Genomic DNA, 57,671 nt, shown 5'->3' on the forward strand with positions numbered 1-57,671 from the left:
ACTTTTTTTCATCTTTTTTTATTTTCTTACACTTTTTTTCTACCGCCTTCTTCCTACCCTCTGTACTCTGATAGGTACTTGTGCAAGTCATACGAAAGATAAAATATGTATAAAATAAAAATTCTATGACCTATTATCATAGAACTTTTATATCATCTCAGCTATCCTATTTATGGCTTAATTTTCTAGTCAGAAAATCACCAGCGAACTGAATGGTGAAGATAAGTGCAATAATAATCACCGTTGCTAAAATAGTTACATCATTATTATAACGATTAAATCCATAAGCGATAGCAACATTCCCGATTCCTCCAGCACCGACAGCACCTGCCATGGCAGTTTCTCCAATCAGTGAAATGAGAGTCACAGTCGTCACACGAATCAAATCTGGCAAACCTTCACGCAGATAGACACCGACAAGATCGCCAAAAGTCGCTCCGCTTGCCTGAGCAGCTTCGATAACACCGCCGTCCAATTCAGCAAGAACAACTTGAACTTGGCGAGCAAAGAAAGCAAATACGGCAAAAGAAAGTGGTACAATAGCTGCGTTTGGCCCAATACTAGTTCCTACAATTAAGTGTGAAAAAGGTGAAAGAACAGCTAACAAAATAATAAATGGGATAGCACGGAAGATAGACGTGATTTTGTCTAAAATCCAAAAAGCTACTTTGTTTTCCAAGACACCTCCTGGAGCAGTCAAAACAAGAAAAAGCCCTGCAATTAAGCCTAACAATCCACCAATAATAAAAGAAATGACTGTCATATACAATGTCAAGTAAATAGCCGTTCCCCAGCCAGCTTGACCGCTCCAACCCATTCGATAAACATTCGGCAAGTATGTTTGAATAAAGTTTTCCATCTATGCTTCTCCCTTCAATACTGTCAATTGAACACCAGCTTCACGAATAGCTGTTTTAGCCGCTGCTAGATTTTCCTTTTCACCAGATAAAACAACGACCAGTTCTCCGACAGGTGTTCCACCTAAAATTTCAATATTTCCATAAAGTATGTTGGCAGTAACCTGATGATGTTTATAAATCTCATTCAGTAAGGGTTCATCTGTAGAGGTTCCCGCGTACTTCATTTGCACCAAGAGACTATTTTTCGCTAAATGTTTAACAATCTCTTGTTGCTCAATCTTGCCCATAGCTTCATCAATTCCTGTTGCAGTCGAGATAAAGTCTTTGGTTAAGTCTTGCTGAGGATTAGAGAAAATATCCAAAACAGAACCTTCTTCAATCAGTTGACCATCTTGCATCACGGCGACACGATTAGCAATGTCTTTGACAATTTGCATTTCATGGGTAATCAAAACAATCGTTAATCCTAACTTTTGATTCAAATCTTGCAATAACGTTAGGATTTGCTTAGTTGTTTTTGGATCTAGAGCAGAGGTTGATTCATCAGAAATCAAGATTTTAGGGTCATTTGCTAAGGCACGCGCGATTGCAACCCGCTGTTTTTGCCCTCCAGAAAGCTGAGAAGGATAATTTTCAGCACGATCTGCTAAACCGACCAACTCCAACAGTGTACGCACTTTTTCTTTCTTTTCTTCTTTTGATAAGCCAGAATGTTTCAACGCAAAAGCAACATTTTCTTCTGCCGTCAATTGACTCATCAGATTAAAATGTTGAAAAATCATGCCAATGTCTTGACGTTTGCGACGCAGCTGTTCTGCTGTCAAGGTTACTTTATTGTCAAAAAGAATATCATCATCTACAATAATTTTCCCACTCGTTGGAACTTGCAGTAGGTTAATGACACGAACCAAGGTTGATTTCCCAGCCCCAGAATAACCGACAATTCCATAAATATCTCTTTCTTGAATATGAATCGTCACATCTTTAACTGCTTGAATCTGACGTTTCTTTTGTTGAAAGGTTACATCAATATGATCTAACTGAATCATTTCTTTACTCATAACTTGCAATCAGCTCCTCTACTAATTCAATATGGGTGTAATAATCTGCAATGCGGACATTTTCGTCACCGCCATGGTCTCGACTATTCGCATTTCCAAGACCAAAGGCGACCATTGGTACCTCAAGTGCTTCAAATACCGTGTGCATCGGTCCTGTACCTGCTGTAGTTGGTAAGACAGAAACTCCTTTTTGATAGAATTTCTTAGCTAGTTCAATGACATTTAAAATCGACGACGCACTCATATCACTACGATAGCTCATTTCTCCCAAAGTATAAACTAATTCTACCTTATCAAAGCCATTTTTGTCGAGTTGTTTGCGAATCAGTTCTAACACTCTATGAGGTTCCAGTCCTGGCACTAAGCGAACTTCTGCTTTTGCTGAAGCCTCTGATGGAAGAATCGTCTTCACTCCCTGACCCTGATAACCAGAAGTAATTCCTTCAATATTCAAAGATGGTTCAAAGAAAATTCGATTTAAAAAAGCTTTTTTCTCCTCTTGTAATAAAGGTAATTCCAAACCATAAATGGCTTGTACTTCTTCTGGACTGCGTTGAGCGTATTGTTCCACTAAAGCTAACTCTCGTTGATTAGGTGCGATTACTTGATCATAAAGTCCTTCTACTTGAATACGTCCATCCTTACCTCTCAAGCTAGCAAGGGCATTCAACAAGTACCAAGAAGCCGAATCAATCACACCACCAAAGCTAGAATGAATATCCACTTCTGCACTTTGGACCTTCATATCAAAGGTAACAATCCCCTTGTTTCCGCCAGAAATTTCTAGTTGACCCAAAGAATTTTTAATCCCTTGTTCCCAAATGAGAAGGTCTGCCCCTTGCAAAAGTGTCTTGTGTTTGGCTAAGTATTTTTCTAAATCAACAGAAGCAGACTCTTCGGCACCTTCCATCATAAAAATGACATTGACAGGCAAACTCTTATGCTTTTGTAAATATTTTTGCACAGCTGTCAAACGCGCGATAATGTGCCCTTTGTCATCATCTACTCCGCGACCATACATGCCACCGTCTCGAATAGACAAGGTAAATGGGTCATCTGTCCAAATCTGATCGCTATCTGCTGGAACCGTATCATAGTGATTATAAAAAATAACTGTCTTAGCTGTAGGTTTTGGACTTTTAAATGTTGCTATCACAAATGGCGCTGTATAGCTGTTATCTAATTCCACCTCTGCACCAGCTTTTGTAAAAATTTCTTTCAGATAAGCAGCAACTTCTTGTAAACCGACTTGTTGAGCGAAGATTGATTTTTTAGCAATCAAGGTTCGTAAAATGGCGATATATTCTTGTGTCACTACATCTTGTTCAAATTTTTTAATTTGCTCTTCTTCACTTGAAAACGTCATATTTTCTCCTTATAGAATGGCGACAAAACTCAGTTGGAATTACCAACTGAGTTTTTAGACTGAACTACAGCTAATAGAATCAAGATTACCAAACTGGTTGGTCTAAGCCGTCTGATGTTTCTTCAACCACTTTTTTCACTTCATCTGTATGGTAAGCTTTGATGATTTTTTTAATGGCATCGGCTTTTGAAGATTTTTCCCAATCTTTTTTAGCTGCAATGATATTAAACCATTGTTTTGAATTTTTATCTTTCGGTTCAATGAACAAAGCGTTTTTATAGTCCAATTTCGCTTCTGTTACAAATGTATTGTTGACAACGGCTGCATCTACAGATGTCAATGAACGAGCTGTTTGGCTGGCATCTAATTCTGTAATTTTCAATTTTTTCGGATTTTCTTTGATATTTGCCACAGTTGCCAATTCATTTCCAGACTTGTCTAATTTAATCAAGCCTGCAGATTGCAATAGATTAAGTGCTCGGCTTTCATTTGTCGCATCATTTGGAACTGCAATTTCTGAACCATTTGGAATTTGGTCTACTTTCGTGTATTTATTTTTCCCATCTTTTGTGCCAGAATAGAGGCGAATCGGTGCGATATAAGTTTCAGCAGCTGCTACCAAGTCTTGCTTGTTTTCCTTGTTCCAGTTATTTAAGAAATAGTAATGTTGGAAAGCATTGATATCCACTTCACCATCAGCGACCGCTTTATTTGGTTGAGAGTAATCCGTAAATTCTGTAAATTCCAATTTAATATTGTCTTTTTTCAACAATTCTTGGATCTTGTCCCAGCGTTTTTCTTCTGAGTCGCTCTTTGTCACCACACCAATCTTAACCGTTTTGGCGTCATCACCTTTATTTCCTGAACCACAAGCTGCTAAACCAATCACTGCTACAGCTGCTAGAGCTGTTACTCCAAACCATTTTTTCAATTTCATTTTCTGTCTCCTTTAAAAATCTTATGAAAATAGTATCGCACATATTTAGCTGATTGACAAATTGTTATTTTATAACAAAGGGTATAGTTATAAACTATAACTTTTTTTGTAAGAAAACCAGCTGGCTTTACATTTCCTTATTTCACATCTGCTTCGGCTGGCAAGTAACTACCGCCAAAGAATTTTTGGGATAATTTTTCCAGAGTCCCGTCTTTATACAACTCTTGAATACGCTTATTGACAAATGTTTTTAGCTCATCTTGTCCCTTTGCTAAAAGCGGATAAACATAAGGTTGTTGGTCACTTGGTAAGTCAATCACTTTCAGGTTGTCCAGTTTTTGATTTTTAATGACTGTTTCAACACCGATTTTATCAAAAATCTTATAATCAAACTTACCATCATTTAAATGACTCATAATCTGTTGGAAGTCCGCTTTTGTATAGCTAAGTTTTGTTGGATTGCTAGAATGTTCTTGATTGTATTTTTCTAACTGTGCAGCAGTCGTCGTTCCTTGTACGACTTCTGTTGTCTTACCACCAATATCATCCAGCGATTGGATACTTTTATCGTCTTTTTTTACTACTAAAACGTTCGGATTTTTAGCAGTTGGAGCAGCGTATAGGTATTTTCCTGCCCGTTCTTTAGTATAGCTGATGTTATTGACCGCCATTTGGTAGCGATCGCTATCCAGCCCTGCGAAAATACCTGACCATTCGGTCGTTTCAAACTTGACCTTGTATTTTTGGGAATCTTTGAAAATTGCACGAACGACTTCAATTTCATAACCTGTCAATTTGCCATTTTCTTCATAGTTAAATGGCTTGGGTGAAGCATTCGTTGCAACTTTAATTTCTGTTTTAGCAGATGAAGTCGTTGATTTTGAATTGGAGCATGCTGCTAAAGCTCCTACTGTCAAAAGCCCGAAGGCTGCTAAAGAAGAATATTTCAACACTTTTTTCATATTCCTATAATAACCTCTTTCATTAAGATAAGTCTTATCATATCAAATATTTTTCCTCTTGACTATTATTTGATTTTTATCAAAGTGATAGCTTTTCTTTATCAAGTAACGCTAAACAAAAAGAGCCAGAATCTTCTAGCCCTTTGTTTAATCTTAAAATCCTTCTACATTTGTATAAATCTTTTGTACGTCTTCATCGTCTTCTAAAACAGCATACAACTTTTCAAATGTTTCTAAATCTTCACCTGATAACACCACATCAGATTGTGGAATCATTTCCAATTCGGTAACTTGGAATTCTTCTACACCAGATTCGCGGAGAGCCGTCAAAGCCTTGTGCAAATCTGTTGGCGCTGTGTAAACTGTAATACTTCCGTCTTCTGCTTCAACATCGTCTACATCAACATCTGCTTCTAACAGTTGTTCAAAGACGCTATCTGCATCGTCTCCTGCAAACACAATCACACCTTTATTATCAAACATATAAGAAACTGAACCACTTGCTCCCATGTTTCCACCATTTTTACCAAAGGCAGAGCGAACATTTGCTGCCGTACGGTTGACATTTGAAGTTAATGTATCAACGATGAGCATAGAACCATTTGGTCCAAACCCTTCATAACGCCCCTCTGTAAAGGTTTCGTCTGTGTTTCCTTTTGCCTTATCCAGTGCTTTGTCAATCACATGCTTTGGCACTTGCGCTTGTTTCGCACGTTCAATAACAAATTTCAAAGCTGAGTTCGATTCTGGATCTGGCTCTCCTTTTTTAGCTGCTACATAGATTTCAACACCAAATTTAGCATAAACCTTTGAGTTTGCACCATCTTTGGCAGTCTTTTTTGCCACAATATTGGCCCATTTACGTCCCATTGGATATTCTCCTTTAGATTTTCACTTTTTCAATCTTTCTTATTATATCACAAGTCAGGTTGAATTTCACTAGCAAATTATTGACAATAACCAGCTCTATAAAATAATTTCTGCATCAATCTACCATTATTGGAATTCTTCCAAAATTCTGCTCCCCTAGCTGGGCATTCCCTAGCTGATAAATACAGTCAGCTCGCTGAGTTAAAGAATCCCATGGTTCTTGACCGATGCGACTAATGAATTCTGTTTTCCCCTTCATCTTTTTAAGATGTTCTCGACCTGCTTGAGTAAAGCCCAAGATGTGAATCCCTCTAGGCAACTGATCATTTCTTGCACCGACCAAAATATAAGTCAGAATTCGTCTGATTCGTGCTTTCGTATATCGCTTGGTAGCGACTTGTTCAATCAGCTCCTCTGCGGTATGACTGGTTTTTACTGCTTCCTGCAGGCGCACCACAAGTTCCTGATTAACCTGATAAAAACTCGTCAAATCGGGATGACTGATAATCTGGTAACGCAGCAAAGGATAAAGGTTCGACCAAGTCACTTTAGGAGACTGAATCAGCAGTTCATGAGCCGGGGTAAATTTCTCCAGAAAATCTGGACAATTAAGACGCTCTCTAAGAGCCGTAGCTGAGGCGTATTTTAAATTTTCCTCTTGCGAATGATAACCAGCGCCCTGACGCTTGATTGGAAGAAGTTCAATAGCCTTATTCGCGCAAGCTTTGGCATAAGAAAGCCCTAAAATGTGATTCGGTGTATTGCCTGTGAATTTCACACCAGCAAACTTTTCCCACATTTTCTGCGTTTTCTGTGGATAAGACAAATCATCTGGCAAACTTTGCACATAGTCCGCCATTTTCTGTTGATTGTCCTCATAAATCTGTGAAAAGTGTTGATAATCTAAGACCTCTTCCGTGCCAAAGGCTAACTTATTCACACCAAGGCGCTCTAAAATATCTACTGCTCCTTGTGCGAAGTAGTCAGCTGACTGAACAGCCACCAAAAATGGCAATTCAACCACCAAATCCGCCCCGTTTTCCAGAGCCATTCGGGTCCGAGTCCACTTATCCACAATCGCAGGTTCACCACGTTGGACAAAATTGCCGCTCATGGCGACAATTTTTAAACCTTTAGCCTGCTCTAGCAAGTATTTGTGACCATCGTGGAAGGGGTTGAATTCTGCAATGATACCAGTTACTGTCATATCATTTCTCCGCCACAAAAAACCAACGTTTGCTTTCCTTTTTCGGTGCTTGGTCTTCAAAATCTGCATAGATTTTAACATTTTTAAATCCAGCTTGTTCTAGTAAAATATCATAGGTCATAATTTCGTAAGTGCGTTCTTCGTGGACTTCGTCGTAGCGTGTGAAGCGTCCGTCCTCGTCTTGCAAGAAGAAAGTCAATTCATGCACGACTGAATGGGGGGCTTCATCGGCGTATGTATCCCAGACCATAGCAAATTCATCAGCGTTTTCATGGTAAGAATAGCCAGGAAAGACTGTATCTGTCTGGTAAGTCGAGTGCACATCAAAAATGAAAACGCCGCCTTCGTTCAAGCAGTTGTAAACTTGCTGAAAGACATCACCGACTTCAATTTCATCAGCCATGTAGCAAATTGAATCAGAGTAACAAGTCACCAAGTCGTATTTTCCTGCTTGCGACAAATCGAGCATATTACCTTGTTTGAACTCGATAGCTTCGCTAGCTGCTTTGGCACGTTTACGAGCGATTTCAAGCATCTCATCGCTCAAATCAAGTCCTGTCACATCAAAACCTGCTTTAGCAAAGCGCACGGATTGAATCCCTGTTCCACAAGCTAATTCCAAGAGTTTTTTCTTATTTTTTGGAAAATGGCGGAGCGAAAAATCGGTCCATTTATCATAAAGGCTGTCATCCATAATAGCATCATAGACTGATGCGAAGGTTTCATAAGTCGTCATCTTATCTAGAAGTACCAAAAAGGTACCCTTCCTTTCTTCTCATTGAAAGAGGTTGGGACAATGTCCTCAACCCCTCATCGTTTTTTGTCTACAAGGCTTGTTTCTCAAGCAATGGTGTCACATCCACACCAACGGCTTCATGCCAAAGTTTTTCAAGGTTGTAGTGATTCCGCATTTCCTCAGAAAAGATATGCACGACCACTCCGCCTAGATCCAAAAGCACCCAGCCTCCAGCAGAGTCTCCTTCTACATGGCTAGCTGATTGCCCTGCTTCTGTGACTTTTTCACGAATATTATCAGCAATAGCTTCTAGTTGACGGCTGTTCATAGAGCTAGCAATGACAAAATAGTCTGTCATCGTCGTCAATCCTTGCAAATCTAGCACGGTGATGTCTTCTGCTCGTTTCTCATCCGCTGCTTTTACAACAATTTCTAATAGTTCTTGTTCTTTCATGTAGTCCTCTTCGTTTTAATTTTTCTCTAAATAGTGTACATAAGCATTGTAAGTTGCCAAAGTTTGAGGATAGATAGGCAAGCCCTTGTGTGCCAAATGTTCTACTGTATGCGCCGTTTCATAAGCTACAGCTTGGTTGAGCGAAACATGAGCAATTTCACGCGCTTGCTCCACTCCTGGAAAGGCCCGATTAGGCTCAATATAGTCCGCTACATAAACCACCTTGTCTAAGTCGGACATCTGAGCAGAACCTACGGTATGAACTTCAATAGCTCGTAAAATTTCTGAATCTATCAACCCTAAATCTTCCTGAATTTTATAAATGCCGACCATGCCATGCCAGACATTATTTCCCCAATCTTTCAATGCTGGATCCAGAGCATACTTATCAATCAGCGCTAGAAATTCTTCGTCAGAGAGCTTTTTTGCATAATCATGAAGTAGGCCCGCCAAACCAGCTTTTTCTGCATCTACACCGAAGCGCTCTGCCAAGTCAATCGCTGCTTGTTCCACTCCCAGACAATGTTTAAAACGTTTTTCTGGTAAAAGCTGCTGCATTTTGACTAAAAGTTGCTCACGAGAAATTCCTACGTAGCTTTCATATCCCATTGTAAAGCCCTTCTTTCTCAATATAGTCTAAAACTGGCTTGGGTAGGAGAAAATTCGGTGTTCGACCTTGAGCCAGAAAATCCCGAACCATGCTAGAAGAAATATCCATCAACGGCACATCTACCCAAATAACCGGGTAGGAAGTCCCTGCTTTATATCTGGGACGTTGAACCCCGACAAACTGGACCAAATCAACCAATTCGTCAATCCGATGCCACTTAGGAAGGTAATCTACCATGTCCGCTCCGATGATGAAATAATAATCTGTATCTGGATGTTTTTCCGTCAAGAGCTTCATCGTATCATAGGTGTAACTAATCCCTTTTCTCTCCAGCTCAATAGTTTCAATTCCCAGACCTTCAATACCTTCAATTGCCAACTCCAGCATTTTCAGTCGATGCTTCTCATCAATCGTTGATTTCTTATCAACATGTGGCGGCTCATACTCAGGCATCAGCAAGACCTGATCTAAACATAATTGCTGACGAACTTGATCAGCTACGACCAAATGAGCATTGTGGACTGGATTGAAGTTTCCACCTAAAATCCCAACTTGCTTTCTTTTTTTTGCTTTTACTTCTGGTTCCAACTTCACCTTGGTGAAAGGAGTCAGTAATTCAATTGCCATAGGCTGCTTCCTCTAAATTTCTTTTACCTTTACTGAAATTTTGCGGTTTTCTTTTTTGCTAGACTGCTTGTACAAAATTAAAATACGGCCAATTTTTTGAACAGTGTCCACACCGATTTCCTCTTCAAGAATTTCTGCTACCTCATGGATGTTTTCATCTGTATTTTGTAGAAGAGTTACTTTAATCAATTCTCTAGCATCTAGAGCTTGACGGACACTCGTTTTAATCTGGTCGTTGAGACCGTTTTTGCCAATCTGAATGATTGGTTTGAGACTGTGAGCTTGGCTATTTAAAAAAGCCCGTTGTTTTGATGTTAATGACATAATAAAGATATAAAGAGCGTCAAAACCGACAGAAAATTAAGAAATTCAACGAAGAATTGATGATTCTAAGAGAATTTGTCTATTTTCCGAGTTTTTAGCTCGTGTTCAATTCCTTTCTAAATGAATTGGTTTAACTGTGACGGTTTCCTACTAGAATTCCTTAGATAATGGCTTTGCGGGTCACCACCGCTACTCCCTCTGGCGCCCAAGCTGCAATCTTTGCTGGTCCTGCCACACGAATCCAGCCCAAACCTGAAAAGACTACATCTGTTTTGGCTTCAATTTTCAACTCATGTTTGACGAGCTGAGGAAAATCTGCCACTCCTTTTTTTGAGGGCGGTGTTAGCAAAGAGCCAACATGCTTTTCATAAAATTCTCCCGCTCCCGCAAGCTTGGTGCGGTGCAATTTGAGCTCATTGTCAAAATAAGCCGTAAAGCCCTGCTTATCACCCGACACAAAATCAAAGCGTCCCAAGCCCCCTAAAAAGAGGGTTTGTTCAGAATTGAGTTGATAAGTTTTGGGCTTGATTTCCTTTTTCGGACTGACATATTTAAGATTTTTAGCAGACAAATAATGAGCCATTTGGTGACGGTGAATAATTCCTGGTGTGTCGTAGATATGACTACCGTCAGCCAGCGGAATTTCAATCTTATCCAGTGTGGTCCCTGGAAATCGTGAAGTCGTAATGACTTCCTTATCCCCAGTAATTTCCTGAATAATAGCATTGATTAACGTCGATTTGCCGACATTGGTCACGCCGACCACATAAACATCTCGACCCTTGCGGTAGTGCTCAATCTTTTCAATCAGATCTTTAATCGCTTGCTGGTTTTGAGCTGAAGTCAAAACTACATCAACAGGTCGCAGTCCTTCCTCGTGAGCCCGTTCTGTCAGCCATTGAGTCACCTTGCTCGTCTTAACCGACTTGGGGAGAATGTCTTTTTTGTTTCCGACCAACAGCACATCGTTACCAGCCACAAAGCGTGGCAAACCCGGAATCACTGAACCATTAAAATCAAAAATATCTACTACATTGACTACGAGAGCATTGCTGTCGCCGACTTCGTGGAGAAGTCTGAGAAAATCATCGTCTGTCAGTTGCACATCAGTAATTTCGTTGTAGTGGCGCAGACGAAAACAGCGCTGACAATACAATTCGCCCGTCTCCAGCCCCTTTTCCAAAGCCGACTGAGGAGTATAGCCAAGCCTATCCTTATATTTTGTCTGAATCGGCGCTCCGCACCCAATACAAAGAATGTCTTCCATGTTTAAATTCCTTTTTTATACTCAATCGGTCCGTATTTTTCGGTGATTTTTTTCAACACACGACGCTCACGAGCTCGGTTAATCTGGGTCTTTAACGAATCATGCTCAACCAGTGGCTTGACCAAAATCGAACGAATTCCTGCTCTATGAGCAGCTCGAATGTCAGTCATGAGCTGATCTCCTACCATAACCACTTCGTTTTTCTCAAAATGAAATTCTTTCAGTGCCCGATCAATCCCCCAAGTGAATGGTTTCATAGACCAACAGACATAGTCAATCTCAAACTTTTCAACTGCTCGCTTTACCCGTTTTTTAGTGTTATTGGATACCACAATAATCCGAATCCCTGCATCGCGCACATCGTGAAGCCACTTCTTCATTTCTGGCGTTCCGTCGGGATTGTTCCAAGCAATAAGAGTGTTATCCAAATCCACCAAAACAGCCTTGATGCCGTGTTTTTTTAAACTTTCAACTGTCAAATCGTAAACTGCCTCAATCGCAAAATCAGGCATGTAATTTTCAATCGCCACATTTCTCTCCAAACATTATACTTCTACCTATTTTAACATAAAAAGAAAGTTTTCGCACCCTAGACTTTTTCATCGATTTTATGTACGATTTAGCAAAAATTGTTTAAAAATGTTATAGTTGAAATAGAGAATTTGACACGGAGGACATTATGGCAAATACGAGCAAGAAAATGGCTGCCGTCTCCCCTTTTTTACAAAAATTTATCAACTGGTCTTCTATTGTTGGAGCGCTTGGGACGGTGATTTTCTGTATCTGGGCCTATTATGCTGGCATTTTACAATCTAAAGAAACCCTGTCAGCCTTTATTAAGCAGGCTGGTTTTTGGGGACCGCCACTCTTTATTTTCCTTCAAATCCTACAGACAGTTGTTCCTATTATTCCCGGAGCTTTGACTTCGGTTGCTGGTGTCTTCATTTATGGTCATATCATTGGTACCATTTATAATTATGTCGGTATCGTCATCGGCTGTGCTATTATTTTTTATCTAGCGCGTACCTACGGTCCGGCTTTTGTCCAATCTGTCGTCAGCAAACGCACCTATGACAAATACATTTGCTGGCTGGACGAGGGCAATCGTTTTGAACGTTTTTTCATCTTTATGATGATTTGGCCTATCAGCCCAGCAGACTTCCTCTGCATGCTAGCAGCCCTGACGAAGATGTCTTTTAAGAAATACATGATAATTATTGTATTATGCAAACCAATCACACTAGTCATTTATACTTATGGTTTGACGTATATTATTGATTTCTTTTGGCAATTATTTTCAAAATAAAAGACAGAGTGAAATAAACAGCTCTGTCTTTTTATAAGATTCCTTTTCTTTTTTCCAATATCAAATCTTTTATAGAAATCAAGGCGACTGCCGATAAAATCATAAACATACCAGCAAAATCTACGAGATAAAATTGCTCGTGCATAATGAGAAAGGCAAAAAATACAGCCGATATAGGCTCAACAGCTGCTAGAAGGCTAGATTTCACAGGCCCGACCAAGCTGGTTCCCTTGAGAAATAGTGTATAAGCGAGGATTGTCCCCACTAAAACAATCCCAGCTAAAGCCAGATACACTTCCATTGACAATCGCCAATGAAAATGCAAGATACCGCTGAACGGTGTCAGAACAAGGCCTGCGAACATCATCCCCACTCCAATCACTGGAATACTGCCCCATGTCTTTATTAGCTGAATCGGAATTAAAATGTATAAAGCATAAGTGAATGCCGCAAACAATCCCCAGAACAGTCCTGCTGGCGTGACAGATAAGTGATTGAGCTGTCCGTGAGTGGCAATCAAAAAAGTACCACCAACAGCCAATATCATAGACAATACTTCTGTCACAGTAGGTGCAACACGGTCTTTGATACAAGTGTAAGCAAGGATTCCAACCGGACAGACATATTGTAAAACAGTAGCCGTTCCTGCATTGCTTTCGTAAATAGACTTCAAATAAGAAAATTGATTGAGCAACAATCCTAATAAAGCAAACATTGCTAAAGACATCATTGCTTTTCGGTCTTTTATCATTTCAACCAATTTTCTACGATTAGTTAGCAACATATACAATACCAACAGAAGGCCTGCGATTAAAAGTCGAACATTCGTTAAAACTAAAACTGGAAATCCATACGTCATCAAGTATTGACCACTCGTTCCAGACAAGCCCCATGCAATTCCCGCTATTAACGTTAAAATGGTTCCTTTAGTTATTTTTGACATAGCTTACTCCCAAACTTTTCCATTCTATGATTATAGCACAAAAAATCAGCCGAAACGACTGATTTTTTAGATTTTACAACTTCGCCAATTCCTCATTAAGCAGCTTTTGGGCTACTTGTGGATTGGCTAGCTTTCATGAGCTGACCAATCAGGGACTTGGCTGCATTTTTGTTGCCACCCTTGTAGTCGTTGAGAGCTTTTTCATTGTTAGTCTAATTGTAAAACTTTGTGAAAAGTTTTACAAGCTTTTAGAAAAAATTATCTGGGAGACTTTTTCATTCTTGGCTCTAGCAAAACCAGAATGAAATACAGCTCACGTCTATAATCTCCTTAATAAACTGTAGGGATTATAAAAAACGGCCTCAACCGTTTTTAGGAATTGATCTATCGATAAGTAAAGTCAAGCAAATTATATGATTAGGCTAAATAGACATTTTTTTCAAAAAATCTTTATACCAATCAAAAGATTTCTTTCTGCTACGTTTGAGACTGCCCTGACCCGTGTCATCTTTATCTACATGAATAAATCCGTAGCGTTTAGACATTTCTCCGCTGGTGGCGCTGATCAGGTCAATACAGCCCCAGGCGGTATAGCCAAGAATATCTACTCCGTCTTCCTCAATGGCTGCCAGCATCGCAGCTATATGCGACTCCAGATAGGCGATGCGGTCATCATCCTGGATGGACCCATCCTCCTCTAGCTGGTCTCGGACTCCCAGACCATTTTCCACCACAAAGAGCGGCTTTTGATAGCGGTCATAGAGAGCATTTAAGGTCGTTCTAAAGCCCAGCGGATCCAAGGGCCAGCCCCATTGGCTGTAGGTCAGATAAGGATTTTTAGCAGATGCAAAGACATTGCCCCCGCCCTCCTCATGGGCCTCAGTGCTGACACAGCGGCTATTGTAGTAGGACAGAGAGATAAAGTCGACCGTATAATCTCTCAAAATCGCCTCATCATTCACCTCCATAGCCAGCTCAACGCCTTCTTTTTCAAAGAATTTTTTGGCATAGCTCGGATAGGCTCCCCGCACCTGAATGTCCGTAAAGAAATAGCTCTCTCGGTCCTTCTGCAAAGCTTCAAAGACATCCTCAGGCTTACAGGAATAAGGATAGACACTGCCAGCAGCTAGCATGCAGCCAACTTGGTTTTCTGAGTCAATCTCATGGGCCAGCTTGGTCGCCAAGCTAGAGGCCACCAGCTCGTGGTGAGCCGCCTGGTATTTGACCTGCAGAGGATTTTCCCCCTCCTCAAATAGGAGACCAGCCCCCATAAAGGGAAGATGCAGCAGCATGTTAATCTCATTAAAGGTAATCCAGTAGCGAACCTTTCCCTTAAAGCGGCGAAAGAGTGTCTCACAGTAGCGCAGGTAGCAGTCAATCAAGTGACGGCTGCGCCAGGATCCATATCGCTCGATCAAAGAGAGCGGTAAATCAAAATGACAGATGGTTACAATGGGCTCAATTTGGTGGGCCAGAAGCTGGTCAATCAGCTTTTCATAAAAGGCCAGACCAGCTTCATTGGGCTCCTTCTCCTCACCTGTCGGGAAAATGCGGGACCAAGAGATGGAAAAACGGTAAGCCTTAAAGCCCATTTCTGCAAAGAGAGCGATATCCTCCTGATAGTGGTCATAAAAGCCGATCGCCTCACGCGCCGGGAAGTAACTGTCTTGAGGCAGGCTGCGATAGTCCATCTGACCCAGCATGATCGGCAGGCGGTTGGGACCATGGGGAATCATATCCACCAAGGACGGCCCTCGCCCATCCCGATCCCAGGCCCCTTCGCATTGATTGGCAGCCGTAGCGCCGCCCCACAGAAAATTATCTCTCATATCATGCTCCTTCAATCGTCAATAAGTAGTCTCCTGCTGCTACTTGCTCCTCCTGGCTGACCTTGATCCCTGCAAACTGGGCACTGTTGGTCACAATAATCGGAGTTGTTAGAGAATAACCTGCTTCTGCAATCACTTTTTGATCGAAACTGAGCAGCTTTTGCCCAGCCTCAACTCGGTCGCCTACTTCCACAAAGCTTTGGAAGCCCTGACCATTGAGCTGGACTGTGTCCATACCCACATGGATGAGCAGTTCAGCACCATTATCCAAGGTCAGACCGATTGCGTGGCCAGTTGGAAATACAACAGTGACACTGGCTGCTGCAGGGGCATAAACCTCTCCTTGACTTGGTTTAATGGCTAGTCCCTGCCCCATTAGACCCGTTGCAAAAGCCTGATCTTCTACTTCCTCCAAAGACAGGATTTGACCGCTCAAGGGACTAACCAATTCATTTTCAGCGACAGTGGCTACTGAAAGTTTTGGCTCTGTCTGAACCTCTGGAGTAGCTTTCCCCTTGTAAAAAATCATAGTCAGGGCAAAACCGCTGATTATAGAGATAAAAATCCCCGCTATAGCAACGATGAGGTTGCCCATGGTTCCATCTGGATTCATCATATTCGGCAATTCAAAGACACCCATACCGCCCATGATAAACTTACGGAAATTCATCTGTCCGTAGAAAGCTCCTCCGATACCGCCGGCGATACAGCTGATGATAAAAGGCACTTTAGCAGGTAAGAGAAGGCCGTAAATAGCAGGCTCTGTCACACCGAAAATTGCTGAAATAAAGTTAGGAATGGACATTTCACGGATTTTTTTATCCTTAGTCTTGATAAACATAGCCAAGATAACACCGGCTGTCGCAAAGGTACAGGCAAAGAAAGGCATCATGACATTATCGTATCCTAAGGTCTGAATGTTGTTGATGTAGACAGGAATGAAGCCCCAGTGCATCCCAAAGATAACCAAAATCTGCCAGGTTGCTCCGACAATACCGCCAGCTAAAAGCGGACTGAAGCCTCGAATAGCCAAAGTAAATTGGGAAATCAAGGCTGAACCAAAGGTTGCGATGGGACCCAAGAAAACTAAAGCAATTGGCAATGAAATCAAAATAGTCAGCATTGGTACAAAGAAGAATTTAACCAGATCTGGTACGATCTTATTGAAAAATTTCTCACATTTAGCCGCAAACCAAACAGCTAGAATCACAGGAATGACTGTTCCCGTGTAATCTACTGAAATAACAGGAATCCCAAAGAAGTCCAAATAGACCGGCGAAGCAAACATGGTCCCTTGTAAAATCGTATAAAGGGGCTTGCCTGCAGCTGACAAGGAACTAGCTTGAATAGCTGGGTAACACATAGCTGCCCCCAAAGCCAAACCAATCATGGGCTTGGCACCGAATTTCTTGGCAGCTGTATAGCCTAAAAACAGAGGCAGAAAGGTGAAGAGGGCATCGCCGGCTGCATTGATCAACATGGCACCGCCACTGCTTGCGCTGTAAAGACCAAAGGTGATGAAGAGAGTATTAAAGCCCTTGAGCATCCCACAAGCAGCCATAATCCCTAAGATTGGCTGGAAAATACCGGATACCGCATCAATGACTCGATCTAGCCATTTCTTTGGCTTTTCAGGTGCTGTATCAGCTGCCGCATCCAGATGGAGCAAGGGCATGACCTCATCAAAAACATCTGCCACATGGTTGCCGATAACGACTTGGTACTGACCACCACTCTTCATGACTGTTACAACGCCATCCATATCTTTGAGAATTTGGTCATTGGCCTTGCTCTCATCTTTGAGACTGAAACGCAGGCGCGTGATACAGTGGACTAAGCCGCTGACATTATCAGCTCCACCTACATTCTTGACAATTTCTTTTGCTAAATCATGATATTGTCCCATGATTTTCCTCCTTTGATGAACTATGTCCTCAGTTTATCAAAGAAAATTCTCTTTCAAAAGACTTTTTTCTGCGATTGGACCAAGGTTTCAAAACTCTGACAAAAAGACCCTTGTTTTTGAAACAAAGGTCCGAATTCTTAAGATTTATCTGCCAAACTACGTTCCGTCAGCATTTTGAGAGAGGTTGCCGCCTGATGATCGTAGCGCTTGGCTAAGAGCAAAGCAAAGAAAATGTCTAAGACATAATTTGCCCCTGTAAAGGAAGAAATAACATCCAAACTAAGCAAAGCATCACGATTGGGGATTTCAACCAACTCATGGCACCAAGGAAGCAAATCTGCATGATGAGGGCCAGCCAGTGCAACCACGTAAGAATCTGTCTTCTCCCTCAGATAGCGAGCCATCTCGATAATCTGGGCGTTCCTTCCGGTAAAACTGATTAAGAGACTGACTGTCCGTTGGTCCTTTCGTGCTGCTAGATAATGATGATTGAGACTTTCATAAGCTTGAACCTCTAGGCCCAGTGTCGCAAACTTAAAAGCAGCTGTTTGAGCCAAGAGATAGCTGATGCCAATCCCATACAGATCCAGACGCTCTGCCTGTTGAAGGTAATTGGCAATGCGATTGATACTGGTTTTATGAAGACTGAGCTTAGTGTTGGTCAGCGACTTATCATAAATCTTTGGCAGAGTCTCAATGATATCTTGATAACGGCTGTCCCCTGTAATAGGCTCCTGAGCCAAATCAGCTGCCGATAAAGACTCAAATTCTGTCAAATGTTTCAAGATATACTCAGCCACAATCTTCTCATGATGAGTCAAGTCTGTCTGTTCTTTTAACTGGTCTAACAGCATCCCTTCTACCTCCTCTGCTCCCTCTATTATATCATCTTTTTACCATCTGATAAAATCCTGATGAAACTTCCTCATGCGATAAAATCAAATAAGATTAGGTTCAACTACAGCTGGTTAAAACAGTGAATTAGGGGAAATATAAAAATCAATAAACCAGTCTTGCGACTGGTTTTATCTATTATTTTACAACTTCGCCAATTCCTCATTAAGCAGTTTTTGAGCTACTTGTGGATTGGCTTGGCCTTTGGTAGCTTTCATGAGCTGACCAATCAGGGACTTGGCTGCATTTTTGTTGCCACCCTTGTAGTCGTTGATAGCTTTTTCATTGTTAGCAAAAACTTCCTGAATGATTGGCAGAAGTTGTGCTGGATCAGAAATTTGCACCAAGCCAGCTTTTTCAACGTATTCCTTAGCTGACCCACCATTCTTCGCCAAATGAACAAAGACTTTTTTGGCAATTTTAGAGGAAATCGTACCGTCTGCCACCAAACTCAACATTTCAGTTAAGTTGACTGGTGTCAAACCGATTTCTTCAATGGTTTTACCTTCCGCATTGAGGTATTGAGCGACCTCACCTTGGAGCCAGTTTGACACAGATTTTGCGTCTCCTCCCGCTATCACCGCAGCTTCAAAGAAATCTGAGATGTTCTTCGTCGCTGTTAATTGCTTAGCATCATAGTCTGACAATCCAAAGTCTGCCTTGTACTTAGCCCGACGTTCTTTTGGAAAGGCTGGTAAATCTGAGCGCACTGCCTCAATCCAACTGTCATCAATCTCAAAAATTGGTAAGTCAGGCTCTGGAAAATAACGATAATCTGCCGAACCTTCTTTGACCCGCATCAAAAGAGTTTCGCCCGTTGCTTCATCGTAACGGCGCGTTTCCTGACGAATCTTACCACCGCTACGCAAAATCTCAGCCTGACGTTTTTCCTCAAAAGCCAAGCCCTTGCGAACAAAATTAAAGGAATTAAGATTTTTTAGTTCAGTCTTGGTGCCAAACTCTTCTTGACCATAAGGACGGATAGAAATATTGGCATCCACGCGCATGGAGCCTTCTTCCATTTTGACGTCAGAAATACCCGTGTATTGAATAATTTCTTTGAGTGCTGTTAAGTAAGCATAGGCTTCTTCTGGACTGCGCATGTCAGCTTCTGAGACAATCTCAATCAAAGGCACTCCTTGACGATTGAGGTCAACATAAGAATAACCGTCGCTGCCATGAGTGTTTTTGCCAGCATCCTCTTCCAAATGAGCCCGCTCAATGCGAATTTTCTTAGTCGTCCCGTCTTCTAGCTCGATTTCAATCCAGCCATTATAGCCAATTGGCTCGTCAAATTGAGAGATTTGATAGGCTTTCGGATTGTCTGGATAGAAATAATTTTTACGGTCAAAGTGCATCTTTTGATGAATGTCCATATTGAGCGCCAGAGCAGCCTTAATACCGTAATCAATAACTCCCTTGTTCATCACCGGCAGGATACCTGGGAAAGACCAGTCAATGATATTGGTATTGGTATTTGGATCTTCCCCGAAATGAGCCGGTGCTGGTGAGAAAATTTTTGAATTTGTTTTTAATTCAACGTGGACTTCTAGCCCAATAATCGTTTCAAAGTTCATTATTTTTCACCTCCAAAAATGACTGGTTTTTGCTTGTGGTAATCTGTCGTTGCTTCAAAAGCTGCTGCTACTTGGTAAATCGTTTCTTCATCAAAATGATTTCCAATCAATTGCAGACCAACTGGCAAACCGTCCGCAAAGCCGGCTGGAATGGAAATGCCAGGAAGCCCTGCCAAATTGACTGGAATTGTCAAAAGGTCAGCCAAATACATAGCTACTGGATCGTGACTTTGAGTTCCTAAATCGTAAGCAACCGTCGGCGCAGTTGGTCCTAAAATCAAGTCATAATTTTCAAATACTTTGGCAAAATCTTGCATAATGAGCGTCCGAACTTGACCCGCTTTCTTGAAATAAGCATCATAATACCCAGACGATAGACTAAACGTTCCTAGCATAATTCGGCGCTTCACTTCCTCACCAAAACCTTGACTGCGAGATTTGACATAGACATCCTCTAAGTTCTCAATCTCTTCTGCCCGATAGCCATAACGAATCCCGTCAAAACGTTGCAAGTTAGAGCTGGCTTCAGAAGAAGCGATGATATAATAGACTGCTACCCCGTATTTGCTGTGGGGCAGGCTGACTTCTTCAACAATCGCTCCCAAACTTTCCAAATGCTTGGCAGCCGCTAAAATGCGTTCCTTGACTTTTTCATCAATCCCATCACCCATATATTCTTTCGGAAGCGCAATTTTCAATCCTTTAATATCTTGACCAATCTTGCTAGTGAAATCAGGAACAGTTCGTTGAGAAGAAGTTGAGTCTTTTTTATCATTACCTGCAATTACGCCCAAAAGCTGAGCATTCTCTTTGACTGTCCGAGAAAATGGTCCAATCTGGTCTAGCGAGCTACCAAAAGCAATGAGTCCAAAACGAGAAACTCGCCCATAAGTCGGCTTCAGTCCGACCACTCCGTTAAAGGAAGCTGGCTGACGGATAGAACCACCGGTATCAGAACCTAGAGACAGGCGAACTTGACCAGAAGCAACTGCTGTCGCTGAACCACCAGATGAACCACCGGGAACTTTTGTAGCGTCCCAAGCATTTTTCGTAGTCTTAAAATAAGAATTTTCACTGGAGCCACCCATGGCAAATTCGTCCATATTGGTCTTACCAATGACAATCATGTCTTTTTCATAAAGCTTTTCGACACTGGTCGCATCAAAAATTGGCTTGTAATTATAGAGGATTTTTGACGCAGCTGTCGTCAGAATCCCCTTAGTAGAAATATTGTCCTTAACAGCTAGTGGAATTCCGCTCATAAGATTATCCGCATCAATTCCCTTCGCGTCTACTGCTGCTGCTTGCGCCAATGCTTCGTCTTCACTAATCGTAATAAAGCTATCAACGGCACTTTCTCGGCTCTTAATATCTTCCAGAGTAGCTTTTGTCAGTTCAACTGCTGAAAGTTCCTTTTTGACAAGGAGATTATGCAATTCTTCAATTGTTTTTTGATTTAAAGTCATTAGGCATCTCCCCCGTCATCTAGAATAGCAGGCACTTTGATATAGCCTCGCTCTTTTTCAGGCACATTTTGGAAAAGTTCTTCTCGATTCCAACCTGCAACTGCTACATCTTCACGCATATAGTTGACATTTTCTGCAACATTTGATGTAAAAGGCACACCAGTCGTATCAACTTCGTTTAACAACTCCACCATATCCACAATTTTTGACAAAGTTGTCGCAAATTCTGCCGTTTCTTCAGGTGAAAAAGCTAGTTTTGACAAGTGAGCAACATGCGTTACTTCCTCTTGAGTAATTTTCATCTCTGTTTCCTTTCTCTTCTTTTATTTTTCAGCATAACCGAAAAACAATCATCTTCTTATTTTATCACAAATAGGCTTAGTTCTTCAATTCCAAATGAAGTTCTTTCACTTGACTCGCATCTACTTGGCTAGGGCTTTCTAGCATAGGATCAAAACCAGTTCCATTTTTAGGAAAGGCAATGACCTGACGAATATTTTCTTCACCAGCTAAAATCATGACCAGTCGATCCAAGCCCAGCGCTAAACCACCATGCGGCGGAAAACCATAATCAAGCGCTTCTAAGAAAAATCCAAAGTCACGCTCGTAATCTTCTTTTTCCATACCCAAGAGTTCAAACATGGCTTCTTGACTCTTTCGATCATGAATCCGTAAACTACCGCCCCCAATTTCATAGCCATTAAGGACAATATCATAGGCATGACTTTTGATGGAAGCTAAATCTTCTTGCCCATTTTCAAAAATTCCTTGGGTGAATGGGTGGTGCATAGCCTGATAGCGTCCTTGCTCCTCATTCCACTCTAGCAAAGGCCAATCCAACACCCAGAGAAAGTTTAGCAAGTTCTGGTCAATTAAATCAAGATGTTTTGCCACTTCTAAACGCAAGTGCCCCAAGGCTTCTTGAGCCTGTCTTTTCTTGGCGATGACCAGTAAGAGCAAATCACCGTCTTGCGCTTCAAATCGGTCTATGAAAGCAGCTGCTTCTGCTTCAAAAGTCGAAGCCAAATCCCCTTGAAGTTCACCTGCTTCCACCTTAAGACTAGCAAACCTGCTAGCTCCAAATTCTTTCATTTCCTGATAGAAATGACTGAGCTGCTTCTTCGTGAAAGAATCCGCAGCATTTGGAACACAAATGCCCCATAATTCTTCGTGACGAGCAAAAGCCTGTTTCGGCAAAAGAGAGGAATTATCCTGACAGAGAGCGGTCAGATTTTTCAGTTCCAAACCAAAACGAGTATCTGGCTTATCTGTACCAAAACGGTTCATGGCTTCTTCATAACTGATAGTTTGAAAAGCTTCTGTAAGCTCCAAACCATGAGTTTTCTTGACAACAGCTTTGAGCATGCCTTCAACAAGTATGCGAATGTCTTCTTCACTAGCAAAACTCATTTCCATATCAACCTGAGTAAATTCTGGCTGACGATCCCCCCGTAGGTCTTCATCCCGAAAGCAGCGAACAATTTGATAATAACGCTCCAAGCCAGCTCCCATTAAAAGTTGCTTCAACATTTGCGGACTCTGAGGTAAGGCATAAAATTGATTTTTAAAAACTCGACTAGGAACCAAAAAATCTCTGGCTCCTTCTGGTGTGGATTTCGTCAAATAAGGTGTCTCCACTTCCAGAAAATCCTTACCGTTTAAGTAGTCACGAATTGTGCTGGTTACTTGGTGACGAAGTTTGAGGTTCTCTGTCATCTTACTCCGACGCAAATCCAGATAGCGGTACTTCTGCCGCAACTCTTCTCCTGTATGGGCGTGCTGATCAAGTTCAAAAGGAAGAGGCTTACTGCTTGCAAGGATTTGAATTGCCTCCGCTCGTAGCTCGACTTGCCCTGACTTGATAGCTTTGTTGACAAAGCGACTTTCTCGCTCGACAACTTCTCCCGTAACAGAGATCACGTCTTCCTTATGTAGATGATCAATTTCCGCAAAAGCCGGGCTATCACCTGCGACAAAAACTTGAAGCAGCCCTTCTCGATCTCGTAGCTCTATAAAAGCCAATTTCCCATGATTTCGGATATTTGCAACCCACCCAGTCGCTGTCATTTTCTGACCAACCTGTTCTAAACCATAGTTTCCAATAAAAACTTCTTTCATGTTTTCTGCCTCTTTCTAAATCCATTTTCAGTTAAATCGTCAACTTGCCGCAAATTACTTATAGAAATCTATGTCCGTAGCTCTAGATACTAAAAGTGTGAAGCATTTTTTGTTTACAGCTTTTGTCCAACGGAAAAAATTGCATCCGCTCCTCTAAGTACTAAAAATTATAAGGAACATCGACCTTACTGCCTAATCTATGTCCACGGCTATAAACGCTAAAGCATTAAGAGCTATGGAAAAACGGCTTTCGTCTGTATAAACAGACGAAAGCCGTGGTACCACTGTTATTCGTTGCATTGCAACCTCTAGCTCGTAACGTGAGCAGACGTTTGTGCTTTGATTCACACAAATTTTTTACAACGATATAATAGTTTTAGACAACATCATCCTTTACCATAAATAGCATAGAAAAACCATTTTATCATTGACAGTATGTTCTTCGGATTTTGCTTCCTTGGTGCTGCTCTCAGCTTTCAGCACTCTCTGTTCAAGTCAACAAGCCTACTCTACTGCTTTTTTACTTTTAAATTGTTATCTATTATAGTCGAACCTAAAACATTTTGCAAGTGGTTTAGAGCAAATTTATGATTTTCTTCTGAAAGAGAAGCCACAGCCGACTCTACCACCTCAATTTGATATCCTAAATTATAGGCATCAATAGCTGTATGGAGAACACAAATATCCGTCAGGACACCTGTCAGAATCACCGTGTCTACTTTTCTTTCTCGCAGGCGAATATCCAAATCTGTTCCTGAAAAAGCAGAATAATGTCGTTTGTCCATCCAAAAGACGCGAGCATCTGCTTTATACTCCTGATAGAAATCCGCCAACGGTCCATAAAGGTTACGTCCACTAGTTCCCTTGATATTGTGTGGCGGAAAAAGTTTACTCTCTGGGTGAAAAATATCCCCTTCATCATGGGCATCAATTGCAAAAAAGATATAATCTCCTCGATCAAAAGCAGCCTTTGTCACCTGTGCAATGGTTTCAGAAATCGCCTGAGCCGGCGCACCTGCTGTTAATTTCCCATCATCCGCTACAAAATCCACCGTATAATCAATCGAAATCAATGCTTTTGTCATCAGTAATCTCTCTTTTTAATCTCTTCAAAGACATCGGGAATAAGGACTTTAAGATAGGTTCCTTTCATTCCTAGAGAACGACTTTCAATAATGCCTGCACTCTCTAGTTTGCGTAGAGCATTGACAATCACTGAGCGAGTAATTCCAATACGATCCGCAATGACCGAAGCTGTCAACTGACCTTCATTGCCATTTAACTCACCCAAAATAGCTGAAACAGCTCGTAATTCTGAATAAGACAGAGTATTCACAGCCATGGTTACAGCTGTTCTGCGGCGAATATTTTTTTCATCTTCTTCTCGTTGGAAGTTGAGCAACTGAATACCAACCACTGTACTTGCAATTTCAACCAAGATCAAATCATCATCATCAAATTCTTTGTCATTGCGCCAAACAATCAAAGTTCCTAAGCGAATCCCTGAAACATGAATAGGCGAAATCGTCGTCAAGCCATCTGGAAATTCATCTTTGGTTTCGACAGGAAAAATTGACAAATCATGATTGACAGGAAGATTGGCTTCTGTGTCGTACATTAAATTCGCTGTGCAAACATATTCTTCTGGGAAGATTCTCGTTTGATAAAATGCTTCCACTCGGTCATTATTCGTCTTGTAGCGCATGAAATACCCCAAAAGACGCCCTTTACTGTTTACAATGCAGGCATTGCAATCCATAATTTCAGCCAACTGCTGGGTAATTGCATTGTAAGGTAATTCATCCTGTAATCGCTCATCTGAACGACGCAAAATAGATGTAATTTTTCGTGTTTTTGCTAATAAGTTTGCCATAATTTACCTCGCATATAATCTTATTGATTATACCATAAAGCGCTTTAATCTTCAACAATTATCTGAAAATTGTTTATTGAGATACAATTGTGCGCAATTAGCTTGGCTAGCCTTCTCACTCCTCCATATTAGCACAAAAAGCTGGGACGAAAGTCTCCAGCTTCATAGCATACTGTGTAATAAATTGCTGACGCAGTAGATGAACGCGTCAGCGATTGTGCGACTCTGTCTCGCTTTCTATTATCTCCGATATTGCCTTAAGAAACGAGTCATTTTCTCTTGGATCTGCGCTAATTCATCTACACGAGGTAGATAAACGATACGAAAATGATCTGGATCTTTCCAGTTAAAACCTCGCCCATGTACCAGTAAAATCTTTTCTTGCTTTAAGAAATCAAGCACGAACTGCTCATCATCGTCCACTCGATACATTTCCCTGTCAATTTTAGGAAAAATGTAAAGCCCTGCTTTAGGTTTGGTTGCTGACAAGCCTGGAATTTCATTGATAGCCTTGTAAATAAAATTCCGTTGCTCATAAATACGACCACCAGGAAGCAACAATTCATCGACTGATTGGTATCCGCCAAGCGACGTTTGTACCACATGCTGAGATAAAACGTTTGAGCACAAACGCATATTGGATAGCATATTCAGCCCTTCAATATAATCTTTCACATGGTATTTAGGGCCAGATAACACCATCCACCCTACACGAAAACCCGCGATACGGTGTGATTTAGACAAGCCGTTCATGCTGACACAAAAGAGGTCAGGAGCCAAACTGGCGATAGCTGTATGCTTCTCACCATCCATCACTAAACGGTCATAAATCTCATCTGCAAAAATAATCAAATTGTTTTGTCGCGCAACTTCAACAAGTTCTTCTAACACTGCCTTAGGATACAAAGCTCCTGTCGGATTGTTTGGATTGATAACGACAATAGCCTTTGTATTAGAGGTAATTTTTGATTTAATGTCATCAATATCTGGATACCAATCTGCCGCTTCATCACAAAGATAATGAACCGCATTTCCCCCAGCTAAACTGACCGCTGCCGTCCAGAGTGGATAATCAGGCATCGGCACCAGCACTTCATCACCATTATCCAGCAAACCTTGCATAGACATGATAATCAGCTCACTGACTCCATTTCCAAGATAAACATCATCAATATCAACATTTGGAATATTCTTCAGCTGACAATATTGCATAATAGCTTTCCGAGCAGAAAAAATCCCTTTTGAGTCCGAATAGCCCTCGCTATCACGCGCATTCATAATCAAGTCATGAATCACCTCATCTGGCGCTGTAAAACCAAATTCGGCAGGATTTCCTGTATTCAAACGGAGGATTTTCTCGCCATTTGCGCGCATTCGCATGGCTTCTTCTAAGACAGGGCCTCGGATATCATAAGCCACATGTTCCAACTTACTGGACTTGTTAAATTCTTTCATCGAACTTTTCCTCATTTCAAAAGAGTCAATTTATTATAACGCAATTTTTCTAAAAAATCTAAAAAACTTCTTGTAAAGTCTGCATGAAAATACTTTACTTTTTTCATGTAAAGGGTTACAATATAACTAAAGAAAGAATGGAGGTATTCCTATGCTACAAAGATATCAAAACATTATGGTTGCTGTCGACGGTTCTCATGAAGCTGAGCTTGCTTTTGAAAAAGGCGTAAATGTGGCGCTGAGAAATAATTCGCGTTTAACAATAGCACATGTTATTGATACACGTGCATTGCAAAGCGTTTCTACATTTGATGCAGAAGTCTATGAAGAATTGCAAGAAGACGCAAAGAAACTCATGGATCAATATGCTGAAAAAGCCAAAGAAGCCGGCGTGGTAAATGTTGTCACAATTGTTGAAATGGGAAATCCGAAAACCCTTCTTGCCACAGATATTCCAGAAGAACAAAAAGTTGATCTCATCATGGTCGGTGCTACTGGGCTCAACGCATTTGAACGGTTACTAGTCGGTTCTTCATCTGAATACATCTTGCGTCACGCAAAAGTTGACTTGCTTGTTGTCCGTGATAAAGAAAAAACATTATAATGCAAAGTTAAAGAGAGATTGGCACAGACCAAGCTCTCTTCTTTTTATTCTTCGTTTTTCGTGCGATTTCGTTGATAAGCTTGAATTTGACGTTCAAGTTCTTTTTTAATAGCTGGCTCTGGTGCATAATTTTCTTCCCAATCATCTGGTTTTAAGATTTTATGAGTGATAGGATCAAAATGCGCTTTGCCATCTGGGAAGAGTTTTCCCATATTCGCTTGATGTACAATTTCAAATAAGCGTTCGGGATCCACTCCCATTAACACAAAACTGCCATAGGTAAAATACAACATATCAATCAGTGCATCTACTTGACCAACGAGAGACATCTCTGCTTTGCTCTTCTTTTGAGCTTTTTTGGCAGCCTTATCTATTGCTTCATGCAAAGATTGAACAGACTGATTGAAAATTTCTTCTGAAGGACTGGCCGCCCGCAAAAATTCCACTAATTCTTCTACCTTGAAGCCTGCACGGTGACGAGCACCTTCTGTTGTCCACAAAATTGGCTCCTCTTGGGTACTTTCGTCCATTGTTCCATGAAATTCTTTGACCTTATTAAAGTGATGATCGCTACTGGTAAAGACTTTTTCACTGGCCAAAATGCCAAAATGTTCCAAAGCCTTATGAATCCCGTCCTGACTATTGCTGCTGGTTGTATGTTTTGCAACTTCTTTCACTCGGCTGGTTCCATTTCCCATGGCAATAGACATGCCAACTCCCGCTAACATCTCAACATCATTATCAGAATCACCAAAAGCCATGACTTGATTGATGTCAAAGCCGTATTCTTTTCCGACCAGCTTAATCCCTTCCAACTTTGACATGCCCTGATTGATAATGTCTGCCGCAAAAGGACTGCTACGAGTAAATTTCAAATTAGGAAAGTCTGCTTCAATAGTTTGTGTTTCTTTCGGTGTTGCCAACATCAATACTTGGTAAATCGGCTCTTGAATAGATTTAAACAAATCATTCTGTTGTTGGGGAAGCGCCTTGCTGATTACATTATTGAAACTTTTATTGACCAAGTGTGTCATCTTTTTCGGAACAAAACGACTGGTCCATTGAGAAAACTTGCTCATGCCAAAACTCATGATTTTTGAGCCAACCACTCCTGATTTTGTTCCAAACGAGATTTCTATTTTATGCTGGCGAGCATACTGAATCAGGTGACGCAAGCTAGTTTTATCAATTGGCTTAGCGGAAATGACTTTATCTTTTGAAAAAATATATTGTCCATTATAGGTCACTGCAAAATCCAAATTCAATTGTTCCATAAAAGATTGGACAAAAAAGGGACCTCTTCCTGTCGCTAAACCAACTAAAATACCTTGCTGTTTTAAACTATGAATCGCTTGTTCTGTGGATTTCAAGACCGTCCGACTATCATTTACTAACGTCCCGTCAATATCAAAAAAGACTGCTTTGATTTCCATTCATTTCTCATCTCTTTCTTTTATGATACAATAATTATAGCATAGATTCAGGAGAAGCTCACTTATGACCAAAAGAATTTTAGTTTTACATACTGGCGGCACTATTTCCATGCAGGCGGACACTACTGGAAAAGTCGTCACAAACGAACACAATCCCATGAACCATGTCACAGTTTCTTTAGAAAGCATTCAAGTGACGGCTCTGGATGTTTTCAATATTCCTAGCCCTCACATGACACCACAGCACATGTTGCAATTGTATCAAAAAATCAAGACAGACGGGAAGCATTTTGACGGGGTTGTCATTACTCATGGAACGGACACTCTGGAAGAAACAGCTTATTTTTTGGATACCATGGAACTTCCAGATATTCCTGTTGTCTTGACCGGTGCCATGCGAAGCTCCAACGAACTAGGAAGTGACGGAGTTTACAATTACTTATCTGCACTTCGTGTAGCAAGTGATGACAAAGCACGCGGAAAAGGCGTTCTGGTGGTTATGAATGATGAAGTCCATGCTGCCAAATACGTGACAAAAACGCATACGACCAATGTCAGCACTTTTCAAACACCAACTCATGGACCACTCGGACTGATTATGAAACAAGAAATTCTCTATTTCAAAACAGCTGAACCACGCGTGCGTTTTCATTTAGATAAACTTTCTGGGTTAGTACCGATTATTCCAGCTTATGCTGGAATAAAAACTGAACTGCTTGATATGCTAGACTTGGAAAAGATAGACGGTCTCATCGTTGAAGCCTTTGGTGCTGGAAATCTGCCACAAGAAGTTGCCCAAAAGCTCAGCCACATGACTGCTTCCGGTCTTCCAATTGCACTTGTATCCCGTTGCTTCAATGGCATTGCAGAACCAGTTTATGCTTATGAAGGAGGTGGCGTGACGCTTCATGAAGCGGGAATCCTGTTTGTGAAAGAACTGAATGCTCCTAAAGCTCGTATCAAGCTACTAATCGCCCTGAATGCTGGACTTCAAGGGCAAGAATTAAAAGACTACATGGAAGGCTAGGTTCTTACATAGATAAAAAGCCTCGAGTGATTCGAAGCTTCTTAGGATATTTTATGTTTAGGAGATTTATGAAAAAAAGTTTTTTAGCTCTTTTATTTTTTAGTTATTTGCCATACATTTCTGATTCCTTTCCTGATTTTTTGAATGTTTTGTTATAATGTACTTTAATGTTTACTGTCATTGGACTTACCTCTTTCTTTTTGATGAATTTAGTATAGCCCGAAAAACTTAAAGCAGGCTTATAGATTTCTTTCAGAAAACTTAATTTAAAAAGGGAGTGGGACAGAACTAAAAATCGAAAATTTTTAGTTCGTAGTCCCACCCCCGCAAGGGTGATTAGGTACTCTTCCAAGCTTGAAAAGCGAATGAAGAGTCCAATCACCTACTGCGTTATTCGTTTATTACTAAATCTAATAGAAGCTGAGAACTTTTGTCTAAGCTTCTTTTTGTTTTATATATGATGATAAACTAAAATCAGTCCAAATAATCCTATTTTTCCAAATGAAGCGCTACAATATGCCAGTCTGCATTCATCTTCCAATCAGGAATGGACACAATTTGACTGGCAACTTTTCTGGCCTCTTCTAAAATCGGATAATCCTCTACAATATCCGCCACCTGAAATTCCGGCAAGCCAGACTGACGAGTGCCAAAGATTTCACCAGAACCACGCATTTTCAAATCTTCCTCAGCTAAGACAAAACCATCAGTCGTTTCCGTCATGATTTTCATGCGTTTCTTGCCAGATTCCGTCTTGGGATTAGCCACGAGAACAGCATAAGACTGCTTATTCCCACGCCCTACTCGGCCACGTAACTGATGAAGCTGACTGAGTCCAAATCGGTCCGCATCCATGATTAGCATGACCGTAGCATTGGGCACATTGACCCCGACTTCAATAACCGTCGTGGAAACCAGAATGTCCGTTTTCCCGTCCTTAAAATCCTGCATAATGATATCTTTTTCATCGCTCTTCATTTTACCATGTAGTAGGGCTACATGAGCCTTGTCACCGAAATACGCCTTCAATTCCTCTTCCAAAGCAATCGCGTTTTTCAGATCCAGCGCTTCTGACTCCTCAATCAAAGGAGAGATGACATAGACCTGAGCGCCTCGTTGCAACTCTTTCCTCAACCAATCCAGAACCACTTCCAGCTGCTCGTGCTTGACCCAACGGGTGATTATTGGCTTACGTCCTGCTGGCATTTGATCAATAATTGACACATCCATATCGCCAAAAGCAGTAATAGCAAGTGTTCTAGGAATGGGCGTTGCAGTCATCATAAGCACATCAGGATTATTTCCTTTTTCTCGCAGAATTCGCCTCTGCCCCACTCCAAAGCGGTGCTGTTCGTCAATAATCACCAGACCGAGCTGATGATATGTCACACTTTCTTGAATCAAAGCATGAGTGCCGACAATCATATCCACCTGACCAGTCTCAATAGTTTCTAATGCCTGTCTGCGTTCTGCGAGCTTCATTCCTCCTGTCAACAGAATTATCTGCAGTTCAGGAAAAAGTTGGCTCAAACTATCAAAATGCTGCTCTGCCAAGATTTCCGTTGGTACCATGAGAGCAGACTGCAAACCAGCTGTATAAGTAGCGTACATAGCTAGGCCTGCAACCACCGTCTTTCCGCTTCCGACATCTCCTTGCAACAGTCGATTCATGTGAGTGGGTGCTTGCATATCCTGTAGAATTTCATCTAGACTTCGCTTCTGGGCAACTGTCAGCTCAAAAGGTAGTAAGGCCAGCTTCTTTTCTAATAAATCACTCCGCCACGGAATGGCTAGTCCTTGACTTGCATTCTTGCTTTCGCTCTTTAAGACCTGTAATTGCATTTGAAAGTAAAAAAGTTCTTCAAACTTGACCCGACGCAAAGCTTGTTTGTACTCTGTTAAGTTTTTTGGGAAATGCATTGCTCGCACAGCCTGACTTCGCTCCACTAATTGATAGCGCTCCAGCAGAACTTGAGGCAGATTTTCTTCTAGCAGTAATTCTAATCCTTGGTCGAAAGCTGTCTTAATGACCTTCACCAAACTAGCTTGACTAATCCCTTGAGCCACCCGATAGACTGGCTGCAAATCATCTTCTACTTGCGCTAGAATTTTCATCCCGGTCAAACTAGCCTTAGCCTTATCCCATTTGCCAAAAATTGCAATGGTTGAACCAACTTCCACCTTGTCTGCTAGATAGGGTTGATTAAAGAAGTTGACTGCAAGTACCACTTCGTCCTGCTTTATGGTAAAACGCAGGCGATTGCGCTTGTAGCCATAGTACTGGACATTTGCTGGCGTGACCACCACCCCTGAGATAACTGCCTTTTCGCCATCTTCCAATTCTAGCACATTCTTACTTTTAAAATCTTCATAGCGAAATGGAAAATAAAGCAGCAAATCTTGCAGACTTTCAATTCCCAGCTTAGTAAATTTTTCAGCAGATTTCGGTCCCACACCCGGCAGAACCGTTAAAGGTTGGTGTAAATTCATAATTCCTCTTTCAGTTCTGTTGCTCAAGAGTTTGTAAAAGCAGATTGGAGCAACCATGCTAAAAATAGCTTTCTAGGATTTTCCAACTGCTTTTAATTTCAATTAATCTTTATAAATTCTAGGCACACGGTCACTAATCAAGCAAACCACCTCGTAGTTAATTGTTCCTCGTTTTTCTGCTACATCTGTTGCAGAAATAACCTCTTTGCCACTTTCACCAATAAGGACAACTGGTGTTCCAATAGAGTAAGACTGAGGTAAACGAACGGTAATCTGATCCATAGACACTCGCCCAACAATGGGACAAGCCTGTCCGTCAATCAAAACATTAAAGCCTTGCATATCTCGCGTCCAACCGTCCGCATATCCCAGTGGAATCGTTCCAATATACTGCGAATTTTCACTTGTATAAGTAGCTCCGTATCCCACATCTGCCCCTGCTTCTAATTGCTTGACATGAACCAATTCTGAAACTAGAGAAAGAGCCGACTTCATTTCATAAGGAAGCTGCAAGGTACGACCGCTAGGATTGAGACCATAGATAATATCTCCCAGACGCACCGCATTCATCACGGCATCTGCGTGCCAAAGAGTCGTTGCAGAATTACTAGCGTGAACAATCGGTGGAACGGTTTCTAATTGCCCTAAAATTTCTTCAAAACGTGCCAACTGTGCGTCAAATTTATGCGTATCTACTTCATCAGCTGTTGCAAAATGAGTGAAGATGCCTTCTACCTGAGCACCTGCTTTTTCCAAACGATGAATGGCTTCTTGAGCGTCTTGACTATCTCGAAAACCAATCCGCCCCATTCCAGAATCAATTTTTATGTGAACAACCAAACCAGCTACATCTATATTTGACTGCAAGAGCAAATCAATCCATTCTAAACTAGCAACCGTATAAGTAATCTTGTATTTAATTGCCAACGAAACAGACTGGATAGCTGACACTCCTAATACTAAAATTTTTTTCGTAATGCCGGCATCACGTAACTCTACAGCTTCATCAATATTGGAAACACAAAAGCCATCCACAATTGGCTCAATATATCGCGTAACAGCAACTGCACCGTGACCATAGGCGTCCGCCTTGACCACAGCCCATTTTTCCACATTGTTTGGAATGTGGGTAGCAATTTGCTTAATATTAAAAGCAATCGCAGTCAAATCAATAACTGCCTTAGTAGGTCGATGATGACTCGTTTTCATGATGTTCCTCCAAAATAACACTAGCTGTAACAATATTACCTGCATGGCTGAGCGACACCCAGACCTTGCCAGAAAAAGGCGACTTGGTAAAAATAGGCGCTCCCTTTTCATTGTTTAAAATTTCTAAATCCTGAAAAGTGACACAACCGATACCAGTCCCCCACGCTTTAGAAAAAGCCTCTTTAGCAGACCAACGCCCCGCCAAATATTCTATTTTTCGCTTGCCAGAGAGTTCCTCAAACCGCGCAAATTCTGCAGCTGTCAAAACTTTCTTGGCAAAGCGAGCATTTTTTTCGTAAACTTTTTGAATAGAGGAAATTTCCTCTATATCAATACCATGTCCTTTAATCATCTTTTTAAAAAGAGGCTGGGACAAACGTGTTCCAGACTCGGTTACTTTCTAAAATAAACTTTAATGCGTTGATACCATCAGATTTTACAGTTCCACTGCCCATCTTTTTTATTTTTCATTTTTAGATAGGGTAGTATAAATTTCCTTGACTAGTCTGACTGTATTATCCCAACCCAAACAAGGGTCTGTAATGGATTTCCCAAACACTTCAGGCTCATTTTGACGACCGTCTTCTAAGTAAGACTCGATCATAAAGCCACGTACAACTTTTTTGATTTTGTCATTCCAGTCACGATTGATTAGGGTTTGACGGACAATCCGCACCTGCTCTAAATACTGTTTACCAGAATTATCATGATTGGTATCGATGATGATAAAAGGATTTTCCAAGCCCATTTTTTCATATTGGTCAATCGTATCTAGTAAATTATCGTAGTAATAATTTGGAATGTTCTTTCCATATTCATCAAGCCCGCCACGCAGAATGGCATGTGCCAAAGAATTTCCTGAAGTCTCCACTTCCTTACCAGCAAACAAGAAACTTTGCTTGTTTTGTGCTGCGTAAATCCCATTAAACATGACATTGAGATTGCCAGACGTAGGATTTTTCAAACCGGTCGCAACATCAGCCCCACTAGCGACAAAACGGTGTTGCTGTTCTTCCACAGAACGCGCCCCAACAGCCATATAAGAAATCAAATCATCTACTAACGGAAGATTTTCTGGATACAGCATTTCATCAGCTGTCGTCATCCCTGTTTCAGTAATAACACGATAGTGCAAATTGCGAACTGCTTTAATGCCATTGATTAAGCTGGGTGCAGCTTTGGCATTTGGCTGATGAATCAAGCCTTTATAGCCATCACCATTGGTTCGAGGTTTTGCCGTATAAACACGCATCACCATGAAAATACGGTCTTTTACCTCTTCTTGGAGGGCAGATAAGCGCTTTGCATATTCTAGGACAGCCGCTTCATTGTCAGAAGAACACGGACCGATGACCAATAAAATTCGGTCATCTTCTCCACGAATAATCGCGTTTAACTCACGATCTCGTGCTTCTTTTCTGGCTAAAGCTTCTCCCTCTAATTTCGATAGATTGCGAACTTTTGCTACGTCAATTGGCTGACTAGTTGCTGTAAATGTCATAATCTCCCTCTCTTTACACTACTTATCTGTGGCGTCCGTGACAATTTTTGAATTTCTTCCCTGAACCACATGGACACAAGTCATTGCGCTTCACTTTTGTCAAATCAATATCGCTCGGTAAGCCTGATTTTTGTGCTGCAATATTGCGTGTTGCTGTTGTACTGATGTGGTGTTCCGTACGTGGACGTTCTTGCTCGTGAATTTGAGCTTTCATCATCAGACGTGTCACATCAAACTCGATAGAACCAATCATATCATTAAACATGCGGAAACTTTCTGATTGGTATTCAACGACTGGATTATTTTGTGCATAACCTCGAAGTCCTACAGCATTCCGAAGCTGATCCAAGGCATCAATGTGATCTGTCCATTTATTATCTACAACGCGCAAAATTAGAACTTTTTGGAATTCTCTGACGGACTCTTCATCGCGAAGTTTTGCTACTTGACTATCATAAACTTCCAAGGCACGTTTGTATAAGTCAGCCTTGATGTCTTCATCAGACAAACCTTCTAAATCTGAGATTTCAATAGAATCTTCTGGTACAAGATTATATTTTACAAAATTAACAATTGCTTCTAACTTTTCATCTTGTTCTGCGCGACTGTTGCCATCTACAAAACGATTGATCGTCCGCTTCATCATAGCATGAATTTCTGGTGCCAAATCACGATCAGCCGTAATGACATCATAACGTTGTGCATAGATAATCTCGCGTTGCTCACGCATAACATCATCGTATTGAAGGACTTGTTTACGTGTATCGTAGTTATTCCCCTCAACACGTTTTTGCGCCCCTTCCACTTGACGAGTGAACATTTTGGACTTAATGACCGACTCTTCTTCACTCATTTTGAAACGTTCCATAACTGCTTTGATCCGTTCTGAACCAAAACGACGCATGAGCTCATCTTCGAGTGACAGATAGAATTGTGACTCACCAGGATCTCCTTGACGACCTGAACGACCACGAAGCTGATTATCAATCCGACGACTTTCATGTCGTTCTGTACCAATAACACAAAGTCCACCAAGCTCACGAACACCTTCACCCAGCTTAATATCTGTACCACGCCCAGCCATATTGGTTGCAATCGTTACAGCGCCACGTTGACCAGCATTCATGATGATTTGCGCTTCTTTATAGTGATTCTTCGCATTCAATACTTCATGCGGCACGCCAGCTTCTACTAGTTTCTTAGAAATATAATCACTTGTTTCAACTGCGACCGTCCCTACAAGCACAGGTTGTCCTTTTTCATGACGAGCTTTCACATCTTGAACGACTGCTTTAAATTTCGATTCGATACTTGGATAAAGAAGGTCTGGATGATCGATACGAGCCACCGGACGATTTGTCGGAATCGGAATAACTCGAATATTATAGGTTTCGCGGAATTCTTCTTCCTCTGTCTTGGCTGTCCCTGTCATACCTGACAACTTCTTATACATACGGAATAGATTTTGGTAAGTGATAGAAGCCGAAGTCTTCGTTTCATCTTGAATCGGCACACCTTCTTTGGCTTCAATAGCTTGGTGAAGTCCATCTGAATAGCGACGACCTTCCATTGTACGACCTGTAAATTGGTCCACAATCAAAATTTCTTGTTCTTCACTAACCACATAGTCAATGTCCAAAAGCATAATATAATTTGCACGAAGAGCATTGTCAACAAAGTGTGTGAGTGCTACATTTTCAATATCATACAAATTTTCAAGCTTGAAGTAGCTTTCTGCTTTATCAATCCCTGAATCAGAAAGTCCAATGGTTTTAGACTGAACATCAATAATGTAATCATCTTTGTTTAGTGATTTCACAAAGCTATCTGCCATGTGATAAAGCTGGTTCGTATCAGAAGAAGTTGGTCCTGAGACAATCAAAGGCGTACGAGCTTCGTCAATCAAAATGGAGTCTACCTCATCGACCAAAGCATAGTTCAGTGGACGTTGCACCATGTTTTCAGCACGCACTACCATATTGTCACGCAAATAGTCAAAACCAATCTCTGCATTCGTTGAATATGTAATATCGCAATCGTAGGCTTCTTTTTTCTCTTCGGATGACTTTGCAGCAAGGTTAATTCCAACAGAGAGACCCAACCAAGAGTACAGTTCTCCCATTTCAGTTGCGTCACGCTCTGTCAGGTATTCATTTACTGTGACAACGTGTACACCTTCACCAGATAAAGCATTCAGATAAACCGGCATGGTCGCTGTCAGGGTTTTTCCTTCCCCTGTACGCATTTCTGGCACATCTCCATGGTGTAAGACAATCCCTCCCATAATCTGTACGGGGTAAGGGAAGAGTCCTAACACGCGCTTTGCACCTTCACGAACAACCGCAAAAGCCTCATAAAGCAAGTCATCTAATGACTCGCCATTTTGATACCGTTGCTTAAATTCATCCGTCTTTGCTTTCAAAGCTTCATCTGACAAAGCAGCCATTTCATCTTCATACGCCATGACTTTCTTTGCCATTTTTTCTAATTTTCTTAATTCACCTTTATCATTTTCAATAATTGTTCTTAAAATATTCGCCATTTCTTTCCTTACTTGTAATAATTCTTATTTTAAAATGTTCTTTTCATTATAGCATTTTTCACTATATCTTTCAAGAAAATAAAAGGATAAAAACGGCAGTTCCATTCAAAACTGCCGTTTTATGTTCTTACTCTTTTAAGTGATAAGAATAACTGGCTACAACGACATTTTCATGCCATCTGAGGAAATATTTCAGCTTCAAGCTCATTTGATTGTGCAGCATATTTTGCCAGCTATTATTTGGGATAAATTGCGGTACCAGCACCGTCACGGTATAACCTTTCTTCTGCGCACCACGAGCGATTTTTGTCACATATTGCACAGTTGGTTTGATAATATTGCGGTAGCTCGTTTGGACATTTGTGAATTGAATATCTGGAAAATATTGTTTAAATTCACTGGCTACTTCTTCATCTTTTTCTTGTGTTTCTTTGGTAGATACGTGCATAGCAATCACTTCATCACCAATACTACGGGCATAATTCATCGCACCGACGCTAACACGTGTGACATTCCCAACAAGAACCAAAACCAGATTTCCTGCATAGTCCACGCGTTCAATTTCTTCATTCAAGCGCAGTTGTTTAGCAACGTTGTTATAATGATTTTTAATTGTTAAGAAAATCCAAAGTAAAACAATAATAATCGGGAAGAACGGCCAAATATCTCGCAAACGGAAAAGCAGCAAAATCGCTACAATGGTGTAACAAATAGCAGCACCCAAAATATTCGCTACCGAATATTTTAAGAAATGTTTCCCATGTTGCTTGCGCCAATGCACAACCATTCCCGTTTGAGAAAGAGCAAAAGGCACAAATACACCAATAGTATAAAGCGGAATGAGCCGCTCAGTATTCCCATTGAAAATCAACAAGAGAAGAATAGCACCGATAGCTAAAGTCAGAATCCCATTTGAATAACCAAGGCGTGCTCCTTTTTCCATATACATATGTGGCATATATTTATTTTTTGCCATATTGTAGGATAACATAGGAAAGGCCGAAAAGCCTGTATTAGCCGCTACAGCAAGGATGAGAGCTGTTGACAGTTGGAAAATATAAAAGAGAAGCTGCCCAATAGGTGAATTTCCCAAAATAGCTTGCGCCATTTGAGCGAGCGTTGTAACACCTTTTGCCGGAACGATGCCAATCCAGTAGTTTAAAAAAGTAATACCAGCAAACATGAAACCTAAAATGGCTGCCATAATTGCCAATGTTTTCGCTGCATTTTCAGCTTTTGGTGTTTTGAAAAATGGTACAGAATTTGAAACAGCTTCCACACCTGTCAAAGAAGCTGAACCACTTGTGAAGGCGCGCAACAGAAGCACTAAGCTGACACCTGAAATAGATTTCCCAATCGGAGCTGTAGCATGGTAGGATAAATTCCCCAGTAATAATTGCAATAAACCAAAGCCAATCAAGAAAACGGTACTTGCGATGAACAAATAAACTGGTATCATCAGAGAAACTGCAGATTCTCGCAATCCGCGTAAGTTCATTAACATTAAAGCCAACACTAAAACAATCGAAATGTGCAAATTGTACGGATGCAAAGCAGGAATTGCTGACGTAATCGCATCCGCTCCAGAAGAAACAGATACCGCTACCGTCAACATATAGTCAACCAGCAGGCTGCCACCTGAAATCAAACCAGCTTTAGGGGATAGATTTTCCGTTGTAACCATATAAGCCCCACCGCCTTGTGGGTAAGCATGAATCACCTGACGATATGAAATGGTTAAACTAGCCAGCAAAATCAACACCACAATCCCAATTGGTAACGACCACCAAATTGCACCCGCTGATACAGATACCAAAACCAAAACAACTTGTTCAGGACCATAGGCAATCGAAGACAGAGCATCGCTTGACAGCATAGCCAAGGCTTGCAGTTTTGTTAATAAGTTTCCTTCTTCTCCCTCGTCGCTTGATTTCAAAGGTCGACCAATAAAAATATTCTTCAACTTGGAAAACATCTTTTTCTCCTAAATTTTTCAATATCAGCCATTATAACGCTTTTCTGAAATACTATCAATATTTTCTGAAAATGACATCATTTTTTAATATAACTGATAATTTCTGCATGAATAAGAGAGCAAAATAGACTGTAATCATTGCTTAGAAATCATCTGTAAAAAAATAGACAAACTAATGAACCACTGCATCATGATGCTTTAGACTTATAATTTTAAAGAGGTTACGGACTTTTCCCTAACCTCTGATTTTCTATATAAAAGATATTATGGATGACTAACAATCATTTCAAGGTCTTGCCCTTCAAAAGTCCACGCTTTCACGTCGCTTGGTAAGATGAAATGATCTCCTTTTGCGATTGGATACTTTTCTCCATCTACAGTTAGCACACCTTGCCCTGCCAACACACTTACAAGTGAATAAGCAGCTGTTTTCTCAATATTCACTTTTCCCGACACTTCCCATTTGTAAACGGCAAAGAAATCACTAGCTACTAGAAGCGTCGACGTCAAATCATCTGCTTTCACCGTAACTGGGCGGCTATTGGCTGGAGCACCGATATTGAGCACATCAATGGACTTTTCTAAATGCAGCTCGCGCAGATTGCCTTTAGCATCTTTTCGGTCAAAGTCGTAGACACGATAGGTGGTGTCGCTAGACTGTTGCGTTTCTAAAATCAAAATACCTGAGCCAATCGCATGCATAGTACCGCTTGGAACATAGAAGAAATCTCCAGCCTTGACTGGCACCTTGGTTAATAGCTTGTCCCATTCTTTCTTTTCAATCTGCTGGCGCAACTCTTCTCGCGACTTGGCATTGTGTCCATAGATGATTTCTGCTCCTTCATCCGCAGCAATCACATACCAGCACTCCGTTTTTCCTAATTCTCCTTCGTGCTCCATAGCATAACGATCATCTGGGTGAACCTGAACACTGAGCCAATCATTGGCATCCAAGATTTTGGTTAAAAGCGGAAAAACAGGCTCACTGCTGTTACCAAACAACTCTCGGTGTTCTGCATAGAGCTGATCCAAACCCATGCCAGCAAAACGGCCATTTTTAATCGTTGATACACCATGTGGGTGAGCCGAAATCGCCCAGTATTCACCTACTTTGTTACTGGGAATTTCATAGCCAAATTCATCTCGTAATTTCGTTCCACCCCAGATTTTTTCCTGCATAACAGATTGTAAAAATAATGGTTCTGACATCATTTCCTCCTTTAATATTGCACAAATGACTTAAATATTTTTAACATCTAAAAGGGAATAGCCTCTCGTGTCAAAGCGATTGCGGCTTTTCGAATACTCAATTGGACGTCCAGTTTCCAGATAAACAACTTGCTCCACCTGCAAAATCGGATCGTCATTTTGACAGTCTAAATACGTTTTATCATATTCATCTGGCTTTTCAGCTGTGATATGGCGGTAACTTCCAGCAAATTTTAAGTTTAATTCATCCCATAAATAAGCATAGATAGACTGAAGCAAAATGCTCTCATCCAATCCTGGCACCAAGTCACACGGCATATAGGTGTGTTCCAACACATAAGGTTGCTCATCAAGCAGACGCAATCGTATAATTTTATAAACCGGTGCCGTTACTTCCACTTGCAGGCGCTCTGCAATCTCAGCTTCTGGAAATTCAACTGCAAATTGAATAATCTGGCTCGTTAATTTTCGCTCATCATTTTTTAAATCTTGACTCAAGCCATTGTAGTTATTCAAGCGAAATTTTGAATCTTCTTTATCCCAAAAGGAGGAATTTAACACTCTCGTTCCATTTCCTTGTTTAGAAAAAATGAGTCCTTCAATGGTTAAAATCTCAACGGCCTTTTTGATGGTCATTCGGCTGACGCCAAATTCTTTTGATAATTCGGACTGAATAGGCAACATGGAGTCTACTGGGTAGACTCCACTTGCAATTCTATCTCGAAGTATATTGGCGATTTCTTCGTATTTAGGCATAAGATAGCTCCTGCAAATCTGTCTTTCATCTCATTATAATACAGAATCAGGTTGTTTGTCCAGCATACGAAGGAATGGATACCAGATAAATCCAACAATCACCATATCCACCAACTGAAGAATACCTCCTAAAATGGAATTGGTTGCCAGCATTCCACTAAAGAAGACCGGAACTGTCCAAGGAACGGATACTCCTGTCGGCGCTGGCACAAGCCCTACTGCCATCACAATATAGTTAAAAGCTGTTACAACAATCGGTGCTAAAACCCATGGAATCAAAATAGTTGCATTTAAAACGATCGGAAGCCCCAAAATCACGGGTTCATTGACATTAAAGATTCCTGCACCAAGCGCAAGTCGGCCAACATCTTTATACATTGTCTTTTTCAGAACAAAGGCCATAATAATTACCACAGCCAAGGTCATACCAGACCCACCCAAGCCAACAGTAAATGTTTCCATAAATGGTTTAGAAATAATATGGGGTAAATGTTTTCCTGCTTGATAAGCTTCTAAATTGTCCAACATCAATGTATTCCAAATCGGGTCCATCACAGAATTAACAAGAATTTGTCCATGAAGTCCAAAGAACCATAAAAATTGAACAAAGAAGATTGCAACTAAAGTTGCCCAGATACTGCTTCCCAAACCAACCAATGGTGTTTGAACAACCTTATAAATAATATCATGAAGATTGGCATTGAAAAATCCTGTCAAGCCAGCATTGACAAACAAGAATACTGACAGGGTCAATACAGCAGGAATCAGAGCCGCAAACGACTTGGCTACTGCAGGCGGAACGCTGTCTGGCATTTTAATCTGCCAACCTTTTTTTCGTTGCACGGCAGTAGATTTCCGCTGCTAAAAATGCAACCAGCATGCCAAGGAACATCCCTTTTGCCCCTAAACGGTCTAAACTCAAGACGCCTGAAATTGTTTCACCTTTTTCTGACATGGTATAAAAAGGTGTCAAGAGAAGAAAACTAGAAAAGGAAACAGCTCCTCCAAAGATTCCCTCTACATCATAAGATTTTGATAAATAATAGCCAATACCAAACGTTACAAATACTGTCATAATAGACATTGTTGCACTTTGACCGCTACCAAACAGATTAGATAAAGTTGCTTTCGTTGCATCATTAAAAAATGGCAAATTGTTAAATACTACTACGATTGAGCCAAACATCGTTAATGGAAAGGAGAGCATAAAAGCATCCCGTAAAACAGCCAAATAACGATTGGAAGCGATTTTGTTTGCCAATGGCAACAACTTATCACCGATTTGATCTAGAAACTTGTTCATCAATCTTCCCTCTTTTTCTTTTTTGATACTCTAACTATACTATATTTTTTATTAAATGTCTATACTTTTTGTATAAAAGATTGACTTTTTTTCTAAAAAGTATAGAATTGTATTATAGAGAATTTTTTAAAGGAGAAAATATATGACATTTCTAACATTTCCAAAGGGATTTTTCTGGGGAACTGCTTCCAGCGGTCCGCAAACAGAAGGCCGATTTGAAGGCGATGGAAAAGGAGAGAATATCTGGGACTATTGGTACAGCAAAGAACCCGAAAAATTCTTCAATCACATTGGACCGGATAAAGCTTCCTACAATTATCAGTATTACAAAGAAGATGTGCAATTGATGAAAGCAACAGGGCATAATTCTTTCCGTACTTCTATCCAATGGAGTCGCCTAATCCCTGAAGGCGTTGGTGCTGTTAATCCAAAAGCTGTTGATTTTTACAACTCATTCATCGATGAACTGATTGCAAATGGTATTGAACCATTTATCAACTTGTATCATTTTGACATGCCAATGGCACTGCAAGAAAAAGGCGGTTGGCTCAATCGGGAAACGGTTGATGCTTATGTAAATTTCGCAACAACCTGCTTTGAGTTATTTGGCGACCGTGTCAAATATTGGTTTACCCATAACGAGCCAATTGTCCCTGTTGAAGGTGGCTACCTTTATAACTTCCATTATCCCAACGAAGTCAATATGAAACACGCTGTTCAAGTGGCTTTTCACGAAATGCTAGCAAGCAGCTTAGTTGTCAAAGCCTATCATGAAAGCCAAGACGGAAAAATCGGAATCATTCTTAACTTAACTCCAAGCTATCCGCGTGATGAAAACAATCCCGAAGATGTCAAAGCTGCTCAAATTGCGGATGCTTTCTTTAACCGCTCTTTCCTAGATCCTGCTATTAAGGGCGAATATCCTGCTGATTTAATCGCTCTTATCAAGGGATTAGACATGGTGCCAGAACACACAAGTGAGGATTTGCAGACCATTAAAGAAAATACCATTGATTTACTTGGTGTCAATTATTACCAGCCACGTCGGGTTAAAGCAAAAGAAAATCCTGCTGACAAAGACCCACAGAATCCTATGCCAGATGATTTCTTTGACTACTACGATATGCCGAATAAAAAAATGAACCCTTATCGCGGTTGGGAAATCTATGAAAAAGGGATTTACGATATTATGATTAACGTTCGTGATAACTACGGTAACATTCCTTGCTATGTCTCAGAAAACGGGATGGGCGTTAAAGGTGAGGAGCGCTATATCAATGCCAATGGTCAAATCGAGGACGATTACCGTATTGACTTTATCAAAGATCATCTCCGTTACCTTCATCAAGCAATTGAAGAAGGAGCTAACTGCCTTGGTTATCATCTCTGGACCTGTATGGACAATTGGTCTTGGTGCAATGCCTATAAAAATCGCTATGGTCTCATTGCCGTTGACCTTGATAAGAAAGGCAAACGAACGATTAAAAAATCAGGTTATTTCTTCAAAGAGCTATCTGACAAAAATGGTTTTGAAGATTAGATTTAGCAAAACTCCCCAAGATATCGGAACCCTTGGGGAGTTTAAGTTAACTGAAAAACAAAAAATAAACCTATAACATGTAACTAGTTCGCACAATGCTATAAGTTTATTCTTAGGAGGTTTATAAATAAATTATTTTTCTTCTAGCTTTTTATATAATTCCAACATCTCTAACGCCACTTCACGTAATGTCATCGTTGTCATCAAATGGTCTTGTGCATGAACCATGATAATCTCGATCTTAATCTCAACACCACTTGCATAATCTTGCAACAATTTCGTTTGTGCGTGATGCGCTTCAACCAACTCTGTATTCGCAGCTTCCAATTTTTGAGAGGCTTCATCGTAGTGACCAAGACGCATCGCTGCAAATGCTTCGTGTACTGTTGCACGCGCCGTTCCACTATGAAGAATGATTTCAAATGCTGCTACTTGTAATTCTTCTGTATTCATAAAACCCTCTTTATAGATTGTCCGTTACCACTTTGGCTAAGGCTGCGACTCCTGTTGGGATTGGAACGTAGGCTTGAGGCGGTATTTGAACAATTGGACGTCCAACTTTTTCACCGAGGTCAGCAAATTGTTTGAAATACATCCTTGTTTGAGGACTAATTAAATAAAGATCAAACGCTGCAGATTCAATCACTTTATTTCCTTCTGTTGCTCCAATTGCTTCAACGGTAATATCTTGTCCTTGACCTTGAAGGTATTCAGTTGTCTTTTTTGCCATAAGAGAGGAAGACATTCCTGCCGCACAGATAATTAACGCTTTTGCCATGAAAATTCTCCTTAAAATATTGTATATGAGGTAAATTTTAATTAACGAATGACCTATCATTGATATTAGTATAACACAATCTCCGTAAAATGTCTAGTCTTTTTCATATAAAGATTATACTTTTATCAGAAATCTAACAACAAAAAACTCTTTCTAGTCGAGTTTTGACTAAAAAGAGTTTCTATTGCAATTCAACTTACGCATACTCTGCATCTTCATCGAATTGACTATTGTAAAGATCAGCATAGAAGCCGTTTTGTTCCATCAATTGTTCATGATTGCCTTGTTCAATGATATTACCATCTCGCATAACCAAAATCAAGTCAGCATTACGAATCGTTGACAAACGGTGAGCAATGACAAAGGAAGTCCGTCCTTCCATTAGCTTATCCATCGCTTTTTGAATCAGCTCTTCTGTCCGCGTATCAACAGATGAAGTCGCTTCGTCCAAGATAAGTAATGGAGCATCTTTAAGAAGGGCACGCGCAATGGTCAGCAATTGCTTTTGCCCAACAGAAAGGCTCACAGTATCGTCCAACACCGTATCATATCCTTTTGGCAAGGTCTTGATAAAGTGATGAACCCCAACAGCCTTGGCTGCCGCCACAACCGCTTCGTCGGAAATGTTTTTCTGATTGTAAATCAAATTTTCCTTAATCGTTCCCTCAAATAACCAAGTGTCTTGAAGAACCATGGAGAAGGCATCATGTACCTCAGAGCGTTTCATTTGCTTGGTATCAATACCATCAATCGTAATCCGCCCTTTCTCAATCTCATAGAATTTCATCAGCAAATTGACAATCGTCGTCTTCCCAGCACCGGTCGGGCCGACAATGGCAATCTTTTGCCCTGCTTTTGCATTGGCAGAGAAATCATGAATAATCGTTCGATCTGGATTGTAGCCAAAGAACACATTATCAAAGGCAACATCGCCTTTTAAGGTCGTGATTTGTTGCGCCTTGTGCTCATCATTTTCCATTTCAGGCTCTGCTAAAAATTCAAATACGCGTCCCATAGCAGCGCTAGCTTGTTGAAGAGTGGTAATCCCTTGCGCAATTTGTGACAATGGTTGAGAGAAAGTCCGTACATACACCATAAAAGCAACAATCGTTCCCATAGTGACATCACCATTCAAGGCCATGCTCGCTCCAACCAAAACGACCATGACATAGCCGAAGTTCCCTACAAACATCATCAAAGGCATCATAATCCCTGAAATGAATTGTGATTTCCACATGCTGTTATAAAGATTGGTATTGAGCGTTTGAAAGGTTTCTTTAGATTCCTCTGCAGCGTTGTAGCTGACAATGACATTGTGACCAGAGTACATTTCTTCTACATAGCCATTGACACTAGCAAGATTTTCTTGTTGTGCTCGGAAAAATCGTTGTGATTTGCCCATAATCAACGCGACAAAGACAAAACCAATCAAGACCGATCCAATCGTCACAAAGGAGAGGATGACATTGTTGTAAAACATCATAAAGAGAACCGCAACGAGAAGCAAACTTGATGAAATCACCGTTCCCAAACTTTGGTTCAGAGATTGTCCAACAGTATCCACGTCATTTGTGACCCGCGAAAGAGTATCTCCTTGGGAATGACTATCAAAATACCGCAATGGTAATTTATTGATTTTTTCAGCAATAGCTGTCCGCAAGCGCTTGGAGAAATGCTGAATCACCGAAGAGATGATAAAGGATTGAGTATAATTTAATAAAGCGCCTGCTGCATATAAAATTGCTAAGAACAGAGCAATATTAGAGATTGCCTGCAAATCAATCTGACTTCGCATTCCTTCTGTGATGAGGTTGGTAATTTCTTTTAATTTGTCCGGTCCATAAACCGTAATAATACTAGATAGTGCCGCTCCCACAAATGCAATGAGCAATGGAAGCTGAAAGCCTTTGATATAAGGTTTCACTTGGCTAAATAAAGATGATTTTTTATTTTCCATTTTCCAATTCCTCCTTCGATAATTGTGAGTAAGCAATTTCTTGATAAACGTCGTTTGTTGCCAGCAATTCTTTATGAGTACCCTGACCAACAACTTTTCCTTTATCCAGTACCAAAATCTGATCGGCGTCCATAATCGTTGAAATCCGTTGCGCCACAATCAATCTGGTTGTATCCTTCACTTTTTTCGCTAATTCTTCCCGCAAAATGCGATCTGTCTTATAGTCAAGCGCCGAAAACGAATCGTCAAAAATCAAAATTTCAGGCTTGCGAGCAAGTGCACGCGCAATCGCCAAACGTTGCTTTTGCCCACCAGAGAAATTCGTACCGCTTTGTGCAACTTCAGATTGCAAACCGTCTTCTTTTTCTTCAACGAATGATTTTGCTTGTGCCAAGTCCAATGCAGCCCACATTTTTTCATCATCCAATGGACTTTCATTGCTTTGTCCAAAGTCTAAATTACTCTTTATATCACCAGAGAAGAGAACAGCTTTTTGTGGAATGTAGCCAACTTTATTATGCAAATCTTCTAGCTGATAATCTTTGACGTTTACACCATCTACTAAAATTCTTCCTTCTGTCACATCATAAAAACGCGGAATTAAGCTGATTAAAGTTGATTTCCCAGAACCGGTTGAGCCAATGAAAGCTACGGTTTCACCCGCTTTAGCTGTAAAGCTGACGTGTTCGATAACAGCCTCAGAATTTTTAGCATAGCGGAAAGAGACATCATCAAATACTACTTCACCTTTGACATCTTTCGCTGTTTTTGGCTGCGTTGGAGACTCAATCGTTGAATACAAATCAAGCACTTCATTGATCCGTCCAGCAGACACCAAGGTACGAGGTAGAATGATAAAAAGAGCCGCCATGAGCATGAAGCCCATCACCACTTGCATGGCATAAGACATAAAGACTACCATATCACTAAAAATTGGCAAACGTTCTGGTAAAGTTGCGTCTTGAATCAAGTAAGCCCCAATCCAATAAATCGCCAAAGTCAAGCCGCTCGAAATCCCCATCATAATTGGATTTAAAATCGCCATGAGACGACTGACAAAGAGATTCAAACGAGTCACTTCATCATTGGCTCCTGCAAACTTGTCATCTTGATAGTCTTCAGCATTGTAAGCCCGAACAACACGAATCCCTGTTAGACTTTCACGCGTAATACTATTTAACTTATCGGTCAACCGTTGAATAACGGATTGCTTTGGAAAGGCAAGCGTCATCAGAACTGTTGTCATGATAATATTCACAATAACCGCCACAATAACCGCCCAGAGCCAGTATTCTGATTTCCCAATGATTTTCGTAATCGCCCAAATCGCCATGATCGGCCCACGAGTCACAACTTGCAAGCCCATGGTAATCATGAGCTGAATTTGCGTAAGATCGTTGGTTGTCCGCGTCAAAAGACTCGGAATAGAGAATCGCTTAATCTCAGCATCTGAATAATCCAGCACACGATTGAAAATATCTGACCGCAAACTCGTTGTAAAGCTAGCCGCCAATCTAGCCGCAATAAAGCCAACTGTCACAGCACTAAGAAAGCTCGCAAAAGACAGCCCAATCATTTTCAAACCTGGATCCCACAAATCAGAAACTACTGTCCCTCTCGTCTGTAGGAGTTCTGTAATTTTTGAAATATAAGTTGGAACCTCTAATTCCAAATAAACTGTTAAACAAGTAAACAAGATACTAATGACAATCATCCCTACTTCTTTAGCAGTTAAACGTTTAAATAATTTAAACATTTGTCTCTCCTTTTTCTAAATTTTCAATATTCTGGTAAAATTTTCCCATTACCTGAAAAAAAGTGACCAACTCTTCTTCTGAAACGTCTGCCAAAAGACAGCGATCCATTTCATCAAAGAAATCCCGAACTTTATTCATGCGTTCCTTTGATTCTGGTGTCAAACGAATGGTCTTCGCGCGTTTATCTACCTCACTCACTTCCAGATAAATCAAACCATTTTTTACCATTCGCTTCATTAAATTACTGGCAACGGACTTGGTAATGCCCAACTCCTGCTCAATATCTTTAATAAAGGTCATCTTGTCACAATCTTCGCGATGGTTCACGAAATGCAATACCTGCCCTTGCGGACCCGCCATAAATTCAATTCCTCGCTCTTTGGCAATTTTTTGAATCATAAGATGCGTCTTCCGCCCAAAGCGCTTGAATTCCAATAATGGTTTTTCCATTTTGATTTCCTTTCAAATAGTTCTCTAGAGAACCAATTGGTTTCCATGAGAACTATTCTACTATAATTCAAACGAATGTCAAGAAAAAAGTTTCTATGAGAACCATTTTTATAAAAAGAAAATAGCTGACCAAAAAATCAGCCAGCTATTCCTATTTTTTCTATATAACAAGTTTACTTTTCAGCATCCTCATATTTCCCAGTATGAAGCTCTGTGATACTATCATGCCCTGGCAACTCAGGCAAACCTAAAGAATCCTCACGAGTAAAGACTTCACGCAAGCCTGATGTCCAAGCAGTTTGTTCTAGTTGTTCTGGACTAATTTGATGTACAATTTCATTGCCACGACCTTCTTTTATCTTTTGTCCAAACAATGGATCAATCAAAGTTCCACGACCAACCGCAATCAAATCAGTCGGAGTCTGTGCAATCGCATCCTGCGCATCTTCCTCACTAAAGACACCACCAACAATAATTAACTTAGTCTGATTATCCAGAATGGATTTAAAATGCTCAGCATAAGTCTGGTCAGAGCCGACAGGTTTTGACGCATATCCTCCCCAGAGCGACAGATGAATGTAATCCAACTCATATTTGATGACTTCTCGAATCAAGGCTTGGGCTTCTCTGTATGTATAACCGACCTCATCTCCATGAATCTCTTCAGGACTGATCCGATAGCCTACAATAAAATCTTTCGGTGCATATTTTTCCACTACTCGTTTCACTTCTTTTACGACTGCAAGAGGAAAAGCCATCCGTTTTTCTAAAGAACCGCCCCATTTATCCTCACGCACATTTGAGAAACTTGAAAAAAATTGCTGCAAGAGATAATGATTTGCGCCATGAATTTCAACTCCCGAAAAACCAGCTTTAATAGCACGCTTGGTGGCACGACCAAAATCCTTGATAATTTCTTCAATCTCAGTATTCGTCATTTCACGAACTGGATAGGACAAAAATGAAAAATCAAGAGCACTAGGCGCCAAAACTTCCTCACCTTTAACAGCACGACCAAAATCCTTGATAATTTCTTCAATCTCAGTATTCGTCATTTCACGAACTGGATAGGACAAAAATGAAAAATCAAGAGCACTAGGCGCCAAAACTTCCTCACCTTTAACAGCACGACCAGAAGCTTCACGTCCACCATGATGAATCTGTAAAATGGCTTTGTTGCCATTTTTCTGCAAGGCTGCCGCAATTTTTTCAGCCCCCTCTAGATGCTCATCAGAGTAAATTCCCAGTTGTTCAGGATAACCTGGAGTAGAGCAAGGTCCACCTGACTCACTCACATAATGGTATTCGGCAATCAATAGTCCTGCCGCCTGCGAACGAGCATGATAATAGCGCAAGGTATCGTCAGAAACAAAACCACCTTTCAAACCACTAAAGGTCAGCATTGGCGGCATAACCAAACGACTGGAAATCTGAGCACCATGACGGAATTGAACCGTATCTGTAAGACTCTTTGACATGACAAATCCTCCTTAAAATTTAAATTTTTGATTCCAATATTATTTTACGAAGCCTGTAGTCGTACACAATAAATCGTCTACCTAAGCTTATTTCTCAGCCTCCATTTCTAGCAAATCCACTTTTTCAGCAAGAACAAAATATTTCTGACGCTTTTTTAATAGCTGTCAACATTGTGAATCAGGCTTCATTTGACAAAACTTTAAAAAATTCCAGTATTTTCCACTGCTAGTCGAGCTTTTCTCCGGCATAGCAATACATTACAACAACGTTTTACTATATCAGAATCCCTTCCAAATGATCCAGCTCATGTTGGCAGATTTGTGCGGGAAAATCTTTCAAAGTCAGCGTTTGTTTTTGCCAATGTTGGTCCAAATATTCAACTGTAATTTCTTTATAACGGGTGGTCGAGCGACTCCCCACAAGTGACAAACAGGATTCTTCCGCTTGATAAGGAAATGACTTCCTTTTCAAAATAGGATTGAACATGATAACAGGCACCATACCATACATAAAAATAATGACCTGCTTCTGCACTCCAATCATATTGGCTGCCATTCCGACACACTTATCTTGGTTCGCTCTTAAGGTATCGAACAAATCTTGCCCAATTCCGACATCTTCTTTGCTTGCTGGTTGTGCTTTCTGCTGCAAAACCAACATATCTTTTACAATTGGTTTAATCATTTTCTTCCTTATATCAAAAAAGAGCAAGCTTATTCAATATTCGCTTACTTGCTCTTAAACCGTTTGCCTACCCTTTGGCTTTTTCGCTGACTTTTTTAGCTAAAACAAAGTTTCCAAGTGTTGCTGACCCATTTCCTGCAACGGCTGGCGTCACAATGTAATCACGCACATCTGGAACAGGCAAATAACCATTCAACAAAACTGTGAACTTTTCACGAACGCGATCCAACATGTGCTGTTGCGCCATAACACCTCCACCAAAAACAATCACATCTGGTCGGAAAGTCACCGTTGCTTGAATTGCTGCTTGCGCAATGTAATAGGCTTGAATATCCCAAACAGAGCTGTTTAGTTCAATATTTTCACCTCGAATGCCTGTCCGAGCCTCTAAACTAGGATCAGCAGCTAATCCCTCTAAACAGCCATTATGGAATGGACATACTCCATTAAATTCTTTTTCCACATCCATTGGGTGTTTTGCAACATAATAATGCCCCATTTCTGGATGACCCGTCCCACCAACAAATTCACCACGTTGAATAGCTCCGGCTCCAATCCCCGTCCCAATCGTATAGTAAACCAGATTTTCAATGCGTCCGCCTGCATTATTTCGCGCCACTACTTCACCATAAGCAGAGCTGTTGACATCTGTCGTAAAGTAAATCGGCACATTTAAAGCACGCCGCAAAGCACCGACAATATCGACATTTGCCCAATGCGGTTTAGGTGTCGTTGTAATAAAACCATACGTTTTTGAATTAGGATCAATGTCAATCGGGCCAAATGAACCAACCGCAAGACCCGCTAAATTCTCAAAACGAGAGAAAAAAGCAATCGTCTTATCCAATGTTTCAATCGGTGTGGTCGTTGGAAATTGTGTTTTTTCAATTACTTCAAAGTTTTCATCTCCAACCGCACATACAAATTTTGTACCGCCAGCTTCTAGGCTTCCATACAATTTTGTCATTTCAAAACCTCTTTTTATTTTGTTTTCTTCTCTATTCATTATAGCATATCTTCGTAGGACTTCTGAGTAAAAATTTCAGTTTTTCTTCTCTTTTTCAAAGAAAAGGGAGTGGGACAGAACTAAAAATCGAAAATTTTTAGTTCTGTCCCACCCCGCAAGGGTGCTTAAACAGCTATCAAGCTGTTTAAGGTTGCAGATGAAGAAAACAAAGTTTTCGTCAAAGGAACTCTTCCGAGCTTGAACAGCGAACAACTTTGATACTTGCTTCGCAAGTTTTATCTGCCACCTCAAAGCAGTGCTTTGAGCAATCATAGCGGCTTGCTGTGCAAGACTGGTTTCCCGCCTTCAACAATTCACTAAATTGTTGAAGCTGCCTTATTCATTTATTACTAAATCTGATAGAAGCTGGACACTTTTTGCCCAGCCTCTTATTTCTTACATTAGGCTTTCAACTCAATTACAGCATCGCCTTTAGCTACTGTACCCTCTGCAACAGGAGTGACAGAAGCGTAATCAGCTGTGTTGGTGATAATCACCATAGTTGTGTCATCAAGACCAGCGGCTGCAATTTTCGCAGCGTCAAATGTACCAAGAACATCACCGGCTTTGACTTTAGTACCTTGAACAACTTTTTGGTCAAATCCGTCACCGTTCATAGAAACTGTGTCGATACCAACGTGGATCAAGATTTCAGCACCATTTGCCGTTTTCAAGCCATAAGCGTGACCAGTTGCAAATGCGATTGTCACTTCTGCATCAGCAGGAGCATACACAACACCTTCGCTAGGTTTTACTGCAATTCCTTGTCCCATAGCACCACTAGCGAATACTGGATCATTGACATCTTTCAGATCAACAATTGAACCAACGATTGGAGAAAGGACTGTTTCGTCAGCAAGAACTGGCGCAGCTGCTTCATTAGCTTCTACTACTTCTTTAGCTTCAGTAGTTTCTTCTTCAGCATCTTTATAACCAAATGCATAAGTTAAACCAAATCCAAGACCAGTAGTTACAAGTACCATAAAGATATATTGAAGAACTTGACCATTCAGATAGAGAAGCGTACCTGGGATAATGGTAATACCAAATCCAGTACCAGCAAGTCCAAGAATAGAAGCTAACCAACCACCAATAGCACCGGCAGCAAGTCCAAGAACAAATGGTTTACCATAACGCAAGTTCACCCCGAAAATAGCTGGCTCAGTGATTCCGAGACCTGCAGAGAGAGCTGCTGGGAAGGCAAGAGCTTTTAATTTTTTAGATTTTGTTTTTACACCAACTGCAAGAGTTGCACCCGCTTGGGCAGTCATAGCAGCTGTGATGATTGCATTAAAGGCATCTTTCCCTTCATTTGCAATCAATTGTGCTTCTAGTAAGTTGAAGATATGGTGAACACCTGTTACCACGATTAGTTGGTGAACACCACCAAGGATAAGACCAGCTAAGCCAAACGGCAAGGCAAGAATAGCTTTTGTTGCAGCAAGAATGACATTTTCAAGTGAGTGGAAAATTGGACCAATGACAAAGAGCCCAAGAACTGACATCACAAGGAAGGTCAAGAATGGCACGACAAGCAAATCAAGCACATCTGGAATTTTCTTATGCAACCATTTTTCAAGTTTCGCACCAAGTAATCCAATGAAGAAGGCTGGCAAAACTGAGTTTTGATAACCAACTACCGGAATAAAGCCAAAGAACATGATTGGTTTTGCATCACCAGAAGCAACAGCCCAGGCATTTGGAAGAGCTGTATTTACCAACATCAAACCAAGTACAATACCGATAACTGGATTCCCACCGAATACACGGAAAGCTGACCAAGAAATCAAAGCTGGGAAGAAGGCAAAGGCTGTATCTGTCAAAACAACTGTGTAAGTATAGAAGTCTGACGCAGCAAAGGCTTTTGAAGTTGTTCCAAATAATCCAAGAATCGTATCATTGTTAATCGCACCACGAATCCCCATGAAGAGACCAGTTGCTACGATTGCTGGCAAGATTGGTACAAATACGTCACCAAATGTACGAACAGCACGTTGGAACCAATTCCCTTTTTTAGCTGCTTCCGCTTTTTGCTCACCAGTTGAAGAAGTTGGCAATCCAAGTGCTACCACTTCATCATAAATTTTATTTACCGTGCCCGTACCAAAGATAATTTGGTATTGACCTGAGTTAAAGAAAGCTCCCTGAACCTTTTCAAGATTCTCAACTTTATCTTTATCAATCTTAGCTTCGTCTTTGACCATGACACGCAGACGAGTTGCACAGTGAGCAACACTACTTACATTATCACGTCCACCAATGGCTTCAACGACTGCTTTTGCAATGTCCTTATTTTCCATTTGCATCTCCTTATTGAAAATAATTAAAATTTATGAAAGCGATTTAATCGCTCCTACGACTATGATTTTAAAATATGTCAAGCGTTTTGCAGAAATTTTATTTTTTTCTGTTAAAAAGTTGATTTTTTTAAAGAAAACGTTTACTATAGTAAGTAAGAAAACTATCTCGGAGGACAAAAGATTGGCTTGGACTACTGAACAACGTTACAAACGCTATGAGCAATGGACTGAAAACGAAATTCAACAGATAAAAGAAAAAATCGCTACGTCGCCTTGGCGTGCTACCTACCACGTAGAGCCTAATACGGGACTGCTGAATGACCCAAATGGTTTCTCCTATTTTGATGGAAAATGGATTGTCTTCTATCAAAATTTCCCTTTTGGAGCAACTCATGGGCTTAAATCTTGGGTACAACTGGAAAGTGATGACCTCGTACACTTTACTGAAACTGGTGTTCGTGTTCTACCCGATACACCATTAGACAGCCACGGTGCTTATTCTGGCTCTGCCATGCAGTTTGATGATCAGCTTTTCCTATTTTATACTGGAAATGTTCGAGATGAGAATTGGGTGCGCCACCCTTACCAAATCGGTGCTTTGCTGGACAAAGACGGACATATTCAAAAACTAAACAAAGTCTTGATTGAACAACCTCAGGACGCTACAGATCATTTCCGTGATCCTCAGATTTTTAACTATCATGGTCAATTCTATGCTATTGTTGGGGGGAAAAATCTTGACAAAAAAGGCTATATCAAGCTTTACAAAGCAGTAGAAAATGATTATACACGCTGGGAAGAGGTCGGTAATTTAGACTTTGCAAACGACCATACTGCCTATATGATGGAATGTCCAAATCTTGTCTTTATTGATGACAAGCCTGTTTTGCTCTACTGTCCTCAAGGCTTATCAAAAGAAATCGCCCCTTATGACAATATTTATCCAAATATGTATAAAATAGGTCAATCGTTTGACACAAAGAAAGCTGCAATGGTTGAACCTAGTTCTCTGCAAAATTTAGACTATGGTTTTGAATGCTATGCCACTCAGGCTTTCAATGCCCCTGACGGACGCGCCTTAGCTGTCAGCTGGTTGGGGTTGCCTGATATTACTTACCCGTCTGACCGTTTCGACCACCAAGGAACGTTCTCTCTGGTCAAAGAATTAACCCTTAAAGATGGAAAACTGTATCAATATCCTGTTCAAGCAATCCAAACCTTGCGAAGAGAAAGTAAAGCATTCACTAACCAAGCACAGACCAAAAACAGCTATGAATTAGAATTAGAATTTACTGCAGATTCTCAAACCGAACTTGTCCTCTTTGCAGACCAAAATCACAAAGGTCTACGCATTCGTTTTGACATCAAAAATGGTCAAGTAACAGTTGACCGTAGTGAAGCTGGCGAGCAATACGCTCTTGAATTTGGTACAGTTCGTAGCTGCACGATTGAAAACCAAGCTACAACCGCTACTATCTTCATTGACAAGTCAGTTTTTGAAATTTTTATTAACAAAGGAGAAAAAGTATTTTCAGGTCGTGTTTTCCCACACACTGATCAAAACGGTATTTTTATCAGTGAGGGAAATCCAACTGGAACTTACTATGAATTAGACTATGGTCGCAAAATTAACTGATGTTGCAAAAATTGCCGGAGTTAGCCCAACAACTGTTTCTCGCGTGATTAACAAAAAAGGTTATCTCTCAGAAAAAACAATCTCAAAAGTAACTGAAGCCATGCGTGAATTAGGCTACAAACCAAATAATCTCGCTCGCAGCTTACAAGGAAAATCTGCCAAACTGATTGGATTGATTTTCCCAAATATCAGTCATATCTTTTATGCTGAACTCATTGACAAATTAGAGCATGAGTTATTTAAAAGAGGCTACAAGACAATTATTTGCAATAGCGAGCACAATTCAAGCAAGGAAAAAGAGTATCTGGAGATGCTAGAAGCCAATCAAGTGGACGGCATTATCTCAGGTAGCCACAATTTAGGAATTTCTGATTATGACCGTGTAACAGCTCCGATTATCTCTTTTGACCGCAACTTGTCCCCTTCCATCCCTGTTGTATCCTCGGACAACTATGCTGGTGGTGTCTTGGCTGCAGAAACGTTGGTCAAGTCTGGTGCCAAAAATATCATTATGATTACCGGAAATGATAATTCCAATTCACCAACAGGTCTCTGCCATGCTGGCTTTGCCTCTGTTTTACCAGATGCACCAATTATCAATATGTCTAGTGACTTCTCGCCCATTCGCAAAGAAATGGAAATCAAAAATATCTTAAAAGACAGAAAGCCCGATGCTATTTTCGCTTCAGATGATTTGACAGCCATTTTAATCATAAAAGTTGCTCAAGAGTTAGAAATCAAGATTCCAGAAGAGCTAAAAGTTATTGGTTATGACGGAACTTATTTTGTGGAGAATTATTATCCACAACTTGCCACTATACAGCAGCCCTTGACTGATATTGCTTGCTTATTAGTCGATCTCTTGCTCCGAAAAATTGCTGGTGAAGAAGTTGTGACAACAGGCTACTTCCTCCCCGTGCACCTTTCTTCAGGAAAAAGCATTTAATACAGAGATGGTTAAACCCCACTTAAGATTTCTCAATACTTAAGTGGGGTTTAGTGTTTATTCGTTGTTCTTATATTTTATCTGCCAGAAGCAGCTCATCAATTGCCTGAGCACAGCCGCCATGGTCATTATCTGCTACAATAATATCTGCCAAGCCTTTGATATTCTCATTAGCATTTCCCATAGCAACGCCAAGACCTGCTGCGCGGATCATGCTTTCATCATTATCTGCGTCGCCAACTGCGATGATTTCTTCCATAGAAAGGTTCAACTGCTTTGCTAAATGAGCTAAACCTTGTCCTTTTTCAACACCTTGCGCTGTTAGTTCAAGACCACTTACTTCTGCTTTTATCATCGTAATATTTTCAGGCAACAAAACTTCATACGACTGATCACGAGCATCAGCTGTTAAGTGATACATATTGATCTTGCCAAAATTGT

50 protein-coding genes and 2 pseudogenes (1 of these 52 running past the window's edge) are annotated in these 57,671 nt (G+C 40.7%); 6 read left to right on the top strand and 46 right to left on the bottom strand.

Going from position 1 to position 57,671, the window contains the following annotated elements; genetic code table 11:
• Positions 1-166: 166 nt before the first annotated feature.
• The 14 genes from FQ204_RS04220 to FQ204_RS04285 form a co-directional block, all read right to left on the bottom strand.
• A complete protein-coding gene (locus FQ204_RS04220) occupies positions 167-859 on the bottom strand; it encodes a methionine ABC transporter permease (RefSeq protein WP_144209016.1) in 693 nt (230 codons plus the stop codon).
• Positions 860-1,921 (bottom strand): methionine ABC transporter ATP-binding protein, encoded by a 1,062-nt coding sequence (locus FQ204_RS04225; RefSeq protein ID WP_144209019.1) that lies wholly within the window; start codon positions 1,919-1,921, stop codon positions 860-862. It abuts the gene before it with no gap.
• Positions 1,914-3,287, bottom strand: coding sequence for a M20/M25/M40 family metallo-hydrolase (locus FQ204_RS04230; RefSeq protein WP_144209022.1), 1,374 nt, complete (start codon positions 3,285-3,287; stop codon positions 1,914-1,916). The genes FQ204_RS04225 and FQ204_RS04230 overlap by 8 nt, the downstream gene beginning before the upstream one ends.
• 85 nt (positions 3,288-3,372) lie before the next feature.
• Positions 3,373-4,224, bottom strand: a complete 852-nt coding sequence (locus FQ204_RS04235) for a MetQ/NlpA family ABC transporter substrate-binding protein (protein ID WP_144209025.1) — start codon at positions 4,222-4,224, stop codon at positions 3,373-3,375.
• Positions 4,225-4,361: 137 nt separating this feature from the next.
• Positions 4,362-5,186, bottom strand: a complete 825-nt coding sequence (locus FQ204_RS04240; RefSeq protein ID WP_144209028.1) for an amino acid ABC transporter substrate-binding protein — start codon at positions 5,184-5,186, stop codon at positions 4,362-4,364.
• A gap of 153 nt (positions 5,187-5,339) precedes the next feature.
• Positions 5,340-6,056, bottom strand: coding sequence for a YebC/PmpR family DNA-binding transcriptional regulator (locus tag FQ204_RS04245; RefSeq protein WP_003039425.1), 717 nt, complete (start codon positions 6,054-6,056; stop codon positions 5,340-5,342).
• A gap of 115 nt (positions 6,057-6,171) precedes the next feature.
• Positions 6,172-7,263 carry a nucleotidyltransferase gene (locus FQ204_RS04250; RefSeq protein WP_144209031.1) on the bottom strand — a complete coding sequence of 364 codons (1,092 nt, stop codon included), beginning with the start codon at positions 7,261-7,263 and terminating at the stop codon, positions 6,172-6,174.
• A 1-nt stretch (position 7,264) separates the two neighbouring features.
• Positions 7,265-7,999: a class I SAM-dependent DNA methyltransferase gene (locus tag FQ204_RS04255; RefSeq protein ID WP_144209205.1), complete on the bottom strand. Its 735-nt coding sequence runs from the start codon at positions 7,997-7,999 to the stop codon at positions 7,265-7,267.
• Positions 8,000-8,087: 88 nt separating this feature from the next.
• Positions 8,088-8,453: a ribosome silencing factor gene (gene rsfS / locus FQ204_RS04260; protein WP_144209034.1), complete on the bottom strand. Its 366-nt coding sequence runs from the start codon at positions 8,451-8,453 to the stop codon at positions 8,088-8,090.
• Positions 8,454-8,468: 15 nt separating this feature from the next.
• Positions 8,469-9,062 (bottom strand): bis(5'-nucleosyl)-tetraphosphatase (symmetrical) YqeK, encoded by a 594-nt coding sequence (gene yqeK / locus FQ204_RS04265; RefSeq protein WP_144209037.1) that lies wholly within the window; start codon positions 9,060-9,062, stop codon positions 8,469-8,471.
• Positions 9,052-9,690 (bottom strand): nicotinate-nucleotide adenylyltransferase, encoded by a 639-nt coding sequence (locus FQ204_RS04270; protein ID WP_144209040.1) that lies wholly within the window; start codon positions 9,688-9,690, stop codon positions 9,052-9,054. The genes yqeK and FQ204_RS04270 overlap by 11 nt, the downstream gene beginning before the upstream one ends.
• Before the next feature lie 12 nt (positions 9,691-9,702).
• Positions 9,703-10,014, bottom strand: coding sequence for a ribosome assembly RNA-binding protein YhbY (yhbY, locus tag FQ204_RS04275; RefSeq protein ID WP_003039538.1), 312 nt, complete (start codon positions 10,012-10,014; stop codon positions 9,703-9,705).
• 160 nt (positions 10,015-10,174) lie between these two features.
• The gene (gene yqeH / locus FQ204_RS04280; RefSeq protein WP_144209042.1) at positions 10,175-11,281 is read right to left on the bottom strand and encodes a ribosome biogenesis GTPase YqeH; all 1,107 of its coding nucleotides are present in this window, start codon (positions 11,279-11,281) and stop codon (positions 10,175-10,177) included.
• A 2-nt stretch (positions 11,282-11,283) separates the two neighbouring features.
• Positions 11,284-11,811 (bottom strand): YqeG family HAD IIIA-type phosphatase, encoded by a 528-nt coding sequence (locus FQ204_RS04285; RefSeq protein ID WP_186286697.1) that lies wholly within the window; start codon positions 11,809-11,811, stop codon positions 11,284-11,286.
• Between the two features lie 149 nt (positions 11,812-11,960).
• On the opposite strand from FQ204_RS04285, the gene FQ204_RS04290 reads away from it, so the two are divergent.
• Entirely contained in the window at positions 11,961-12,587 is a 627-nt protein-coding gene (locus FQ204_RS04290) for a TVP38/TMEM64 family protein (protein ID WP_144209045.1), read from the top strand.
• Positions 12,588-12,618: 31 nt separating this feature from the next.
• Here the strand turns inward: FQ204_RS04290 and FQ204_RS04295 are convergent, their stop codons facing one another.
• The 12 genes and pseudogenes from FQ204_RS04295 to FQ204_RS04350 form a co-directional block, all read right to left on the bottom strand.
• A complete protein-coding gene (locus FQ204_RS04295) occupies positions 12,619-13,530 on the bottom strand; it encodes a DMT family transporter (protein WP_144209047.1) in 912 nt (303 codons plus the stop codon).
• A 73-nt stretch (positions 13,531-13,603) separates the two neighbouring features.
• Positions 13,604-13,739: pseudogene (locus tag FQ204_RS04300) on the bottom strand (hypothetical protein); the annotation flags it as partial.
• 213 nt (positions 13,740-13,952) lie between these two features.
• Positions 13,953-15,359, bottom strand: a complete 1,407-nt coding sequence (locus tag FQ204_RS04305) for a 6-phospho-beta-glucosidase (protein WP_144209050.1) — start codon at positions 15,357-15,359, stop codon at positions 13,953-13,955.
• A 1-nt stretch (position 15,360) separates the two neighbouring features.
• Positions 15,361-17,265 carry a beta-glucoside-specific PTS transporter subunit IIABC gene (locus FQ204_RS04310; RefSeq protein ID WP_144209053.1) on the bottom strand — a complete coding sequence of 635 codons (1,905 nt, stop codon included), beginning with the start codon at positions 17,263-17,265 and terminating at the stop codon, positions 15,361-15,363.
• A gap of 137 nt (positions 17,266-17,402) precedes the next feature.
• Positions 17,403-18,119 (bottom strand): MurR/RpiR family transcriptional regulator, encoded by a 717-nt coding sequence (locus FQ204_RS04315; RefSeq protein WP_144209056.1) that lies wholly within the window; start codon positions 18,117-18,119, stop codon positions 17,403-17,405.
• 183 nt (positions 18,120-18,302) lie between these two features.
• Positions 18,303-19,736 carry an Asp-tRNA(Asn)/Glu-tRNA(Gln) amidotransferase subunit GatB gene (gatB, locus tag FQ204_RS04320; RefSeq protein WP_144209059.1) on the bottom strand — a complete coding sequence of 478 codons (1,434 nt, stop codon included), beginning with the start codon at positions 19,734-19,736 and terminating at the stop codon, positions 18,303-18,305.
• Complete coding sequence (gene gatA, locus FQ204_RS04325; protein WP_144209062.1) at positions 19,736-21,202, bottom strand: Asp-tRNA(Asn)/Glu-tRNA(Gln) amidotransferase subunit GatA; 1,467 nt, start codon at positions 21,200-21,202, stop codon at positions 19,736-19,738. Before gatA ends, gatB begins: the two co-directional genes overlap by 1 nt.
• Positions 21,202-21,504: an Asp-tRNA(Asn)/Glu-tRNA(Gln) amidotransferase subunit GatC gene (gene gatC, locus FQ204_RS04330; RefSeq protein WP_003026120.1), complete on the bottom strand. Its 303-nt coding sequence runs from the start codon at positions 21,502-21,504 to the stop codon at positions 21,202-21,204. The genes gatA and gatC overlap by 1 nt, the downstream gene beginning before the upstream one ends.
• A 76-nt stretch (positions 21,505-21,580) precedes the next feature.
• Positions 21,581-23,320, bottom strand: coding sequence for an aspartate--tRNA ligase (gene aspS / locus FQ204_RS04335; RefSeq protein ID WP_144209065.1), 1,740 nt, complete (start codon positions 23,318-23,320; stop codon positions 21,581-21,583).
• Between the two features lie 509 nt (positions 23,321-23,829).
• Entirely contained in the window at positions 23,830-24,405 is a 576-nt protein-coding gene (locus FQ204_RS04340) for a cysteine hydrolase family protein (RefSeq protein WP_144209067.1), read from the bottom strand.
• Entirely contained in the window at positions 24,405-25,193 is a 789-nt protein-coding gene (gene codY, locus FQ204_RS04345; protein ID WP_144209069.1) for a GTP-sensing pleiotropic transcriptional regulator CodY, read from the bottom strand. The genes FQ204_RS04340 and codY overlap by 1 nt, the downstream gene beginning before the upstream one ends.
• Positions 25,194-25,433: 240 nt before the next feature.
• Positions 25,434-26,648, bottom strand: coding sequence for a pyridoxal phosphate-dependent aminotransferase (locus FQ204_RS04350; protein ID WP_144209072.1), 1,215 nt, complete (start codon positions 26,646-26,648; stop codon positions 25,434-25,436).
• 151 nt (positions 26,649-26,799) lie between these two features.
• Between FQ204_RS04350 and FQ204_RS04355 the strand changes: the two genes are divergently transcribed.
• Positions 26,800-27,252: a universal stress protein gene (locus FQ204_RS04355; protein ID WP_144209075.1), complete on the top strand. Its 453-nt coding sequence runs from the start codon at positions 26,800-26,802 to the stop codon at positions 27,250-27,252.
• A gap of 44 nt (positions 27,253-27,296) precedes the next feature.
• Here the strand turns inward: FQ204_RS04355 and FQ204_RS04360 are convergent, their stop codons facing one another.
• The gene (locus FQ204_RS04360) at positions 27,297-28,685 is read right to left on the bottom strand and encodes a Cof-type HAD-IIB family hydrolase (protein WP_144209078.1); all 1,389 of its coding nucleotides are present in this window, start codon (positions 28,683-28,685) and stop codon (positions 27,297-27,299) included.
• Positions 28,686-28,749: 64 nt separating this feature from the next.
• Between FQ204_RS04360 and FQ204_RS04365 the strand changes: the two genes are divergently transcribed.
• Complete coding sequence (locus FQ204_RS04365; RefSeq protein WP_144209081.1) at positions 28,750-29,712, top strand: asparaginase; 963 nt, start codon at positions 28,750-28,752, stop codon at positions 29,710-29,712.
• 489 nt (positions 29,713-30,201) lie between these two features.
• On the opposite strand, the gene recG is transcribed toward FQ204_RS04365, so the two are convergent.
• The 9 genes and pseudogenes from recG to celB form a co-directional block, all read right to left on the bottom strand.
• The gene (gene recG / locus FQ204_RS04370) at positions 30,202-32,202 is read right to left on the bottom strand and encodes an ATP-dependent DNA helicase RecG (protein WP_144209084.1); all 2,001 of its coding nucleotides are present in this window, start codon (positions 32,200-32,202) and stop codon (positions 30,202-30,204) included.
• A gap of 102 nt (positions 32,203-32,304) precedes the next feature.
• A complete protein-coding gene (gene alr / locus FQ204_RS04375) occupies positions 32,305-33,411 on the bottom strand; it encodes an alanine racemase (protein WP_186286695.1) in 1,107 nt (368 codons plus the stop codon).
• Complete coding sequence (acpS, locus tag FQ204_RS04380) at positions 33,383-33,763, bottom strand: holo-ACP synthase (RefSeq protein WP_144209087.1); 381 nt, start codon at positions 33,761-33,763, stop codon at positions 33,383-33,385. The genes alr and acpS overlap by 29 nt, the downstream gene beginning before the upstream one ends.
• A gap of 108 nt (positions 33,764-33,871) precedes the next feature.
• Positions 33,872-34,912, bottom strand: coding sequence for a 3-deoxy-7-phosphoheptulonate synthase (locus FQ204_RS04385; RefSeq protein ID WP_144209090.1), 1,041 nt, complete (start codon positions 34,910-34,912; stop codon positions 33,872-33,874).
• Positions 34,913-34,934: 22 nt separating this feature from the next.
• Positions 34,935-37,454, bottom strand: a complete 2,520-nt coding sequence (gene secA, locus FQ204_RS04390; protein WP_144209093.1) for a preprotein translocase subunit SecA — start codon at positions 37,452-37,454, stop codon at positions 34,935-34,937.
• A gap of 127 nt (positions 37,455-37,581) precedes the next feature.
• Positions 37,582-39,429, bottom strand: coding sequence for an APC family permease (locus FQ204_RS04395; RefSeq protein ID WP_144209096.1), 1,848 nt, complete (start codon positions 39,427-39,429; stop codon positions 37,582-37,584).
• Between the two features lie 264 nt (positions 39,430-39,693).
• Positions 39,694-40,638 (bottom strand): mannose-6-phosphate isomerase, class I, encoded by a 945-nt coding sequence (gene manA / locus FQ204_RS04400; protein ID WP_144209099.1) that lies wholly within the window; start codon positions 40,636-40,638, stop codon positions 39,694-39,696.
• Between the two features lie 30 nt (positions 40,639-40,668).
• Positions 40,669-41,394: a GntR family transcriptional regulator gene (locus FQ204_RS04405; protein ID WP_144209102.1), complete on the bottom strand. Its 726-nt coding sequence runs from the start codon at positions 41,392-41,394 to the stop codon at positions 40,669-40,671.
• A gap of 33 nt (positions 41,395-41,427) precedes the next feature.
• Positions 41,428-42,697 (bottom strand): annotated as a pseudogene (gene celB, locus FQ204_RS04410) (PTS cellobiose transporter subunit IIC).
• A gap of 142 nt (positions 42,698-42,839) precedes the next feature.
• Between celB and FQ204_RS04415 the strand changes: the two are divergent.
• Complete coding sequence (locus FQ204_RS04415) at positions 42,840-44,237, top strand: glycoside hydrolase family 1 protein (protein WP_144209105.1); 1,398 nt, start codon at positions 42,840-42,842, stop codon at positions 44,235-44,237.
• 132 nt (positions 44,238-44,369) lie between these two features.
• Here the strand turns inward: FQ204_RS04415 and FQ204_RS04420 are convergent, their stop codons facing one another.
• The 9 genes from FQ204_RS04420 to FQ204_RS04465 all read right to left on the bottom strand — a co-directional run bounded on the left by FQ204_RS04420 (position 44,370) and on the right by FQ204_RS04465 (position 54,648).
• Complete coding sequence (locus tag FQ204_RS04420) at positions 44,370-44,690, bottom strand: PTS cellobiose transporter subunit IIA (protein WP_021002019.1); 321 nt, start codon at positions 44,688-44,690, stop codon at positions 44,370-44,372.
• A gap of 10 nt (positions 44,691-44,700) precedes the next feature.
• Positions 44,701-45,015, bottom strand: a complete 315-nt coding sequence (locus FQ204_RS04425; RefSeq protein ID WP_144209108.1) for a PTS cellobiose transporter subunit IIB — start codon at positions 45,013-45,015, stop codon at positions 44,701-44,703.
• A gap of 196 nt (positions 45,016-45,211) precedes the next feature.
• Entirely contained in the window at positions 45,212-46,972 is a 1,761-nt protein-coding gene (locus FQ204_RS04430; RefSeq protein WP_144209111.1) for an ABC transporter ATP-binding protein, read from the bottom strand.
• On the bottom strand, positions 46,962-48,728 hold the full coding sequence (locus FQ204_RS04435; protein ID WP_144209115.1) for an ABC transporter ATP-binding protein: 1,767 nt from the start codon (positions 48,726-48,728) through the stop codon (positions 46,962-46,964). Before FQ204_RS04435 ends, FQ204_RS04430 begins: the two co-directional genes overlap by 11 nt.
• A complete protein-coding gene (locus FQ204_RS04440) occupies positions 48,721-49,179 on the bottom strand; it encodes a MarR family winged helix-turn-helix transcriptional regulator (protein ID WP_144209118.1) in 459 nt (152 codons plus the stop codon). Before FQ204_RS04440 ends, FQ204_RS04435 begins: the two co-directional genes overlap by 8 nt.
• A gap of 173 nt (positions 49,180-49,352) precedes the next feature.
• Positions 49,353-50,657: an NADH-dependent oxidoreductase gene (locus FQ204_RS04445; RefSeq protein ID WP_144209121.1), complete on the bottom strand. Its 1,305-nt coding sequence runs from the start codon at positions 50,655-50,657 to the stop codon at positions 49,353-49,355.
• Between the two features lie 274 nt (positions 50,658-50,931).
• Entirely contained in the window at positions 50,932-51,342 is a 411-nt protein-coding gene (locus tag FQ204_RS04450) for a peptide deformylase (protein ID WP_144209124.1), read from the bottom strand.
• A 67-nt stretch (positions 51,343-51,409) separates the two neighbouring features.
• Complete coding sequence (scrK, locus tag FQ204_RS04455; protein WP_144209127.1) at positions 51,410-52,309, bottom strand: fructokinase ScrK; 900 nt, start codon at positions 52,307-52,309, stop codon at positions 51,410-51,412.
• A 440-nt stretch (positions 52,310-52,749) separates the two neighbouring features.
• The gene (locus tag FQ204_RS04465; RefSeq protein WP_144209133.1) at positions 52,750-54,648 is read right to left on the bottom strand and encodes a sucrose-specific PTS transporter subunit IIBC; all 1,899 of its coding nucleotides are present in this window, start codon (positions 54,646-54,648) and stop codon (positions 52,750-52,752) included.
• A gap of 181 nt (positions 54,649-54,829) precedes the next feature.
• Here FQ204_RS04465 and FQ204_RS04470 point away from each other — a divergent pair, with 181 nt between their 5' ends.
• Both FQ204_RS04470 and FQ204_RS04475 read left to right on the top strand, forming a co-directional pair.
• Positions 54,830-56,284 carry a sucrose-6-phosphate hydrolase gene (locus FQ204_RS04470; protein WP_144209136.1) on the top strand — a complete coding sequence of 485 codons (1,455 nt, stop codon included), beginning with the start codon at positions 54,830-54,832 and terminating at the stop codon, positions 56,282-56,284.
• Positions 56,265-57,230 (top strand): LacI family DNA-binding transcriptional regulator, encoded by a 966-nt coding sequence (locus FQ204_RS04475; protein ID WP_144209139.1) that lies wholly within the window; start codon positions 56,265-56,267, stop codon positions 57,228-57,230. Before FQ204_RS04470 ends, FQ204_RS04475 begins: the two co-directional genes overlap by 20 nt.
• Before the next feature lie 70 nt (positions 57,231-57,300).
• Here FQ204_RS04475 and FQ204_RS04480 read toward each other — a convergent pair whose 3' ends face one another.
• Positions 57,301-57,671 carry the 3' end of a Cof-type HAD-IIB family hydrolase gene (locus FQ204_RS04480; protein ID WP_144209143.1) on the bottom strand. 454 nt of this gene lie beyond the right edge of the window, so the window shows 371 of its 825 coding nt (coding positions 455-825); its start codon lies beyond the right edge, outside the window — the gene reads right to left on this strand; the stop codon is at positions 57,301-57,303.

It is taken from the genome of Streptococcus constellatus, assembly GCF_902167705.1.
Taxonomy (GTDB): Bacteria; Bacillota; Bacilli; order Lactobacillales; family Streptococcaceae; genus Streptococcus; species Streptococcus constellatus_A.

Coding starts and splice junctions, on each gene's coding strand:
- FQ204_RS04220 (WP_144209016.1), bottom strand. CDS start 859: ATGGAAAACTTTATTCAAACATACTTGCCGAATGTTTATCGAATGGGT.
- FQ204_RS04225 (WP_144209019.1), bottom strand. CDS start 1,921: ATGAGTAAAGAAATGATTCAGTTAGATCATATTGATGTAACCTTTCAA.
- FQ204_RS04230 (WP_144209022.1), bottom strand. CDS start 3,287: ATGACGTTTTCAAGTGAAGAAGAGCAAATTAAAAAATTTGAACAAGAT.
- FQ204_RS04235 (WP_144209025.1), bottom strand. CDS start 4,224: ATGAAATTGAAAAAATGGTTTGGAGTAACAGCTCTAGCAGCTGTAGCA.
- FQ204_RS04240 (WP_144209028.1), bottom strand. CDS start 5,186: ATGAAAAAAGTGTTGAAATATTCTTCTTTAGCAGCCTTCGGGCTTTTG.
- FQ204_RS04245 (WP_003039425.1), bottom strand. CDS start 6,056: ATGGGACGTAAATGGGCCAATATTGTGGCAAAAAAGACTGCCAAAGAT.
- FQ204_RS04250 (WP_144209031.1), bottom strand. CDS start 7,263: ATGACAGTAACTGGTATCATTGCAGAATTCAACCCCTTCCACGATGGT.
- FQ204_RS04255 (WP_144209205.1), bottom strand. CDS start 7,999: ATGACGACTTATGAAACCTTCGCATCAGTCTATGATGCTATTATGGAT.
- rsfS (WP_144209034.1), bottom strand. CDS start 8,453: ATGAAAGAACAAGAACTATTAGAAATTGTTGTAAAAGCAGCGGATGAG.
- yqeK (WP_144209037.1), bottom strand. CDS start 9,062: ATGGGATATGAAAGCTACGTAGGAATTTCTCGTGAGCAACTTTTAGTC.
- FQ204_RS04270 (WP_144209040.1), bottom strand. CDS start 9,690: ATGGCAATTGAATTACTGACTCCTTTCACCAAGGTGAAGTTGGAACCA.
- yhbY (WP_003039538.1), bottom strand. CDS start 10,014: ATGTCATTAACATCAAAACAACGGGCTTTTTTAAATAGCCAAGCTCAC.
- yqeH (WP_144209042.1), bottom strand. CDS start 11,281: ATGGAAGACATTCTTTGTATTGGGTGCGGAGCGCCGATTCAGACAAAA.
- FQ204_RS04290 (WP_144209045.1), top strand. CDS start 11,961: ATGGCAAATACGAGCAAGAAAATGGCTGCCGTCTCCCCTTTTTTACAA.
- FQ204_RS04295 (WP_144209047.1), bottom strand. CDS start 13,530: ATGTCAAAAATAACTAAAGGAACCATTTTAACGTTAATAGCGGGAATT.
- FQ204_RS04305 (WP_144209050.1), bottom strand. CDS start 15,359: ATGAGAGATAATTTTCTGTGGGGCGGCGCTACGGCTGCCAATCAATGC.
- FQ204_RS04310 (WP_144209053.1), bottom strand. CDS start 17,265: ATGGGACAATATCATGATTTAGCAAAAGAAATTGTCAAGAATGTAGGT.
- FQ204_RS04315 (WP_144209056.1), bottom strand. CDS start 18,119: ATGCTGTTAGACCAGTTAAAAGAACAGACAGACTTGACTCATCATGAG.
- gatB (WP_144209059.1), bottom strand. CDS start 19,736: ATGAACTTTGAAACGATTATTGGGCTAGAAGTCCACGTTGAATTAAAA.
- gatA (WP_144209062.1), bottom strand. CDS start 21,202: ATGACTTTAAATCAAAAAACAATTGAAGAATTGCATAATCTCCTTGTC.
- gatC (WP_003026120.1), bottom strand. CDS start 21,504: ATGAAAATTACTCAAGAGGAAGTAACGCATGTTGCTCACTTGTCAAAA.
- aspS (WP_144209065.1), bottom strand. CDS start 23,320: ATGAAAGAAGTTTTTATTGGAAACTATGGTTTAGAACAGGTTGGTCAG.
- FQ204_RS04340 (WP_144209067.1), bottom strand. CDS start 24,405: ATGACAAAAGCATTGATTTCGATTGATTATACGGTGGATTTTGTAGCG.
- codY (WP_144209069.1), bottom strand. CDS start 25,193: ATGGCAAACTTATTAGCAAAAACACGAAAAATTACATCTATTTTGCGT.
- FQ204_RS04350 (WP_144209072.1), bottom strand. CDS start 26,648: ATGAAAGAATTTAACAAGTCCAGTAAGTTGGAACATGTGGCTTATGAT.
- FQ204_RS04355 (WP_144209075.1), top strand. CDS start 26,800: ATGCTACAAAGATATCAAAACATTATGGTTGCTGTCGACGGTTCTCAT.
- FQ204_RS04360 (WP_144209078.1), bottom strand. CDS start 28,685: ATGGAAATCAAAGCAGTCTTTTTTGATATTGACGGGACGTTAGTAAAT.
- FQ204_RS04365 (WP_144209081.1), top strand. CDS start 28,750: ATGACCAAAAGAATTTTAGTTTTACATACTGGCGGCACTATTTCCATG.
- recG (WP_144209084.1), bottom strand. CDS start 32,202: ATGAATTTACACCAACCTTTAACGGTTCTGCCGGGTGTGGGACCGAAA.
- alr (WP_186286695.1), bottom strand. CDS start 33,411: ATGAAAACGAGTCATCATCGACCTACTAAGGCAGTTATTGATTTGACT.
- acpS (WP_144209087.1), bottom strand. CDS start 33,763: ATGATTAAAGGACATGGTATTGATATAGAGGAAATTTCCTCTATTCAA.
- FQ204_RS04385 (WP_144209090.1), bottom strand. CDS start 34,912: ATGACATTTACAGCAACTAGTCAGCCAATTGACGTAGCAAAAGTTCGC.
- secA (WP_144209093.1), bottom strand. CDS start 37,454: ATGGCGAATATTTTAAGAACAATTATTGAAAATGATAAAGGTGAATTA.
- FQ204_RS04395 (WP_144209096.1), bottom strand. CDS start 39,429: ATGTTTTCCAAGTTGAAGAATATTTTTATTGGTCGACCTTTGAAATCA.
- manA (WP_144209099.1), bottom strand. CDS start 40,638: ATGTCAGAACCATTATTTTTACAATCTGTTATGCAGGAAAAAATCTGG.
- FQ204_RS04405 (WP_144209102.1), bottom strand. CDS start 41,394: ATGCCTAAATACGAAGAAATCGCCAATATACTTCGAGATAGAATTGCA.
- FQ204_RS04415 (WP_144209105.1), top strand. CDS start 42,840: ATGACATTTCTAACATTTCCAAAGGGATTTTTCTGGGGAACTGCTTCC.
- FQ204_RS04420 (WP_021002019.1), bottom strand. CDS start 44,690: ATGAATACAGAAGAATTACAAGTAGCAGCATTTGAAATCATTCTTCAT.
- FQ204_RS04425 (WP_144209108.1), bottom strand. CDS start 45,015: ATGGCAAAAGCGTTAATTATCTGTGCGGCAGGAATGTCTTCCTCTCTT.
- FQ204_RS04430 (WP_144209111.1), bottom strand. CDS start 46,972: ATGGAAAATAAAAAATCATCTTTATTTAGCCAAGTGAAACCTTATATC.
- FQ204_RS04435 (WP_144209115.1), bottom strand. CDS start 48,728: ATGTTTAAATTATTTAAACGTTTAACTGCTAAAGAAGTAGGGATGATT.
- FQ204_RS04440 (WP_144209118.1), bottom strand. CDS start 49,179: ATGGAAAAACCATTATTGGAATTCAAGCGCTTTGGGCGGAAGACGCAT.
- FQ204_RS04445 (WP_144209121.1), bottom strand. CDS start 50,657: ATGTCAAAGAGTCTTACAGATACGGTTCAATTCCGTCATGGTGCTCAG.
- FQ204_RS04450 (WP_144209124.1), bottom strand. CDS start 51,342: ATGATTAAACCAATTGTAAAAGATATGTTGGTTTTGCAGCAGAAAGCA.
- scrK (WP_144209127.1), bottom strand. CDS start 52,309: ATGACAAAATTGTATGGAAGCCTAGAAGCTGGCGGTACAAAATTTGTA.
- FQ204_RS04465 (WP_144209133.1), bottom strand. CDS start 54,648: ATGGAAAATAAGGACATTGCAAAAGCAGTCGTTGAAGCCATTGGTGGA.
- FQ204_RS04475 (WP_144209139.1), top strand. CDS start 56,265: ATGGTCGCAAAATTAACTGATGTTGCAAAAATTGCCGGAGTTAGCCCA.